This is a genomic window from Variovorax sp. 160MFSha2.1, assembly GCF_048305075.1.
In the GTDB taxonomy this organism is placed as follows: Bacteria; Pseudomonadota; Gammaproteobacteria; order Burkholderiales; family Burkholderiaceae_C; genus Variovorax; species Variovorax guangxiensis.
In genome coordinates, this window is the sequence record NZ_CP157624.1 from 343,538 (window position 1) to 398,142 (window position 54,605).

56 protein-coding genes (2 of these 56 running past the window's edge) are annotated in these 54,605 nt (G+C 67.6%); 20 read left to right on the forward strand and 36 right to left on the reverse strand.

The window, feature by feature from the left end:
- The 9 genes from ABL838_RS01455 to ABL838_RS01495 form a co-directional block, all read left to right on the forward strand.
- Positions 1 to 848: the 3' portion of a TorF family putative porin gene (locus tag ABL838_RS01455; RefSeq protein ID WP_126022469.1), read on the forward strand. 31 nt of this gene lie to the left of the window's left edge; the window shows 848 of its 879 coding nt (coding positions 32–879); its start codon lies off the left edge, out of view; its stop codon occupies positions 846 to 848.
- A gap of 67 nt (positions 849 to 915) precedes the next feature.
- Entirely contained in the window at positions 916 to 1,254 is a 339-nt protein-coding gene (gene glnK / locus ABL838_RS01460) for a P-II family nitrogen regulator (protein WP_007833403.1), read from the forward strand.
- Between the two features lie 29 nt (positions 1,255 to 1,283).
- On the forward strand, positions 1,284 to 2,714 hold the full coding sequence (locus tag ABL838_RS01465) for an ammonium transporter (protein ID WP_418123778.1): 1,431 nt from the start codon (positions 1,284 to 1,286) through the stop codon (positions 2,712 to 2,714).
- A 190-nt stretch (positions 2,715 to 2,904) separates the two neighbouring features.
- Positions 2,905 to 3,837, forward strand: a complete 933-nt coding sequence (locus tag ABL838_RS01470) for an SMP-30/gluconolactonase/LRE family protein (protein WP_418123780.1) — start codon at positions 2,905 to 2,907, stop codon at positions 3,835 to 3,837.
- 25 nt (positions 3,838 to 3,862) lie between these two features.
- Positions 3,863 to 4,747, forward strand: coding sequence for a LysR substrate-binding domain-containing protein (locus ABL838_RS01475; protein ID WP_369660040.1), 885 nt, complete (start codon positions 3,863 to 3,865; stop codon positions 4,745 to 4,747).
- Positions 4,748 to 4,873: 126 nt separating this feature from the next.
- On the forward strand, positions 4,874 to 6,376 hold the full coding sequence (locus tag ABL838_RS01480; RefSeq protein ID WP_184640445.1) for an FAD-linked oxidase C-terminal domain-containing protein: 1,503 nt from the start codon (positions 4,874 to 4,876) through the stop codon (positions 6,374 to 6,376).
- Positions 6,377 to 6,384: 8 nt separating this feature from the next.
- Positions 6,385 to 7,509, forward strand: coding sequence for a glycolate oxidase subunit GlcE (glcE, locus tag ABL838_RS01485; RefSeq protein ID WP_418123782.1), 1,125 nt, complete (start codon positions 6,385 to 6,387; stop codon positions 7,507 to 7,509).
- Between the two features lie 17 nt (positions 7,510 to 7,526).
- The gene (glcF, locus tag ABL838_RS01490) at positions 7,527 to 8,762 is read left to right on the forward strand and encodes a glycolate oxidase subunit GlcF (protein WP_418123783.1); all 1,236 of its coding nucleotides are present in this window, start codon (positions 7,527 to 7,529) and stop codon (positions 8,760 to 8,762) included.
- Positions 8,763 to 8,863: 101 nt separating this feature from the next.
- A complete protein-coding gene (locus ABL838_RS01495; protein ID WP_418123784.1) occupies positions 8,864 to 9,319 on the forward strand; it encodes a carboxypeptidase-like regulatory domain-containing protein in 456 nt (151 codons plus the stop codon).
- A 22-nt stretch (positions 9,320 to 9,341) separates the two neighbouring features.
- Here ABL838_RS01495 and ABL838_RS01500 read toward each other — a convergent pair whose 3' ends face one another.
- The 3 genes from ABL838_RS01500 to lplT all read right to left on the reverse strand — a co-directional run bounded on the left by ABL838_RS01500 (position 9,342) and on the right by lplT (position 12,151).
- Entirely contained in the window at positions 9,342 to 9,830 is a 489-nt protein-coding gene (locus tag ABL838_RS01500) for a glutathione peroxidase (protein WP_126022461.1), read from the reverse strand.
- Between the two features lie 12 nt (positions 9,831 to 9,842).
- The gene (locus tag ABL838_RS01505; protein ID WP_418123786.1) at positions 9,843 to 10,736 is read right to left on the reverse strand and encodes a DMT family transporter; all 894 of its coding nucleotides are present in this window, start codon (positions 10,734 to 10,736) and stop codon (positions 9,843 to 9,845) included.
- Between the two features lie 110 nt (positions 10,737 to 10,846).
- Positions 10,847 to 12,151, reverse strand: coding sequence for a lysophospholipid transporter LplT (gene lplT / locus ABL838_RS01510; protein ID WP_126022459.1), 1,305 nt, complete (start codon positions 12,149 to 12,151; stop codon positions 10,847 to 10,849).
- 199 nt (positions 12,152 to 12,350) lie between these two features.
- Between lplT and alr the strand changes: the two genes are divergently transcribed.
- From alr to ABL838_RS01525, 3 genes are all read left to right on the forward strand, one after another.
- Entirely contained in the window at positions 12,351 to 13,454 is a 1,104-nt protein-coding gene (gene alr / locus ABL838_RS01515; protein ID WP_418118740.1) for an alanine racemase, read from the forward strand.
- Between the two features lie 12 nt (positions 13,455 to 13,466).
- Positions 13,467 to 14,231 carry a hypothetical protein gene (locus ABL838_RS01520; RefSeq protein WP_418123787.1) on the forward strand — a complete coding sequence of 255 codons (765 nt, stop codon included), beginning with the start codon at positions 13,467 to 13,469 and terminating at the stop codon, positions 14,229 to 14,231.
- A gap of 255 nt (positions 14,232 to 14,486) precedes the next feature.
- Entirely contained in the window at positions 14,487 to 15,341 is an 855-nt protein-coding gene (locus ABL838_RS01525; protein WP_418123789.1) for a hypothetical protein, read from the forward strand.
- A 7-nt stretch (positions 15,342 to 15,348) separates the two neighbouring features.
- On the opposite strand, the gene ABL838_RS01530 is transcribed toward ABL838_RS01525, so the two are convergent.
- The 28 genes from ABL838_RS01530 to ABL838_RS01665 all read right to left on the reverse strand — a co-directional run bounded on the left by ABL838_RS01530 (position 15,349) and on the right by ABL838_RS01665 (position 42,862).
- Positions 15,349 to 16,029, reverse strand: a complete 681-nt coding sequence (locus ABL838_RS01530; protein ID WP_418123790.1) for a phytanoyl-CoA dioxygenase family protein — start codon at positions 16,027 to 16,029, stop codon at positions 15,349 to 15,351.
- Positions 16,030 to 16,064: 35 nt separating this feature from the next.
- Complete coding sequence (locus ABL838_RS01535; protein ID WP_418123792.1) at positions 16,065 to 17,321, reverse strand: lipopolysaccharide biosynthesis protein; 1,257 nt, start codon at positions 17,319 to 17,321, stop codon at positions 16,065 to 16,067.
- A gap of 4 nt (positions 17,322 to 17,325) precedes the next feature.
- Positions 17,326 to 18,597 (reverse strand): hypothetical protein, encoded by a 1,272-nt coding sequence (locus ABL838_RS01540; protein ID WP_369660026.1) that lies wholly within the window; start codon positions 18,595 to 18,597, stop codon positions 17,326 to 17,328.
- Positions 18,594 to 19,676, reverse strand: coding sequence for a glycosyltransferase (locus tag ABL838_RS01545; protein WP_418123794.1), 1,083 nt, complete (start codon positions 19,674 to 19,676; stop codon positions 18,594 to 18,596). Before ABL838_RS01545 ends, ABL838_RS01540 begins: the two co-directional genes overlap by 4 nt.
- Before the next feature lie 21 nt (positions 19,677 to 19,697).
- Entirely contained in the window at positions 19,698 to 20,846 is a 1,149-nt protein-coding gene (locus tag ABL838_RS01550) for a polysaccharide pyruvyl transferase family protein (RefSeq protein WP_418123796.1), read from the reverse strand.
- The gene (locus ABL838_RS01555) at positions 20,843 to 21,943 is read right to left on the reverse strand and encodes a hypothetical protein (RefSeq protein ID WP_418123798.1); all 1,101 of its coding nucleotides are present in this window, start codon (positions 21,941 to 21,943) and stop codon (positions 20,843 to 20,845) included. Before ABL838_RS01555 ends, ABL838_RS01550 begins: the two co-directional genes overlap by 4 nt.
- Positions 21,944 to 22,074: 131 nt before the next feature.
- A complete protein-coding gene (locus tag ABL838_RS01560) occupies positions 22,075 to 22,854 on the reverse strand; it encodes a sugar transferase (RefSeq protein ID WP_418123800.1) in 780 nt (259 codons plus the stop codon).
- Positions 22,855 to 23,123: 269 nt separating this feature from the next.
- Entirely contained in the window at positions 23,124 to 25,385 is a 2,262-nt protein-coding gene (locus tag ABL838_RS01565) for a polysaccharide biosynthesis tyrosine autokinase (protein WP_418118747.1), read from the reverse strand.
- Positions 25,382 to 25,837, reverse strand: coding sequence for a low molecular weight protein-tyrosine-phosphatase (locus ABL838_RS01570; RefSeq protein WP_418123802.1), 456 nt, complete (start codon positions 25,835 to 25,837; stop codon positions 25,382 to 25,384). The genes ABL838_RS01565 and ABL838_RS01570 overlap by 4 nt, the downstream gene beginning before the upstream one ends.
- Positions 25,834 to 27,018: a polysaccharide biosynthesis/export family protein gene (locus tag ABL838_RS01575; protein ID WP_184640420.1), complete on the reverse strand. Its 1,185-nt coding sequence runs from the start codon at positions 27,016 to 27,018 to the stop codon at positions 25,834 to 25,836. The genes ABL838_RS01570 and ABL838_RS01575 overlap by 4 nt, the downstream gene beginning before the upstream one ends.
- Positions 27,019 to 27,962: 944 nt before the next feature.
- Positions 27,963 to 28,166, reverse strand: a complete 204-nt coding sequence (locus ABL838_RS01580; RefSeq protein WP_026346788.1) for a hypothetical protein — start codon at positions 28,164 to 28,166, stop codon at positions 27,963 to 27,965.
- A 205-nt stretch (positions 28,167 to 28,371) separates the two neighbouring features.
- The gene (locus tag ABL838_RS01585; protein ID WP_418123805.1) at positions 28,372 to 29,361 is read right to left on the reverse strand and encodes a 2-dehydropantoate 2-reductase; all 990 of its coding nucleotides are present in this window, start codon (positions 29,359 to 29,361) and stop codon (positions 28,372 to 28,374) included.
- 18 nt (positions 29,362 to 29,379) lie between these two features.
- Complete coding sequence (locus tag ABL838_RS01590) at positions 29,380 to 30,180, reverse strand: class II aldolase/adducin family protein (protein WP_184640418.1); 801 nt, start codon at positions 30,178 to 30,180, stop codon at positions 29,380 to 29,382.
- A gap of 145 nt (positions 30,181 to 30,325) precedes the next feature.
- Complete coding sequence (locus ABL838_RS01595) at positions 30,326 to 31,321, reverse strand: Bug family tripartite tricarboxylate transporter substrate binding protein (RefSeq protein ID WP_418123806.1); 996 nt, start codon at positions 31,319 to 31,321, stop codon at positions 30,326 to 30,328.
- Positions 31,322 to 31,358: 37 nt separating this feature from the next.
- Positions 31,359 to 33,095, reverse strand: a complete 1,737-nt coding sequence (gene ilvD / locus ABL838_RS01600) for a dihydroxy-acid dehydratase (RefSeq protein WP_184640414.1) — start codon at positions 33,093 to 33,095, stop codon at positions 31,359 to 31,361.
- A 36-nt stretch (positions 33,096 to 33,131) separates the two neighbouring features.
- Positions 33,132 to 33,602: an ester cyclase gene (locus ABL838_RS01605; protein ID WP_184640412.1), complete on the reverse strand. Its 471-nt coding sequence runs from the start codon at positions 33,600 to 33,602 to the stop codon at positions 33,132 to 33,134.
- A 25-nt stretch (positions 33,603 to 33,627) separates the two neighbouring features.
- Positions 33,628 to 34,449, reverse strand: a complete 822-nt coding sequence (gene hpaI / locus ABL838_RS01610; RefSeq protein WP_369660019.1) for a 4-hydroxy-2-oxoheptanedioate aldolase — start codon at positions 34,447 to 34,449, stop codon at positions 33,628 to 33,630.
- A gap of 12 nt (positions 34,450 to 34,461) precedes the next feature.
- Positions 34,462 to 35,265, reverse strand: coding sequence for a 2-oxo-hept-4-ene-1,7-dioate hydratase (gene hpaH / locus ABL838_RS01615; RefSeq protein ID WP_369660018.1), 804 nt, complete (start codon positions 35,263 to 35,265; stop codon positions 34,462 to 34,464).
- A gap of 27 nt (positions 35,266 to 35,292) precedes the next feature.
- A complete protein-coding gene (locus ABL838_RS01620) occupies positions 35,293 to 35,700 on the reverse strand; it encodes a 5-carboxymethyl-2-hydroxymuconate Delta-isomerase (RefSeq protein ID WP_369660017.1) in 408 nt (135 codons plus the stop codon).
- 13 nt (positions 35,701 to 35,713) lie between these two features.
- Positions 35,714 to 36,541, reverse strand: a complete 828-nt coding sequence (locus ABL838_RS01625) for an extradiol ring-cleavage dioxygenase (protein ID WP_418123808.1) — start codon at positions 36,539 to 36,541, stop codon at positions 35,714 to 35,716.
- A complete protein-coding gene (locus ABL838_RS01630) occupies positions 36,538 to 36,873 on the reverse strand; it encodes an aromatic ring-opening dioxygenase subunit LigA (protein WP_184640402.1) in 336 nt (111 codons plus the stop codon). The genes ABL838_RS01625 and ABL838_RS01630 overlap by 4 nt, the downstream gene beginning before the upstream one ends.
- A gap of 3 nt (positions 36,874 to 36,876) precedes the next feature.
- Positions 36,877 to 37,851 carry a Bug family tripartite tricarboxylate transporter substrate binding protein gene (locus tag ABL838_RS01635; protein ID WP_418123810.1) on the reverse strand — a complete coding sequence of 325 codons (975 nt, stop codon included), beginning with the start codon at positions 37,849 to 37,851 and terminating at the stop codon, positions 36,877 to 36,879.
- On the reverse strand, positions 37,848 to 39,314 hold the full coding sequence (gene hpaE, locus ABL838_RS01640; RefSeq protein WP_418123812.1) for a 5-carboxymethyl-2-hydroxymuconate semialdehyde dehydrogenase: 1,467 nt from the start codon (positions 39,312 to 39,314) through the stop codon (positions 37,848 to 37,850). The genes ABL838_RS01635 and hpaE overlap by 4 nt, the downstream gene beginning before the upstream one ends.
- Before the next feature lie 29 nt (positions 39,315 to 39,343).
- Positions 39,344 to 40,324: a Bug family tripartite tricarboxylate transporter substrate binding protein gene (locus tag ABL838_RS01645; protein WP_418123814.1), complete on the reverse strand. Its 981-nt coding sequence runs from the start codon at positions 40,322 to 40,324 to the stop codon at positions 39,344 to 39,346.
- A gap of 69 nt (positions 40,325 to 40,393) precedes the next feature.
- Positions 40,394 to 41,164 carry a fumarylacetoacetate hydrolase family protein gene (locus ABL838_RS01650; RefSeq protein WP_418123815.1) on the reverse strand — a complete coding sequence of 257 codons (771 nt, stop codon included), beginning with the start codon at positions 41,162 to 41,164 and terminating at the stop codon, positions 40,394 to 40,396.
- Positions 41,161 to 41,799: a fumarylacetoacetate hydrolase family protein gene (locus ABL838_RS01655; protein WP_418123817.1), complete on the reverse strand. Its 639-nt coding sequence runs from the start codon at positions 41,797 to 41,799 to the stop codon at positions 41,161 to 41,163. Before ABL838_RS01655 ends, ABL838_RS01650 begins: the two co-directional genes overlap by 4 nt.
- Entirely contained in the window at positions 41,796 to 42,233 is a 438-nt protein-coding gene (gene hpaR / locus ABL838_RS01660; protein WP_418123818.1) for a homoprotocatechuate degradation operon regulator HpaR, read from the reverse strand. The genes ABL838_RS01655 and hpaR overlap by 4 nt, the downstream gene beginning before the upstream one ends.
- A gap of 116 nt (positions 42,234 to 42,349) precedes the next feature.
- Positions 42,350 to 42,862 (reverse strand): MarR family winged helix-turn-helix transcriptional regulator, encoded by a 513-nt coding sequence (locus ABL838_RS01665; RefSeq protein WP_126022432.1) that lies wholly within the window; start codon positions 42,860 to 42,862, stop codon positions 42,350 to 42,352.
- Positions 42,863 to 42,967: 105 nt separating this feature from the next.
- Here ABL838_RS01665 and ABL838_RS01670 point away from each other — a divergent pair, with 105 nt between their 5' ends.
- Positions 42,968 to 43,978: a Bug family tripartite tricarboxylate transporter substrate binding protein gene (locus ABL838_RS01670; protein ID WP_418123821.1), complete on the forward strand. Its 1,011-nt coding sequence runs from the start codon at positions 42,968 to 42,970 to the stop codon at positions 43,976 to 43,978.
- 35 nt (positions 43,979 to 44,013) lie between these two features.
- The gene (radA, locus tag ABL838_RS01675; RefSeq protein ID WP_418123823.1) at positions 44,014 to 45,405 is read left to right on the forward strand and encodes a DNA repair protein RadA; all 1,392 of its coding nucleotides are present in this window, start codon (positions 44,014 to 44,016) and stop codon (positions 45,403 to 45,405) included.
- Positions 45,406 to 45,457: 52 nt separating this feature from the next.
- Here the strand turns inward: radA and ABL838_RS01680 are convergent, their stop codons facing one another.
- Complete coding sequence (locus ABL838_RS01680; protein ID WP_184640387.1) at positions 45,458 to 45,913, reverse strand: hypothetical protein; 456 nt, start codon at positions 45,911 to 45,913, stop codon at positions 45,458 to 45,460.
- A 184-nt stretch (positions 45,914 to 46,097) separates the two neighbouring features.
- Here ABL838_RS01680 and ABL838_RS01685 point away from each other — a divergent pair, with 184 nt between their 5' ends.
- A complete protein-coding gene (locus ABL838_RS01685) occupies positions 46,098 to 46,466 on the forward strand; it encodes a VOC family protein (RefSeq protein WP_418123825.1) in 369 nt (122 codons plus the stop codon).
- A gap of 35 nt (positions 46,467 to 46,501) precedes the next feature.
- Positions 46,502 to 46,927: a glycerate kinase gene (locus ABL838_RS01690; RefSeq protein ID WP_418123827.1), complete on the forward strand. Its 426-nt coding sequence runs from the start codon at positions 46,502 to 46,504 to the stop codon at positions 46,925 to 46,927.
- Here ABL838_RS01690 and ABL838_RS01695 read toward each other — a convergent pair.
- Positions 46,924 to 47,868 carry a LysR family transcriptional regulator gene (locus ABL838_RS01695; RefSeq protein WP_418118763.1) on the reverse strand — a complete coding sequence of 315 codons (945 nt, stop codon included), beginning with the start codon at positions 47,866 to 47,868 and terminating at the stop codon, positions 46,924 to 46,926. The two genes, ABL838_RS01690 and ABL838_RS01695, sit on opposite strands and share 4 nt — an antisense overlap.
- A 201-nt stretch (positions 47,869 to 48,069) precedes the next feature.
- Here ABL838_RS01695 and ABL838_RS01700 point away from each other — a divergent pair, with 201 nt between their 5' ends.
- Both ABL838_RS01700 and ABL838_RS01705 read left to right on the forward strand, forming a co-directional pair.
- Positions 48,070 to 49,389 (forward strand): MFS transporter, encoded by a 1,320-nt coding sequence (locus ABL838_RS01700; protein WP_418123829.1) that lies wholly within the window; start codon positions 48,070 to 48,072, stop codon positions 49,387 to 49,389.
- Positions 49,390 to 49,434: 45 nt separating this feature from the next.
- Positions 49,435 to 50,646, forward strand: a complete 1,212-nt coding sequence (locus tag ABL838_RS01705) for a M20 aminoacylase family protein (RefSeq protein WP_418123831.1) — start codon at positions 49,435 to 49,437, stop codon at positions 50,644 to 50,646.
- Positions 50,647 to 50,811: 165 nt separating this feature from the next.
- Here the strand turns inward: ABL838_RS01705 and ABL838_RS01710 are convergent, their stop codons facing one another.
- Positions 50,812 to 51,801 (reverse strand): recombination-associated protein RdgC, encoded by a 990-nt coding sequence (locus tag ABL838_RS01710; protein WP_184640378.1) that lies wholly within the window; start codon positions 51,799 to 51,801, stop codon positions 50,812 to 50,814.
- Between the two features lie 134 nt (positions 51,802 to 51,935).
- Here ABL838_RS01710 and ABL838_RS01715 point away from each other — a divergent pair, with 134 nt between their 5' ends.
- Both ABL838_RS01715 and ABL838_RS01720 read left to right on the forward strand, forming a co-directional pair.
- The gene (locus ABL838_RS01715; protein ID WP_019658018.1) at positions 51,936 to 52,889 is read left to right on the forward strand and encodes a branched-chain amino acid transaminase; all 954 of its coding nucleotides are present in this window, start codon (positions 51,936 to 51,938) and stop codon (positions 52,887 to 52,889) included.
- 29 nt (positions 52,890 to 52,918) lie between these two features.
- Entirely contained in the window at positions 52,919 to 53,128 is a 210-nt protein-coding gene (locus ABL838_RS01720) for a zinc-finger domain-containing protein (protein ID WP_013538728.1), read from the forward strand.
- 41 nt (positions 53,129 to 53,169) lie between these two features.
- Here ABL838_RS01720 and ABL838_RS01725 read toward each other — a convergent pair whose 3' ends face one another.
- The gene (locus tag ABL838_RS01725; protein WP_240650658.1) at positions 53,170 to 54,441 is read right to left on the reverse strand and encodes an O-antigen ligase family protein; all 1,272 of its coding nucleotides are present in this window, start codon (positions 54,439 to 54,441) and stop codon (positions 53,170 to 53,172) included.
- A gap of 77 nt (positions 54,442 to 54,518) precedes the next feature.
- Positions 54,519 to 54,605: the 3' portion of an ATP-binding protein gene (locus ABL838_RS01730; protein WP_126022423.1), read on the reverse strand. The gene runs 1,113 nt beyond the window's last position; only the last 87 of its 1,200 coding nucleotides appear in the window; the start codon falls outside the window, past its right edge; its stop codon occupies positions 54,519 to 54,521.

Consider the following 54,605-nt stretch of genomic DNA (forward strand, 5'->3'; position numbering starts at 1 on the left):
TCGTTCTGGCCACCGCATTGACCGCGTCCGGCGCGGCCCTGGCGCAGACTGCAACGACCGACGCCGCAGCAGCGCCTGCGGCAGCTCCCGCCCCGAATCTGACCGGCAACGTGTCCATCACCACGAACTACAAGTTCCGTGGCCAGGACCAGGACATGATCGGCAAGAACGACTACGCCAAGACCAAGGGCTTCAAGCCCGCGATCCAGGGCGGCCTCGACTACGCCTTCGGCGACAGCGGCTTCTACGTGGGCAACTGGAACTCGAGCGTCAACTGGCTCAAGGGCAACAGCATCGAGATGGACGTGTACGGCGGCTACAAGTTCAAGGCCGGCCCGCTGGACATGGACGTCGGTGCGCTCACCTACATCTACCCGGGCAACTCCTCGGGCAACACCACCGAGCTGTACGTCGGCGCCACCTACGCGAACGACAGCTTCGGCTCCTTCACCGCCAAGTACTCGCACACCGTGTCGAAGGATTACTTCGGCTACGCCGGCAACAAGGCCGGCTCGGGCCTGAAGGGCACGAACACGGGCTACCTGAACCTGTCGTACAGCAAGGAGATCGTGCCCAAGGTCACGCTGAAGGCCGCGGTGGGCTTCACCAACATGTCCAGCGACATCCGCAGCCTGGGCTACAAGAGCTACGTCGACTACAACATCGGCGCGAGCTACGACTTCGGCAACGGCCTGTCGCTGACGGGCTCGGTGCAGGGCGCCAACAAGAAGAACTCGTACCTCGCGGTGAGCAACCCGGGCGTCGACTACGGCTTCGGCACCTTCGGCACGACCTACTACTCGCCGAATAAGGCGCGCTTCATCCTCACGCTGACGAAGACGCTGTAATCCATACAACAACGAGGTGCGGCCCAAGCTGCCGCGCCATTTCATTTCCATCCGAAGGAGAAAACTCATGAAGCTGGTCACAGCCATCATCAAACCGTTCAAGCTCGACGAAGTGCGCGAGGCGCTGTCGGCCATCGGCGTGCAGGGGATCACCGTCACCGAGGTGAAGGGCTTCGGCCGCCAGAAGGGCCACACGGAGCTCTACCGCGGCGCCGAATACGTGGTCGACTTCCTGCCCAAGGTCAAGATCGAAGCGGCCGTCTCCGACGACCTCGTCGATCGCGTGATCGAGGCGGTGGAAGGCGCTGCGCGCACCGGCAAGATCGGCGACGGCAAGATCTTCGTCTACAACCTCGAACAGGTCGTTCGCATCCGCACCGGCGAAACGGGCCGCGAAGCCCTCTGATCGAGTCCTGGCCCGAAAGAACAACGACTATGAAAAAACTGCTTGTCTCTCTTGCGCTCGGCTTGAGCGTGCTGGCCGCCGGTACCACCGGCTTCGCGCAGACTCCCGCCGCGGCCACGGCCGAGGCCCCGGCCGCGTCGGCACCCGCTGCCGCCGCGCCCGCCCCGGCTGCGGCGCCCGCAGCTGCAGCCGCCGCCGATGCAGCTCCCGCTGCGCCCGCCGCGGCTCCCGCTCCGAAGATCGACTCCGGCGACACCGCCTGGATGCTGACTTCGACCCTTCTCGTGATCCTGATGACCATCCCCGGCCTCGCGCTGTTCTATGGCGGCCTGGGCCGCTCGAAGAACATGCTGTCGGTGCTGATGCAGGTCTTCGTGATCTTCTCGCTGATCAGCATCCTGTGGGCCGTCTACGGCTACAGCCTGGCCTTCTCGGGTGACGGCAACTTCTTCGGAGGGTTCGACAAGATCTTCATGAAGGGCATCACGCAGGAGACCTTCGGCGCGCTGACCACGATTCCCGAATACGTGTTCGTCGCCTTCCAGGGCACCTTCGCGGCCATCACCGTGGCGCTGATCGTCGGCGCCTTCGCCGAACGCGCCAAGTTCTCGGCCGTGCTGCTGTTCTCGGTGCTGTGGTTCACCTTCAGCTACGTGCCGATCGCCCACATCGTGTGGGGCGGCGGCCTGCTGGGCAAGGACGGCGCGCTCGACTTCGCCGGCGGCACCGTGGTGCACATCAACGCCGGTGTGGCCGGCCTGGTCGGTGCCTACATGGTCGGCAAGCGCGTGGGCTACGGCAAGGAAGCCTTCACGCCTCACTCGCTCACGCTCACCATGGTCGGCGCATCGCTGCTGTGGGTCGGCTGGTTCGGCTTCAACGCCGGCTCGGCCGGTGCTGCCAACGCCGTCGCCGGCCTGGCCTTCGTGAACACGGTGCTCGCCACCGCCGCCGCGGCCCTGTCGTGGATCCTGGGCGAGAGCCTGCACAAGGGCAAGGCCTCGATGCTGGGTGCGGCATCCGGTGCCGTCGCCGGCCTGGTGGCCGTCACGCCCGCCGCCGGTTTCGTCGGCCCGATGGGTTCGATCGTGCTGGGCCTGCTGGCCGGCCTGGTCTGCCTGTGGGGCGTGGGTGGCCTGAAGCGCATGCTCGGTGCCGACGATGCGTTCGACGTGTTCGGCGTGCACGGCGTGGGCGGTATCCTGGGTGCCATCCTGACCGGCGTGTTCGCTGCCAAGGGCCTGGGCGGCACCGGCGGCGCGACGCCCGACACCTTCGCGATGGGCGCACAGGTCTGGATCCAGATCAAGAGCGTGCTGCTCACCGTCGTGTGGTCCGGCATCGTGGCCTTCATCGCCTACAAGATCGCCGACCTGACCCTCGGCCTGCGTGTGTCGGAAGAAGAAGAGCGCGAAGGCCTCGACATCTCCTCGCACGGCGAGACCGCATACAACCGCTGATCCGCTCTGGCGGGCTCGCCTGCGGGCAGCCCGCCATTGCATGAATGACCACCATCTACAACAAGAAGAATTCCGCGTAACGAGTTTTTCAAGCGAGGTCTCCTTTGGATGTTCAGCCCGCCAGCGCTCACGCGCCAGCGGGCATTTTTTTGTCCGGAGCCCCGGTGGCCGGGAGCACAATCTCGCCACCATGTGGACCTCCATCGAAGACAGCCTCTGCGAGCTCGGCGAATCGCCGTTCTGGCATCCCGAAGAACGATCACTCTACTGGCTCGACATTCCCGGCCGCGCCGTGCTGCGAACACGCGGCGAGATCGGATCGCCCGATGCGAAGGTCGAGCGCTGGCCCCTGCCCACCGAGCCCGGCTGCATGGCGCCCGCGCGCAGCGGCGGCCTGGTGATCGCGCTGCGCAACGGCATCTACCGCGCGCGCGAATGGGGTGGCGAACTGGCCGCGATGGCGCGCGTTGAGCACGACGTGCGCACCATGCGCTTCAACGACGGCAAGTGCGACCCGCTGGGCCGCTTCTGGGGCGGTTCGCTCAACGAGGCGAAGGACCGCGCCAACGCCGCGCTCTACTGCTTCGACGCGCGCCCCGGCACCGGCGTCTCGCCCACGCTCACGCAGATGGCCAATGAGTCCACCACCGCTAACGGCCTGGCCTTCTCGCCCGATGCGCGCACCCTCTACTGGGCCGACACGGCCGCGCACGTGGTCTGCGCATGGGACTGGGACGCCGAAGCCAACTCGCTCTCGCGCGCGCGCGTGTTCCACCAGTTCGACGCCAAGCCCGAGGGTTGGAGCGCCGATGCACCGCTGGGCTACCAGGGCCGCCCCGACGGCGCCACGGTCGACGCGCAGGGCCACTACTGGGTGGCCATGTTCGAGGGCGCGCAGCTGCTGCGCTTCGCGCCGACGGGCGAGATCGTGGCTTCGGTGCCCGTGCCGGTGCAATGCCCGACCATGCCCTGCTTCGGCGGCGACGACCTGAAGACGCTGTTCGTCACCAGCGGCCGCAAGGGCCGGCCCGCAGGCGAGATCGCGCAGCGGCCGGCATCGGGCACGGTGATCTCGATGCGCGTCGACACGCCCGGCCTTCCGGTCAACTTCTTCGAAGACTGAAGAGAAGCCGGAGACCCGGGCGCGCATGGCCCTGCAGCACATCCCGCCGATCCAGTGCCTGCTGACCTTCGAGGCCGTGGCGCGGCTGCGGCATGCGGGCCGCGCGGCCGACGAGCTGTGCGTGACGCCCAGCGCCGTGAGCCACCGCATCCGGCAGCTCGAATCGCACGTCGGCTTCAAGCTCTTCGGGCGCGGCGACTTCAGCCTCACGGCCGACGGCGCGGCCTACCTCGCGAACGTGCGCACGGGGCTCGCCGCGCTGCAGGCGACGCCTCTGGGCGGCAGTGCCGCGCAGCGCGCCACGCGGCTGCGTATCGCGGTCACGCCCACCTTCAGCCGGCAATTCCTCATGCCGAGGCTGGAGCTGTTCCGCAACATCTACCCCGACATCGAACTGGTGCTGCAGGTGTCGATCCCGCTGCTCGACGTGACGGCCGAGCAGGCCGACCTCGAGGTGCGTTACGGCCCCGGCGGCTATGCCGACTGCGAACACCGGCTGCTGATCGGCGAGCAGGTGGTGCCCGCCTGCAGCCCGAGCTACCTCAACGAGTTCGGTCCCTTCACGGGTTTTCGCAGCGCGGCCGAGATCGCCGCCGCGCGGCTCATCCGCAGCCCGCTCGAGCCCTGGGGCACCTGGTTCGCGAGCTGCGGCATCGACCAGCCCGAACCCGCCATCGGCTCGCAGTTCAACGACCTGGGGCTGATGTACGACGCGGCCGCCAGCGGCTTCGGCGTGGCGCTGGTGCGGCAGAAGCTGGGCGCGGAGTGGTTCGAATCGGGGCGGCTGGTGGCGCTGTCCGACCAGGCCGTGACTTCGCCGCACCGGCACTACATCTGCTGGCAGACCGGCACGCTCGAGCGCTGGGAATGCGCGGCTTTTGCAGACTGGCTGGAACAGAGCCTGCGCTGAACCGGGCGGCCCGGCGCGAAGTTCTTTCAAGCAGCCGGCAAAAATCCATCAACCCGGGGCTGCCGCAATGCCCGTAGAGTGCGGTACACCCGAGACATCCGCGAACAGAAGAAAAGAGGCCGCCGCATGAACGCGCCGCTGACCCCCACGCAACACGATTCGCTACAGAAAACGCAGCGCCAGGCGCAGATCGTTCGCGCGCTGCAGCCGCACCTGCCGGCCCACGCGCTGATCTGGCACGACGAGGACACCACCCCCTACGAGTGCGACGGCCTCACCGCCTACCGCGCCCGCCCGCTGGTTGTGGCCCTGCCCGAGACCGAGGCGCAGGTCGCCGCCGTGCTCAAGGCCTGCCATCAACTCGGCGTGCCGGTGGTCGCGCGCGGCGCGGGCACCGGGCTCTCGGGCGGCGCGATGCCGCACACCATGGGCGTGACGCTGTCGCTCGCCAGGTTCAACCGCATCCTGAAGATCGATCCGGTGAGCCGCACGGCCGTGGTGCAGTGCGGCGTGCGCAACCTCGCCATCAGCGAGGCGGCCGCGCCCTTCAACCTCTACTACGCGCCCGATCCGTCGAGCCAGATCGCCTGCACCATCGGCGGCAACGTGGCCGAGAACTCGGGTGGCGTGCACTGCCTCAAGTACGGGCTCACGCTGCACAACGTGATGCGCGTGCGCGGCTTCACGGCCGAGGGCGAACCGGTGGAGTTCGGCGGCGAGGCGCTCGATGCGCCGGGGCTCGACCTGCTCGCGCTGGTCATCGGCAGCGAAGGCATGCTGGCCGTGACCACCGAGGTCACCGTCAAGCTGGTGCCCAAGCCGCAGCTCGCGCGCTGCATCATGGCCAGCTTCGACGACGTGCGGAAAGCCGGCGACGCGGTGGCCGCGGTGATCGCGGCCGGCATCATCCCGGCCGGGCTTGAGATGATGGACAAGCCCATGACCGCCGCGGTCGAAGACTTCGTGCGCGCGGGCTACGACCTCGACGCCGCCGCCATCCTGCTGTGCGAATCCGACGGCACGCCCGAGGAGGTGGAGGAAGAGATCGGCCGCATGACCGCCGTGCTGCGCGCCTCGGGCGCTACCGCCATCGCCTGCAGCAACAGCGAGGAGGAGCGCATGCGGTTCTGGAGCGGGCGCAAGAACGCCTTTCCCGCCTCGGGCCGCATCAGCCCCGACTACATGTGCCTGGACTCCACCATCCCGCGCAAGCGCCTGGCCGACATCCTGCTGGCCATCCAGGAGATGGAGAAGAAGTACGACCTGCGCTGCTGCAACGTCTTCCACGCGGGCGACGGCAACCTGCATCCGCTGGTGCTGTTCGACGCCAACGACCCCGACGAACTGCACCGCTGCGAACTCTTCGGCGCCGACATCCTCGAGACCAGCGTCGCGATGGGCGGCACCGTCTCGGGCGAGCACGGCGTGGGCGTAGAGAAGCTCAACAGCATGTGCGTGCAGTTCACCGCCGCAGAGAACGAGCAGATGTTCGGCGTGAAGCGCGCCTTCGACCCCGAGGGCATGCTGAACCCCGGCAAGGTGATACCGACGCTGCAGCGCTGCGCCGAGTACGGCAAGCAGGTGGTGCGCGGCGGCAGGCTGCCGCATTCCGATCTGCCGAGGTTCTGAGGATGGCGATGGACAACAACGACAACGCCCTCCGCCAGACCGTCGAGCGCATCCGCACCGCTGCAGCCGACGCTACCCCGCTGTGCATCCGGGGAGGCGGCACCAAGGATTTCTACGGCGAGGCGCCGCAGGGCGAGTTGCTCGACATGCGCCCGCTCGCCGGTATCACGAGCTACGAGCCGAGCGAGCTGGTCGTCACCGTGCGCGCGGGCACGCCGCTGGCCGAGCTCGAATCGGCGCTCGCCGAGAAGGGCCAGTGCCTGCCTTTCGAGCCGCCGTGCTTCGCAAGCGGCGGCACGGTGGGCGGCACCGTCGGCGGCATGGTCGCCGCGGGCCTCAGCGGTCCGGCGCGCGCCAGCGTCGGCTCGGTGCGCGACTACGTGCTCGGCGCCACGCTGGTCAACGGCCGCGGCGAGCTGCTGAGCTTCGGCGGCCAGGTGATGAAGAACGTCGCGGGCTACGACGTCTCGCGCGTGCTCGCCGGCTCGCTCGGCACGCTGGGCGTGATCGCGGAGGTCAGCCTCAAGGTGCTGCCGGTGCCGCCCGCCGAGGCCACGCTCGAATTCGCCTGCAGCCAGGCCGATGCGCTGCGGCTGCTCAACGAGTGGGGCGGCCGGCCGCTGCCGCTGAACGCGAGCTGCTGGTTCGAATATGCCGGTGCTGGCGCGCTCTACCTGCGGCTGCGCGGTGCGGTCGCCGCCGTCGAAGCCGCGTGCGAACACCTGGGCGGCGAGCGCAAGGACAACGCGCGCGCCGCCGCCGACTGGCAATCGCTGCGCGACCAGCAGCTGCCCTGGTTCGGCACCGGCGAGGGCTCCGACGCGCTCTGGCGCGTGTCGGTGCCGCAGACCGCGCCCGTGCTCTCCATCGACGGTGCCGCGCCGCTGATCGAATGGCACGGCGGCCAGCGCTGGTACAAGGCACCGCCCTCGCAGGCTGCGCGCATCCGCGAGATCGCGCGCGCGGCGGGCGGCCACGCCACGCTGTTCCGGCTGCCGGGTTCGGGCATGCACGAAGGGGTGCCGCGCTTCGATGCGCTGAGCGCGCCGGTCGAGCGCACCCAGCGCGCGCTGATGCGCGAGTTCGATCCGCATGGCATCTTCAATCGCGGCCGCCTGCTGAACGCCAACTGAGAACAAGAACGCAAGACATGCAAACCGAGCTCGCTCCCGAATTCAAAGGCACCGACGAAGGCCGCGAGGCCGAGGCCATCCTGCGCAAGTGCGTGCACTGCGGCTTCTGCACCGCCACCTGCCCGACCTACCAGCTGCTCGGCGACGAGCTCGACGGCCCGCGCGGGCGCATCTACCTCATCAAGCAGGTGCTCGAAGGCAAGGAGCCCACGCGCAGCACCCAGCTGCACCTGGACCGCTGCCTCACCTGCCGCAACTGCGAGAGCACCTGCCCGAGCGGCGTGCAGTACGGGCACCTGGTCGACATCGGCCGAAAAATCGTCGACGAGAAGGTGCCGCGCCCCGCGATGGAATCGGCCCAGCGCTGGGTGCTGAAGGAAGGCCTGCCGTCTCCTCTCTTCGGCCCTGCGATGAAGCTGGGCCAGTCGGTGCGCGGCCTGCTGCCCGAGGCGCTGAAGGCCAAGGTGCCCGCGAAGCAGGAAGCCGGCGCATGGCCCACCGCCACGCATGCGCGCAAGGTGCTGATGCTCGCGGGCTGCGTGCAGCCGTCGATGATGCCCAACATCAACAGCGCCACCGCGCGCGTGCTCGACGCGGCCGGTATCCAGGCCGTGATCGCGCCCGAGGCCGGCTGCTGCGGTGCGGTGAAGTTCCACCTGAACGACCAGGAGGGCGGCAAGGCGCAGATGCGCGCCAACATCGACGCGTGGTGGCCCTACGTGGAGCGCAACGAGGTCGAGGCCATTGTCATGAATGCATCCGGCTGCGGCGTCACCGTGCGCGAGTACGGCCACATCCTGCAGCACGACACGGCCTATGCGCTGAAGGCCGCGCGCATCAGCGAGCTCACGCGTGACCTCAGCGAGCTGCTGCCCGACCTCGTGCCCGCGCTCAAGGCCCGCGTGAAGGCGCCAGAGGGCGTGGTGGCATACCACCCGCCGTGCACGCTGCAGCATGGCCAGAAGTTGCGCGGCGGCGTCGAGACGCACCTGCGCGCGCTGGGCTTCGACATGCGCGTGGCGATGAACGAATCGCACCTGTGCTGCGGCTCGGCCGGCACGTACTCGGTGCTGCAGCCCGAGCTGGCCTATCCGCTGCGCGACCGCAAGCTGGGCCACCTGAAGCAGCTGCGCCCGGTGGTGATCGCCTCGGCCAACATCGGCTGCATCACGCACCTGCAAAGCGGCAGCGACGACACGCCGGTACGGCATTGGGTCGAGCTGCTGGACGCTGCACTGCGGCAAAAGGCCTGAACGCAGGCGCCATCGGACAAGCAGGAGGGGGTTGGTCCGACTCGCGCGGGGCCGGTTCGGGGCGCATCATGGCCGCATCGAACCTGCAAGGAGCCAGTGCCATGCCTCGTGTTCTCGCACCTTCCATTCCTTACATTCCGTCCATTCCCGCCTCGCTGCGGGTCGTGCTGCTGGCCTGCGCCTGCGCGGCCGGCGCCACGGCCGCGCAGGCCCAGGGCGCCATGCCGTCCTGGCAGGGCGCGGGCCCGGCGCGCTACGTGTGCGGCGGCATCGGCTCCGACGAATCGACGGCCATGCGCGCCGCGATGAAGGAACATCCGCTCGCGCTGCTGTTCGCTCGCGCCGATGGCGCTTATCTGGCGAACGTCGACGTGACGATCAAGGGCGGCGACGCCGGCAATGCCGCCGCGCTGGCGTTTCGCGCGAGCGGCCCGGTCTGCCTGGTCGACGTGCCGAACGGACGCTACGTGATCGACGTCGCGGCGCCCGGCGGCGCCACCAAGAGCCAGGCCGTGACGGTGGGCGGCGGCCCGAAGACGGCCGATTTCAGGTTCTGAACAGGCCGGAGATCGAAGGCGCTCAGGCGGCGGCCAGCGCCGCCTCGACGTCGCGTTCGAGCGAGGCCGGCGTGTCCAGCGGCGCGTAGCGCTTGAGCACCGTGCCGTCGCGGCCGATGAGGAACTTCGTGAAGTTCCACTTGATGGCCGTGCTGCCCAGCAGGCCCGGCTTTTCCTTCGTGAGCCACTGGTAGAGCGGCGCGGCGTTGCTGCCGTTGACGTCGATCTTCTCCATCATCGGAAAGCTCACGCCGTAGTTCGTGGTGCAGAAGGCGCCGATCTCCTCGTTGGTGCCCGGGTCCTGCCCGCCGAACTGGTTCGAGGGAAAGCCCAGCACGGTGAGGCCCTTGCCGGCGTACTTCTCGTGCAGCGCCTCCAGCCCCGCGAACTGCGGCGTGAAGCCGCACTTGCTGGCGGTGTTGACGATCAGCAGCACCTTGCCCTTGAAGGTGGAGAGCTTGACCGGCTTGCCGTCGATCAGGTTGGCTTCGAAGTCGTAGACGCTGGTCATGCTGTGTCCTCGTCAGGAAGGAGAAGAAGAGGCGCGATCATCGCGCCGTGCGGTCGTTCGCGCAAACGCCGCCCAGACGGCGCCCAGAACGATCAGTGCACCGCCCACGAGGATGCGCGGGTCCATCTCGGCTGCGCCCAGCGCCACCGAAGACACGCTTGCGAACAGCACCTCCGACAGCATGATCACCGAGGTCGCGGAGGCCGTGAGCCGTGCCGCGCCGTACTGCAGGCACACGTTGGCGAAGACGAAGGCCGTGCCCAGCAGCGCGGCCCAGCCGAGCCAGCCCGGCGAGGCGTGCAGCGGCGAATCGAACACGCCCAGCGCGGTACCGATCAGCGCCGCGACGCCGGCCACGAAGGTGCAGCCGCAGAACATCGCCAGCGCGCGCGATTCGCCCGGCGCCTCGCGCAGGTGGCGCAGCGCGATGTTGGTGACGGCGAAGCCGAAGCCCGCTGCCACGCCCAGCCAGTCGGGCAGGCTCGAAGGCACGGGCCAGTCGGTGCCGGGCGCCTTCAGCACCACCGCCACGCCGGTGAGCGCGAGCGCCACGCGCGCCAACGCGCCGCCGGTGGGCCGTTCGCCGAGCAGCAGCCAGGCCAGCAGCACGCTCCACAGCGGCATCAGGTAGAACAGCAGCACAACGCGCACCACATCGCCCTGCGTCACAGCCCAGTTGAAGCCCACGTTGGTGAAGCCGGCCGCCAGGCCCAGCACCAACAGCATCGGAAAGGCCGCGAAGCCCTTCCACGCATGCCGGCGCAGCATGCCCATCAGCACGGCGATGGCCAGGTAGATCAGGCAGGTGGTCCACAGCGGATGCAGCCCGTGGCCCGCGATCTGGCGGAAGGGGAACCAGGAGACGCCCCAGACGAAGGCGTTCAGCAGCAGGGCGAGTGCGGGCATTGGGGCGCGAATTCTTCAAGGGACACCGAGGAACCGGCTTTGCCGGGCCTCCGGTGTCGCCCCCGGCGAGGGGGTGGCGTAGCGACACGAAGTGCGCGAAGCCGGGGAAGTCAGTGGTGTTTGTCGCTACGGGCAATAGCCAGCAGGTGCTCCACTTCCTCGGGATATTTCTTGAGGTTGTTCTCGTGCCAGCGCTTGATGATCCACATGCAGCCGGCCACCACGAGGCCGAAGGCGCTGATGGCACCGTAGGCCGAGAGGCCGAGGCCCGTGCACACGCTGTAGAAGCCGCCCAGCAGAAGGATGCAGGCCTGCTCGTTGAAGTTCTGCACCGCGATGGAGCGGCCCGCGCCCATCAGGTTGTGGCCGCGGTGCTGCAGCAGCGCGTTCATCGGCACCACCAGGAAGCCGCCCAGGCCGCCCAGCAGGATGAGGAAGGGCACCGCCAGCCACACGTTGCCGATGAAGTTCATGCAGATCACCATCAGGCCCATCGCGATGCCCATGGGGATCACGCGAGTGGCCATGTCCAGGCGCATGCGCATCGAGGCGACGATGGCGCCCACGGCGGTGCCGATGGTCACCACGCCCGTCAGCGCCGAGGCCTGCGTGGTGTTGTAGCCCAGCGCCAGCGAGGCCCATGCCAGCACGATGTACTTGAGGTTGCCGCCCGCGCCCCAGAAGAGGGTGGTGGTGGCCAGCGAGATCTGGCCGAGGCGATCGCGCCACAGGCGCGCGTTGCAGTGCCAGAAGTCGGGCAGCAGAGCCGCGACATTGCGCAGCAGGCCTTGTTCGGGGTTGGCGCGCAGCGGGCGCATCTCGACGCCGGTGTGCGGGATGCGCGTGTTGAACCAGGCCGCCAGCATGTAGACGAAGATCAGCACCGCGAGGGCTGCTTCGGCCGGCGTGTCGATGCCGGTGTCGATGAGCGGGAGGTCGAAGGCCAGCAGCTTGCTGGAGACCGCATGCCCCACCAGCGCGCCGCCGAGCACGATGCCCAGCAGGATCGACGCGATGGTCAGGCCTTCGATCCAGCCGTTGGCCTTGACCAGTTGCGAGGCCGGCAGCAGTTCGGTGAGGATGCCGTACTTGGCCGGCGAGTAGGCCGCGGCGCCCAGGCCGACGATCGAATAGGAAAGCAGCGGGTGCGAGCCGAAGAGCATCATCACGCAGCCCAGCACCTTGATGGCATTGCTGATGAACATCACCTTGCCCTTGGGCAGGGCGTCGGCGAAGGCGCCCACCAGCGGGGCGAGCACCACATAGAAGACGGCGAAGATGGGCACCAGCGCCGCGCGTTGCCATTCGGGCGCGCCCGAACTGCGCATGAGGTCGACCGCAACAACGAAAAGCGCTTGGTCGGCCAGCGACGAAAAGAACTGGGCCGACATGATCGTGTAGAAACCGCGCTTCATCGATGGGCTGGCTGGCCAGAGGAATAGGTCTGCTGGCGGTAGTGAAAAAGTGTCGCGTAGAGGGCGAATGGGCGGTTATAGCACGGGGGTGCGACGCGCAATCCCGCATCCCCACCGTGTTCGACCCCATTCCCGAAGATGCTAAAACGTGGTCTGCATTGTCCCCGAGCTCCCATCGAGCCTTCTCCGGAAACCCTTCATGCCGCGCCCGATCCTCGCCACCGTCCACACCGAAGCCCTGCGCCACAACCTCGAGCGGGCGCGCCGCTCGGCCCTCGAAGCCCGCGTCTGGGCCGTCGTCAAGGCCAACGCCTACGGCCATGGCATCGAGCGGGTCTATGAGGGTTTGCGAGGCGCCGATGGCTTCGCGATGCTCGACCTGGCAGAGGCCGAGCGCGTGCGCGCCCTCGGCTGGCGCGGCCCGGTGCTGCTGCTGGAGGGCGTTTTCGAGGCCCGCGACCTGGAGCTGTGCTCGCGCCTCGATCTCTGGCACACCGTGCACTGCGACGAGCAGATCGACATGCTCGCCGCCCACAAGACCCTCAAGCCGCAACGCGTGTTCCTGAAGATGAACTCGGGCATGAACCGCCTGGGCTTCACCCCCGAGCGCTTCGGCTCCGCCTGGACCCGCCTCAACGCGCTCACCCAGGTCGACGAGATTTCGCTCATGACCCATTTCAGCGACGCCGACGGCGAACGCGGCATCGCCCACCAGTTGGAGGCCTTCGAGCGCGCCACCCGCGACCTGCCGGGCGAGCGCTCCATCGCCAACAGCGCGGCCACGCTGCGCCATGCCGACCTCACGCGCGGCGACTGGGTGCGCCCCGGCGTCATGCTGTACGGCGGCGCGCCCGACTTTCCCCAGCACGACGCAGCGCACTGGCAGCTGCAGTCCACCATGACGCTGTCGACCCAGCTCCTGTCGGTGCAGACGCTGCAGGCAGGAGACACTGTCGGCTATGGCTCCAACTTCACCGCCGAGGGCCCCATGACCATCGGCGTGGCGGCGGTCGGCTATGCCGACGGCTACCCGCGCCACTGCGGCACCGGCACGCCGGTGCTGGTGAACGGCGTGCGCACCCGCATGGTCGGGCGCGTGAGCATGGACATGATCACCGTCGACCTCACCGGCGTGCCCGACGCGAAGTTCGGCAGCGAGGTCACGCTGTGGGGCAGGTCGGCGAAGACCGGCGCCGTGCTGCCCATCGACGAGGTCGCCAGGGCCGGCGGCACCATCGGCTACGAGCTGATGTGCGCGGTGGCGCAGCGCGTGCCGTTCGCAGACATGGCGGACGCTGCCTGACACGCTGAAGCCGTGAAGATCCTTTCCAACTGGCGCTCCGTGCGTCTTTGGGAAACGCAGGTCGAGCGCGAGCTCCACCGCAAGTACAGCCTGCGCACGCACGGCATCTTCATCGGCAGCTTCACGCTGCTGCTCATGTGGGGCGTGTCGGCGCTGCAGATGCACCTGCTGCACGTCGATTCGCTCGCGGTGCGCTACTTCCTCACGCTGGGCGTGGGGTACCTGGGCTACCTGGTGGTGCTGCGCTGGTGGGCGAAGCGGCTGGTCGAGGAACGCGGGCTCGATCTCAACGTCGATGCGCCCGACTTCGAGTTCGGCGGCGGACGAGGCGGCAGCGGCTCGCATGGCCACACGGGCATCGGCGAAGCCCCGGGCGACGGTGGCGGCGGCAGCGGCAGCGGCCTCTCGGACATCGCCAGCGGCGCGCTCGACGTGGCCGGCGGCGCCGACGAGGGCGCGGTCGTCGTCATCCCGGTGATCGCCATCTTCCTGATCTGCGCCGCCATCCTGTTCGGCGCGGGCTCGCTGGTGTTGCTGTATTTCAGCTGGGACGCGCTGCTGGCAGTGGCCATCGAAATCGCCTTCTCCTACGTCTCGGCCCGCGCCGCGGTGCGCGTGGCGCGCGAGGGCTGGCTCATGGCCGCCGTGCGGCTCACCTGGAAGCCGCTGCTTGGCGCGGTGATCTGCGCGGTGGCGCTGGGCGCGCTGCTCGACCACTTCATGCCGCAGGTCAACTCCCTGCCAGAGGCGGTGCGCGTCCTGCTGAAGAAGCACTGAGCGCGCCCATCAGGTGATCGACCAGCGCCTTGCACCTGGGCGCCATGGAGCGGTTGTTGGGTGGGTGGAGGACGTGTGCGCGGGCGCCCGGTCGTTGGCGCAGTACGAGGTCGTGCGGCTCGAAGGCGCTGAGCACAAGCTGCACGACCGGCTCCAGCCCCGTCCGCGGGACCATGAGCGTGTGCTCGATGCCGTGCTGTGGACGCTGGCCCCCGTGGGTCGGAGACAATCCGCGCCGGGAGGAATTTCATTCACATGATCTCGAAGAAACAGGGAGCGCGCGCCGCATGGCGCGCATGCGGCATCGCGCTGGCGGTCGCCGCCATATCGGCGCATGCCGAATCCGATGCAGCGGCGGCGGACCCGCAGCGATCGCAAGCCACGGAGGCCGTCGCAGATGCGCCCATCGTGCCGGCCGCACCGATGGAACCGGCCGCACCCGCACCCACACCGGCCGCCGCCGCGCCGCCGGCACCCCAGACCCGCGTGCGCTTCGCCCGCGGCAACTACAAGCCCGGCATCGAACAGCTTCGGGTGGTCCGTCGCGAGAACACGATGAACAACGTCGCGGGGCAGGTGGCGCTGAACATCGCGCTGTCGGTCATCGCGGGCGGCGTGAGCGTCGGTGCGCAGGGCTTCTCGAAGGACGACCTCGGCGGCGCCACGCTGGAGGCGCTCAAGGACGACCCGCTGGGCGTCAACCCCGCCATCGGCGAGCTGAGCGATGCGCTCAGCAAGGTCGCCACCGGCATCTACCGCAAGCGTGCCGAGGCCGCCTACGCCACGGCCCTGACCGACGGCTCCACGCCCGAGGAGATCGAGGAGGCGCGCAAGGTGCAGGCGGTGGCGGACACGCCGCTGCTTCCGGGCGCCTGGCACCTGGTCTACGAGAACCTGACGGGCTCGGACGAGCTGTTCCGCCTGAAGTTCGGTGCCGAGCTCGGCCGCGCGGGCTTCATGCGTCCGCCGGCCTCGTGCTTCTATCAGTCGGAGCCGGTCGCGTGGAGTGAATGGCAGGCCGACAACTGGCAGCGGCTGCGTGAGGAGCGCGCCAAGGCCGTGACCCGCTGCACCGAGACGCTTTCGGCCACGCCCGAGAAGTTCTGGTAAACGCGTCCTAGGCCGCGCGGAACGCCGGCATGGCCGCGGGCCGCCGGTTCAGCCCCAGCGCCAGCAGCTCGTCGTCGGCGCACAGGATCGCGAAGGCCCGGTGCTTCTCCCCGAAGCTCATCACGGGCCCCGCGTGGTGCAGCGCACGGTGGTTGAAGGCCACCACGTCGCCCGGGTCGACCTCGTAGCCCACGATGTCGAAGGCGCCGCGGTTGGATTCGATGTCGGGCAGCTCGGGCGCGAACGCTTCGTCGTCCGTGGGACCGATCCAGCCGCCGCGGCGGTAGCCGGTCTTCCACAGGTGGGAGCCGCGCACCACTTCCGGCGCGGTCTCGCGCGGCATGTGGTCCACGGGCATCCACAGGTGGACGATGCGGTGGCTGTCGGCCAGGCCGCAGGACATGTCCTGGTGCCAGGGTGTTGCCGTCGCGGCGCTCACGTCCTTGTCGAAGAGCAGCTGGTCGCAGATCCAGCGCAGCCGTCGGGTCACGGTGAGCTGGCCGGCGATCTCGCTGGCACCCGATTCGGACACCACGCGCTGCAGCAGGCCGTCGCGGCGCTGCTCAATGCCGTCGCGCGCCAGCTCTATCCACCCGGGCGAGACGATCCCGCGCAGGCACACGACGCCGTCCCGCAGGAACCGGAGGCGCTCGTCGAAGCTCACGCCGCGAAGCAGTGGGTTGCTCATCAGGATCTCCTCGTCCGGCGCCGGCCCTTCGGGCATCAGGCGCGTTGCTCCCCTTTGTTCCCATCCACCCCGCTCGCCCGCACCAGGAAGAGCAGCCAGCCGACCATCAGCGCGGCCATGCAGGCGAAGCCCCAGGTCATGGCGTGGATGGTCTGGATGTAGGAGACGGGCCGTCCGGCAGCGAGCATCGCGGCGGCGAACACCACGGCGCCGACCACCGAGCACAGCAGCAGGGCGCCGGGTTTCGAAGCAGCCCTGAAGCCGGTGCGCAGGCACATGGTCAGGCCGAAGATCGCGGGCGCGTAGAAAAAGGGCGAGAAGTCCATGTCCCTGTAGTTCGCGCCGAAGGCCAGCACGACGAGGTGCGGCCCCAGCAGGCCCAGCGCCACGCCCACGGCCTCGGCGACCAGGAAGCCGAGCAGCACGAAGCCAGTGAAGTCGCGAAAGGACTTCTTTCTCTGCGCTGCGTCCGCCGACTTCCAGCTGGCCGCCAGCTGCGGCAGCAGGTAGTAGCCCAGCGCCGACAGCACGTACTGCATCGGCAGCAGGAAGGTGATGTAGATCTTGAGCAGGCCGCCCTGCTCGGCATCGGCCGAGGAGCCCAGCAGCAGGATGGCGCCGCCGGTCATGATCCAGCTCATGAACTGCGAGAGGCTGGCCTTCCAGCCGTAGGCCATCGATTCGCGCGTCGTCAGGCCCCGGTCGTCCTTCGCGGCCGGCAGCGGAAGAACCGTGTGGCGCGTGTTCGCAAGCACCAGATAGAGAAAGGGAAGCTGCAGCACGGAAACCAGCAGCAGGGCTTCCTTCCAGCTCGCGGGCCGTTCGGCGTTCAGTACGACGACATAGCCGATCGCGATCAGCGCGCCCGAAACGCAGAGCACGCCATAGCGCCACCCTGCGAGCAGCAGGCTGCGCGAGATCCAGAAGATCTCGTAGCCCACGATCAGCGCCACGCCCACCCACTGCAACTGCCCCGGGAACGCGGCGATCTGCCACGCGAGGAAGCCCAGCAGCGAGAACAGCACAACCAGCGCCCACGTCAGCCACGCCGTGGAGCGGTCGGCGTAGTAGCGCCGGATGAGCAGGGGCTCGTGCACCATGGCCATGTGCAGGATGTACTGGAAGCTGATCACCGCGAGGAACGCGGAGGCCACGCCGAAGTCGGCGGGCGAGAGCACGCGCGCCAGCGCGAAGCTGAGCAGCAGCTGGCTCGCGCTGTAGATGCACTGGTCGGCAACGGCATAGATGGGACCGCCGAGGCGTTTCCTGAGTCCTGACAGTCGCTGCTTCATCCACCTAGCCCGAGATGGAAAGCAGGACCGGACTGGAGGTCGCCTTCACGGTGAAGCCCTCGCCCGAACGGCTGCCGCAGCTGCCTTCGCGCATCTGCGGGAAGAAGTCGACGCGGGTGCACTTCGCGCCGGCGCCCGCGGGCACCGACACGCTCTGCTGCGCACCCTGCGTCCAGACCACGTGCAGCATCGATTCGCCACGGCGCAGCACCAGCCGGCTCGCGCCGCGCGCGTCGTCGTAGGACACCTTCTGCGAGTGCCGCGCGATCTTCAGGAACTCGGTGAGCGCCGAGTAGGCCTCCTTCTTCTCGCCCGCCTTCGACTTGATGCCGAAGTTGTCTTCCTTCGAGAAGTACGACTGGCCGCGGTCGCGCCACGAATAGAGGTTCAGCAGCTTGATGCCGGCCGCGGCGTTGATCAGGTACTCCCTGAAGATCAGCGACGCCTGCGCGCCCTGGTTGCGCACGGGCATGTACGAGGCGTAACCCCATTCGGAGGCGACGATGCCGGTCTTGTTCAGCTGGCGGCGGTCGAGCTGCGCGCGCAGCTTCTGGTAGTCGGCCAGCGCGGTCTCGGGCACGGAGCGGTAGGGGTGGATGGAGATGTCCGTCAGGCAGTCGCTGCGCGCGGCCGAGACGAAGGCATCTTCCAGCTCCGAGGGCACCTTCCCCGCACTGCCGCCGACGAAGGGCAGCTTCGCGAAGCCGAAGCCGACGATGATGTCCGGGCGGATCTGCTGCTGCGCGAGCTTCTCGCACAGCGCCGACGAGGCGGCGCCGAAGTCCGGCACCAGGGCGGGCTGCAGGAAGGTCTTGTTGTCGGGCTCGTTCCACACTTCCCAGACCGCGACGTCGGCCGAGTGCGCCTTGATGAACCCGGCCGCGAAGTCGGCGAAGCGGCTCTCCTTGCTGGCGGTGTCGCCGCCCCCGCCGCTGCGCATGTCGCCGGGCTCGTGGCCCCAGATCTCCTTGCCGCCGAAGAGCGTCACGATGGCGTTGAGCTTCGCCTTGCGCACACGCTGGATCAGCTTCGGATAGTCGGTCATCGCGGGGTTCACGCTCTTGATCGGCGGACGCACGCCGAAGCGCACGAACTCGAAGCCGGCGGCGCGGATCTCGTGCAGGTCCTCGTCGGTGATGGTCGCGGGGTCGATCTGCACGCTCAGCGAAACCGGGTATTCGGAGCTCAGGGTGCCGATGCCTCGCGCGTGGGCCGGGCCGATCGGCGCTGCGGCGAAGAGCAGGGCGCCCAGCAGGCTGGTGATGGTCTTCTTCATGGCAGTACCGACTCCTTGTACAGATCGACGATGGCGGTGTTCATGCGCTGCGAAGTGAACTTCTCCTCGAAGATCCTTCGCCCGGTCCGGCCCATCTGGCGCAGGGTCTCGACGGGCATGCGGTCGATCTCGCGCAGCATCTGGTCGATGTGCTCCAGCTCGAAGAGCCGGCCGCTGCGATCGTTCTCGACGATGTCCACGAGGCCGCCGACGGCGGACGCGAAGACGGCCTTGCTCCTGGCCATGGCCTCGACCGCGACGAGGCCGAAGCCCTCCCAGCGCGAGGGCACGACGATGGCGTCGCAGGACTGGTAGACCGCGTCCAGCGCGTCCTTCTCGAGCCACCCCTTGAACTCGACCCGCTCGGGCTGCGCGAGCTGCAGGTCCTTGCGCACCGCGTCGCCGACCACGATCAGCCTGAAGTCGGGCCGCACGCGGGCGTAGGCGTCGAGCAGCAGGTCGATGCCCTTCTGGCGGTCGAGCCGGCCGACGAACAGGATGGTCCGCGGCGCGGGCTTGCCGGCGTCCGCGGGCGGCGGCTCGAAAGCGGGGGCTGGCGCCGGGTTCACCGAATCGATGCCGTTGGGAATGCAGGTGCAGCGCCTGATGCCCGATTCGGCCGCGATCCGCACCTCGTGGCGGCTGATGCAGATGATGGCGTCGCTGCGCGAGGACAGCAGCCGCTCGATCCAGCGGTAGGCCGACTTCTTGTAGCGCGAGGCTGCCTGGTCGAAGGCCCAGCCGTGCGAGCAGTAGACGATCTTCACCTCGCGCGGTATCTGGCCCAGCAGCGCCATCGAGCGCACGATGCCGCCGGCGATCGAGCTGTGCAGGTGCAGCACCGAGGGCCGCTCCGACTCGATGATCTTCTTCACCCGCTTCGCATAGCCCACCAGCGAGAGCGGGCTGCGTGCGGTGGGCACCACGTGCGCGTTCTCGGGGCCCAGCCAGTCGACCTGCCCGGGCAGGATGAACTTCACCTGGCTGATCTCCGGCGAGTTGCGCTGGAAGTTCGAGACGATCCGGAGATAGGTCTCCAGCCCGCCCTTGAGCGTTTCCGCGACGTGCAGGACTTTCATGGCTTTCTCGCTCCTCGCTGCTCAGATCAGTGCGTGGGTGCCGGCGATGACTTCGGACTGGAGCTCGCCCAGCCGGTGCGGGTCGTTGCGCTCGCGAAGCAGGTTCAGCACGCTGGCCTTCAGCTCGTCATGGCGCGGCGAGAGGCCGAACAGGAACTCGGTGCGGTTCGTGAGCCGGAAGAAGGACTCGACCTTCTTGTCCCAGTTCATGCCGATGGACGGGATGCTCAGGCTGTAGGCGACGATGTTCGCGTGCAGCCGGTGCGCCGCTATGCAGGAGCAGGCGCTGATCAGCGCGACCAGATCGTCGGGGCGCTTCGGCACGGCGAAGGAGAAGTCGTCCGCGGCGGCGGTGCGCTCGGAGATCTCGGCGAGCACCCGGTTGTCTTCCGCCGCGCCGTTCGTGAAGTACAGCACCCGCGCGCCCTCGGCCCGCAATGCCTGCGCGAGGCCCGAGAAGAATTCGGCCGAACCGCCGGCTCGCTTGCCCCCGTATTCGGAATTCATCACCAGCGCGTCGAGGCTGCTGACGCAGATGCCCACGTCCCACTTCTTCTCGGGGGAGAGTTCTTCCGAGAAGGCGCTCGCGCAGACCAGCGCCGGATCGGGCACCACGTTGATGCGGCTGCGCGGAATGCGGAAGAAGGCGTGCAGGTTGTTTGCCGAATCCACGTCGCGCGTCGCGTAGAAGACCGGCGCGGCGTTCTGGAGGAACTTGCCGACGAGCCACTGTCCCCAGTAAGACCATTTGCCGGTAACGCCGACCGACACCACGGCCACTCTCTTTCCGCGCAGCAGCCGGCCCAGGAAGAAGAGTTTCGACGGGAAATTCAGTGCCACGTCGCAGAAGAGCTGCCCGCCGCCGATCAGCACCAGGTCGGCATCGGCCACCGCCGCCTGCCATTGCCTGCGCCAGCTCAGCAGGTAGTTCTTCAGGCAGTAGGCGAAAACGATTGCCGAACGCAGCAGCGAAGGCAGCTTCTGGAAGACGCCGAAGGCGCCGCCGCCGCGCAGGTTGGATTCGTCGAAGGCCACGCGCCCGGCGATGTCGAGGAACTCGACCTTCGCGTCGGGATACTTCATGGCCGCGATATGGGCCAGCGAGGCCGCGATGACCCCGTCGCCGAGGTTGTCGCTGAACGGCACCGCGCAGATCAGGATCTTTTTCATCTTTGAATACCCGGAATAAGCCTTTTATTTCCCGCGACCTTGATGGCGATCAGATAGAGCATCACGGAGGTCAGATGCCGGGTGAAACTGCCGAGGTCCGGTTCGAAAATCAATTGAACGAGGATGTGCGCGACGAAAAGACTTCCGAAGAAGCGTGGCTCGAATTGCGTCGGATCGCGCTTCGACCATCGCCGCGCCTTGTAGAGGATGATCAGCATCGCCGCGATCATCAATTGCATGAATGCGTCGCTAGGTGTCTGGAAATAGAGAACGGGCGTGATCAGCACCGTCGCGGCGTACACGTAATTCACCAGAAATCCCGGGCCGGTGGCGGGCGAGGCGATATTGGTGAAGGCCGTGCGGTTGTCGCTGCCGATCTGCTCCGCATAGGCATTGGAGGTGTCGCGCGGCGACTGCAGCGTCTGCAGGATATTGGAGGGTGCCGCCATGATCGCGCCGGCAGCCAGGATTGCCGCCAGGAAATGGTATTTGAGCGGCCGCTGCCAGAGATAATGAACGGCGAAGAATGCGCCGACGATCAGCAAATAATAATTCCGGACGAAAACTCCGTAGATTGCGTAGAGGCCGAGAAATGCGCCGACGGTGAGGAATCTGGAGGTGCGGAAATAGATCGTCGTCACCGTGATGCACATGGTCATGATGAGCACCACCGTCTCCTTCGACGGTGCGAACATGTTCAGCATGATGCAAGGCGCGATCAGCAGCAGCCTGGAGAAGAAATCGCCGGCCCGGCGGATATTGCGTGTCGCGAAGAAAAGAAATATCGCGCTGCTGATGCAGGTGAAAACGTCGAGATTGTCCGACCCGATGATGCTGAAAAGCGCGGCCGTGACGGCGAACGAATTGTCCATTTCGTCCGTTCCGCCATAATTCAGGATCTCGAGGATCTTCGCCGAGTCCACGCTCCATTTCTCGGGGAGCATTTCCCGGAAATACGCATAGATGATCACGTAGACGAACACGATCAGCACCCCGGCAACGGAGTACTGGTTGAAGCGGCGCGTGCCCCTTCTTCCTGTCGTTGTCGTCGCGGGTGCCCGTGCCGGCGCCGCCGGAGCGGGAATGGCGTGGCTCATCGGCATGTGGATTCCGATCCGATCAATTCCAAAGCGAAAGAAGTTCTGTCCGGCCCTGTGGCGTGGACTTCGTGAAAGGCGTACTCCGGCCGGCGCGGCCGGAGCCGGTCACCCGGGACCGGCGGTGGAATTCACCGCGACCCGTGACCGGCGGCAACCACCCAGATGGTTCTGAAGAAGATGTCCACGTCCTTCCCGACGGAAAGGGTTTCGACATACCTCACGTCGAGCGCGACGCGCGCGTTGTAGGTCAGCTGGTTGCGCCCGCTGACCTGCCAGAGGCCGGTGATGCCGGGCCGCACGGCGCAGTAGTGCGACCAGCTGTGGCCGTAGAGCTCCTTCTGCTCCAGCATGCAGGGGCGAGGGCCGATCAGGCTCATGTCGCCCACCAGCACGTTCCAGAATTGCGGCAATTCGTCGAGGCTGGTCTTGCGGATGAATTTGCCGAAACGGGTGATGCGCGGATCGTCGTCCAGTTTCTGGTATTCGTCCCATTGGCGGCGCGCGTCGGGATTGTTCTTCAGGTGCTCTTCCAGCACCTGCGCCGAATTGGCGATCATCGAGCGGAATTTGTAGAAGCGGAATACGCGCCCGTTCTTCCCGTACCGCGGCTGGTAATAGAGCACCGGTGCTCCCGAACTCGCGAAGACGCACAGTCCGAGCAATACGAAAAGCCAGCCGAATGCGATGAAGAAAAAAAGAGCGGCGCCGATGTCCACCGATCTTTTCGCGACCTTCAGCAATGGGGAATGGTTGATTCCGGATTGCGATCCGCCGCGGGACATTTCGGCACCTGCGTCGGCAAGGTCCCAGCCCTGCGGTACGAGCGATTCTTCGGGATGGAGATTTCCCATGGGATTTTTCCATCCGGGTTTGAAGCGCGACAAGATTTCCCGTCGAAATGCTTTCATTTTTGACGCACCTTTCCTCATGCGGGCAATTGCCCGCAGATCCTCGGTTATGGCCCTGTGTTTTTGGCCGACACTACCCGCACAAATGCCTCTTTAGCGTCTGCGATGCAGAAACTATTGCGCGGCCAAATGACTCGATGAAGGCAGTACCAATGAATTAAAGATCATTTGTAGTGCCTTTTTATGCTGAATACTATTTGAGTATTTAATCGATGCGGGAGGTTGGAGGCCCACCGCATGATTTTGAATTTAACTCCAATTCAGGCGGTCTAAGTGGAATCCCTGTTGGTATTGTATGTGTATTGCAACTGCTTGTAAGCGCCATATTTGTAACCCCCGCTTCCAGCGTGGCGGCGGCTTAAATCAATAGCATTCAGAATTACGCCATTTACCGTTCTGCCCGCATGGGCGAGCCTTCTGACAGTTTCATTCAATTCGCCGAGCTGGGTTTTCTCGGCGCGCGCCACCAGCAGCAGGGTGCTCGCCAGCGGCGCCACCGAGGCGGTGTCGGCGGCCACCAGCACCGGGGCGGTGTCGATGACGACCAGGTCGTACAGCGGCGAGAGCTGTTCCAGCACCTGAACGAAGGACTCGCTGGTGAGCAGCTCCGCCGGATTCGGCGGCAGCACCCCCGTCGTCATGATGTCCAGGTTGGGCAGCACGCCAGGGCGGATGGCCTGCTTGAAGTCCAGCGTGCCGGCGATCAGCTCCGACAGGCCGGATGAGCGCGGAATCGAGAAGAACTGGCTGACCCGGCCCTTGCGCAGGTCGGCGTCGATCAGCAGCACCCGCTTGCCGGTGGCCGCGGTGATCGCCGCGAAGTTGACCGAGACGAAGGTCTTGCCAACGCCGGGTGTCGCGCCCGAGATGAGCAGCCGGTTGTTGGTCGCCTCCAGCATCGCGAACTGCAGCGCGGTGCGCAGGCTGCGCAGGCTTTCCACCGCCGGGTCTTCCGGCTGCAGGTGCGCCAGCACGTGCTTGCCGGCCACCTTGTTCTCGATGTTCCTGTCGATGGTGCGCTGCGCGGCGCTCAGCGGAACGCTGCTGTAGACGTTGAGGCCGGTATGGCTCTCGATCTCGGCCGGATTGCGGATGCCGCCGAAGAAGGAACTCCGCGCGACCGCCGCGCCGAAGCCGGCGGCCAGCCCGAGGATCGCCGCCAGCGCGATCACCAGCGGCCGCTTCGGCCACACCGGCTCTTCCGGAACGATGGCCTCGTCGAGCAGGCGCACGTTGCCGACCTTGCCTTCCTTGGCCAGCCGCATCTGCAGCGAGCTGTTGAGCAGCGACACGTAGAGGTCGGTGTTGACCTTGATGTCGCGCTGCATGCGCACCGTGTTCTGCTGCAGCTCGGGCATCTTGCGGATGCGCGCGTCGACTGTAGCGAGCGCGCTCTTCCATGCGGCGACCTGCGCGTCGAGCGTCTGCACGTTGGGGTGCTCGTTCGTGAAGCGCGACGTGAGCTCGCGCCGCTTCTGCTCGGCCTCCAGCAGCTTGGACTGCAGGTCGACCGTCTGCGTCAGCGCGTTCTTCGCCTCGTCGTCGAGGCTGACGGTGCCGTTCTGGTTGCGGTAGCGGTTGTAGATGTCTTCCGACTGCTCCAGCTGCTTCTTGAACTGCGGCAGCGCGCCGTCGAGGAAGCCCAGCGTCTTCTCGGCCTCGGCGGCCTTGCGCTCCATGTTCTGGCGCACGTAGAGCCGGCCGATCTCGTTGAGCAGTTGCGTGAGCTTCTCGGGGTCGGGGTTCTTCCAGCTCACGTCGAGCACGCCCGACTGCTTGCCCTTCTCGACGACCTTGAGCGCGTCCTGCAGCGCCAGCAGCGTGAGCTGGCTGGACGAGCGCACGAGCACGAACTGCGCGCCGGGCCTGGCCTCGATGCTGGTGACCATCAGGCTCAGGCTGCCGTTGGGAACGCCCGGCACCTTGGCCTCGAGCAGCGTGCCGACGCGGCCCTTCATCGGCGTGTCGATGTCGGGGTTGCTCAGCTCGTATTGGCCGTCGGTGCCCAGGGTCAGCGTGAACTGCTTGTCCTCGAAGTCGGCGGGCACGTCGAACCTGGGCACGAGGATCTTCTCGGTGCCCGTCACGTAGCCGGACAGGCCCATGAAGCCGGGGTCGGACAGCTCGGTGGCGCGGCGTGCGAGCCAGCTCCCCACGAAGGGCGCGTAGCGCGGCCGCGCGCTGATGTAGAGCTTGGTGTTCTCCACCGCCTTGCCGAGGATGGCGCGCGAGCGCAGGATCTCGATTTCGCCCGCGGCCGGCGTCTTCACGCTCAGCAGGGAGGAGGCTGCGTCGCCCAGGAAGCTTCCGGCTGAGTTGCCGGTGTCTTCCACCTGCACGGCGACGTTGCCTTCGTAGACCGGCTTGCCGAGAAAGGCGTACGCCGTGCCCAGCAGCACGGCGACGAGCGCGATGGCCGCGACCAGCCAGCGGTTGTCGATCAGGATGTCCAGGTACTCGGCCAGGTTGATGCCATCGCCATCCTCTTCCATGGCTTGCAGCGGCAGCGCGGCTTGCTGGGGTGCGTTCATGTCGGTTGCTGCTCGGGTTTCGTGATTTTCAGAATGCGGTCGATCCACGCGCGCGCGCCGGCATCGATCAGCGCCAGGGCGTGCTCGAACGCGGCCTCGTCCTTCCCGTAAGGGTCGGGCACGTCGTGCCCCTCGAACTCGGCGATGCGGAACACCTTGCCGCGCACGAAGGGGTAGGTCGACTCGAGGTAGCGGCGCTGGTCGCGGTCCATCACCAGGATCAGGTCGGCCTGCCGGCACAGCAGCTGGCTCACCTGCTGCGCGACGTGGTCCGAGATGTCGACGCCGCGCTCATGCATGAGCTTGCGCGCGGTGGCGTCCGCAGGCCGGCCGACGAGCGCGCCGGTGCCCGCGGAGAACACGCGCAGCCCCGGCAGTCCTGCTGCGAGCAGGCCTTCGGCCATGGGGCTTCGGCAGATGTTGCCGATGCAGACGGTCAGCACGGATCTCATCGGTGGTTCATGTAGACCTGGTCGGTGTTGTAGAGCGCCTGCGTCGCCGGCAGGATCAGGCTGGCCACGCGGTTCCAGGTGACCAGCGGCACGGAGTCGATGTAGACCACGTCGCGCGGCTGCAGCGGAAAGCGGTCGGCCAGCGCGAGCGCGGCTGGGTTCTTCGCGTTGAGATGGAAGATGGCCGGCGTGCTCCTGGCACTGCCGGCGTCATTGCTGCCGCCGCCGGTGTTGCGCACGACGTAGATCTGCCCCGTGTTGGCGGTGCCCAGGTTCGCGCCGCCGGCTTCGCCCAGCGCCTCGCTGAGGCTGAGCCTGCCGTTGTGCATGGTCAGCGCGGAAGGCTTGAGCACTTCGCCCGTCACGAACACCTTGCTCTCGTCGCGGTTGCGCACCTGCACCACGTCGCCGCTGTGCAAGGGGATGCGGCTGGCGCCGACGCCGATGTCCTGCAGCTTCGGCAGGTCGATGAGCGTGGTCTTGTCGCCGCGCGTGAGCGTGATGAACGAGCGGTCGCCGGCGGCCGTGATGCCGCCCGCGCGGTTGAGTGCCTCGGCCAGCGTCATCGGCACGTCGGTGAAGATCTGCAGCCCCGGCGAATTCACCTCGCCTTCGACGAAGGCGCGGCGGCTCCTGAAGGACTGGATGCGCACCGTCACCTGCGGGTCCTTGATGTACCTGGCGATCTGCCTGGCGATGAGGTCGGAGGCCTCGATCTCGGTCAGGCCCTGCATCTTCACGCGCCCGATGTACGGGAAGCTGATCTGCCCCGAGGCGTCGACGATGAAGCCGGGCGCCACGCTGATGCCGGTGGGATCCACCTGCTGGGAGATCACCGCACCGGCGTGGGGCAGCAGTTCCGGATGGTCGTAGACGACGACGCCCACTACGTCGCCGGGCCCGATCGTGTAGACCGGCGCCTCGCCGAACAGCGCCTTCACGTCCGGCGGCACCGCCGTCGGCCGCGCGTCGGCCATCGCCCGGATGAGGCCAGGCGAGATCGGCACCAGCCCCCCTTCGGCCGGCATGCCGTCGGCCGACAGGGCCGGCGCCGGACTCTGGTCGGGCTCGTAGGCCGCCACCGAGCCGAAGCCCGGCGCGCAGCCCTGAAGCGCCAACGCCCCGGCGAGGGCGGCACTCCAACCCGTCAGGTACAGGTAGCGTGACAAATGGAACTCCATTGCGAACTTGGTTATTTCAATAACTGCGATTGCCCATGCAAAGCCCGAGCCTGATTTGCATCGATTGCGCCGGTTAATTCTTTTTATTGAGGAAGAGTTAATCCGGGCATCGGCGATTTATCGGCGAGCCAGCGAGAGCGCGAATTGTCGCTGCCTTCGCAAGGCGACTTTTTGGTGGAGTAGACGCAAATGACGTGTCTATTCGTGCGTCGACCACGCCATGCACAGGGTTATGCGGAGGCGAGTTGCCCGCAGCCCTGTTTTCACTGGGGAAAGGGGGTGCGGAATGCCTGTTTTTCAGGCACTCCGGAAAGCCGAAACTTGCGACCTATTTATTACCCCGGACAGCCGGGAGATTGTGGTTTTCGCTCCACAAAGTCAGGTTCCATAGGGTTTTTGATATTGCGTTCAATTTTGTAAAAAAATGTGTCCCAGTAGGAGATGGCTGACAAGCCGTGGGGCGGTAGCATCAATGTGCCTGCCGGAGGCAACAAACTACTTCGAAACGGCGTCGCGGCCGTACATAACTCGGAGGCAGGCGCGGAAGTACGTTTTTCTGATTAATCCTGAAATCGGGCGCCCTGCGCCGGGGCTTCGGGCACCAAGTACGTGCAATGCCGTTCCATCGGGCCCGGAATAATTTCAGGCTAATTGGGCGCGTATTCCGTGCAGGTTCCGATTTGCTCAGAGACAGGCAAGACTTTCGTATTGCCCTGCAATTTCAGGAATTCCGGGTGACGGAGAATGTTTCATATTTCGATCATTGAAACCGGCCCGGATTGCCGCAAAGATCGGAATAAATCAGAAAAAAGAGTTCATGGGCGGCCGGGCAGGGCCGCACAAAGGTGCGAATCAGGGAGAAATATTGTGCCGAGCGTCGGCGAATTGAATGCGAATGTTTCTGTGCCGCCGGTGCGGCGGGCAGGCCCGTTGCAGGCCCGCGCTCATTCTTCGCGGTCGTCGCCCGGGTGGCCGAGTTGCTTCTTGGCGGAGCGCACGCCCCGCACCACCAGATAGAGAGCGCCGCCGGCAACCACCACGAAGCCAGCCACCGCGAGGCCGCCCATGCCGAAGGCCCACCACCAGAACAGGCCGCTGATGGGCAGCAGCACCAGCGCCACCAGCAGCTCGATGAAGATCAAACGCATCCGTCTCCCCTTGTTCTCGGACATGCAGGCAGCCTTGGTGGTGTGTAATAAATCGCTACGTGCATTTTGAGTGGCGAGAGGATAGCCCAAGAAGAAAAGCGGGGGTACAGGGTTTGCGGCCCCCGCAACCCCACCCCGTCTCTTCTTCAGTCTGCGGGCCGAACCTGTGCGCGGCCTGACTCTGGCCGGCGGACCGGCTCGGTACTCAGTACAGCCCGAGCTTGCGCGTGCGCAGCCGCGCCAGGCCCAGCAGCGCATCGGTGAAGGGCGTGGCCACCGCCGTCAGTTCGCCCAGTTCGCGCACCACCGTGACCAGCGCGTCCAGTTCCACCGAGCGCCCGGCCTCCACGTCCTGCAGCATGGAAGTCTTGAACGCGCCCAGCTTCTTCGTGATCTCGTGCCGGTCTTCGGGGCTCTGCGTGATCTCGATCCCGATGCGCCGGCCGATTTCCTTGGCTTCCAGCATCACCGCCGAGATGAAGCCGCGCACGTAGTCGTCGCCCATGATCAGGTCGGTGGTGCAGCCGGTGAGCGCGCTGATCGGGTTCACCGTCATGTTGCCCCACAGCTTGAACCACACGTCCTTCTGGATCTGCGGCGACAGCGTGGTGTCGATGCCGGTGCTCTTCAGCAGCGCCAGCAGTTTCTGCACGCGCGGCGTGGCCTCGCCCGAAGGCTCGCCGATGATCAGCCCGTTGCCGAAGTGGTGCCGCACCACGCCCGGCCCGTCGAGCGAGCAGCTCGCATGCACCACGCAGCCGATCACGTTGCGCGACGGGATCGCGCGCGCGATGGCCCCGTCGGGGTCCACGGCGGCGAGCCGGTGGCCGGTGATCTCGCCGCCGAAGCCGCCTTTCAGGAACCACCACGGCACGCCGTTCATCGCCACCAGCACGACGGTGTCGGCGCCGATCAGCGGTCCGATGCGCTCGGCCACGCCGGCCAGCGCGGGCGCCTTCACGGCGATGACCACCAGGTCCTGCACGCCGAGCGCCTCGGGGTCGGCCACCGCGTTGACCGGCACGCGCGTGCGCACCTCCCCACCCGCGCTGCCGCGCATCAGCGAGAGGCCGTCGCGCTGCAGTGCTTCCAGGGTGGCGCCGCGCGCCACCACGTTCAGCCGTTCGCCCGCCTGCGCGAGGCCGACGCCGATCCATCCGCCGATCGCGCCGGCGCCGTAGATGCAGATCTTCATGAGCTAAGCCGTTCCGGTTCAGTTGCGGTAGGAGGGATCGATGCGGTCCACCTGCCGCACCAGCGCGTTGAACACGTCCTGCCCCGCGCCGTGCTCGGGGCTGAACTGCAGCGCGTCGCGCGTGCAGCGCCGGGCGATCTCTTCGCTCACCGGAATGGCCTGGCCCATGGAGAAGGTGGCCATCTGGATCTCGCAGGCGCGCTGCAGCGTCCACAAAATCGCGAAGGTCTGCGGCAGCGTCTGTCCCCAGGCCAGCAGGCCGTGGTTGCGCAGGATCACCGCGTTGCGCTCGCCGATGCTCTTGAGCAGGCGCGGGCCCTCGTCGGCATGGATCGTGATGCCCTCGAAGTCGTGGTACGCCACCATGTCGTGCAACTGCGCCGTATAGAAATTGGTCTGCTGCAGGCCGCCCTGCAGGCAGGCCACGGCCACGCCGGCCGTGGTGTGCGTGTGCATCACGCAGTGCGCGCCCTCCAGCCCGTCGTGGATCGCGGCATGCACCGTGAAGCCGGCCGGGTTCACCGGGTACGACGAACCGTCGAGCACCTTGCCCTGCAGGTCGATCTTCACCAGGTTGCTGGCCGTGACCTCGCTGTAGTGCAGGCCGAAGGGGTTGATGAGGAACTGCTTCTCGCCGCCAGTCACGCTGTCGGGCAGCCGCACCGTGATGTGGTTGTAGATCATCTCCGTCCAGCCCAGCATCGCGAACACGCGATAGCAGGCCGCGAGCTCCTCGCGCGCGGCGCGCTCGTCGGGGTGGATCGAGGGATGGACCAGCGCAGACGTGGAAGACGGCGCGGTGGTGGCGATTGCGTTCATGGCAGTTCCTTCTATCTAGATGCTTGCCCACCGCGCCGGCCGGCGCCCTTCGCGGGAAACACCGCGGAACCGGCTTTGCCGGGCCGCCGGTGTTGCCCCTTCAGGGGGATTCGGCTACACGAAGCGGGCAAGAAACGGGGTGGTCCTATCCCTCCGCCGTGAAGCCGACTTCCTTGACGATCGGCGCCCACTTGGCGGTGTCCTTCTTCAGCAGTTCCGTCAGCTCGGCCGGCGTGGAGGACATCGCTTCCAGGCCGAAGGTGCCGAGGCCGTCGATCACGTCCTTCTGCGCGAGCGCGTTCTTCATCGCGGTGTTCAGCTTCGCCACCAGCTCGGGCGAGGCCTTGGCCGGCAGGAAGAAGGCGAACCACTCGCTGTGCGCCATGTCCTTCAGGCCCTGTTCGCCGAAGGTGGGCACTTCGGGCGCGAAGCGGCTGCGCTTGGCGCCCGACACGCCCAGGATGCGCACCTTGCCCGTGGGCAGGTGCTGCGTGATGTCGCCGATCGGGCCCGAAACGGCCGAGATGTTGCCGCCCAGCAGGTCGAGCATGGCCGGCTGCGTGCCGCGGTAGGCCGCGTGCTTGAGCTCGACGCCGCCTTTCTTGCCCAGCAGCGCGCCGATGAAGTGGGGCGTGGAGCCGGCGGCCGGCGAGCCGTAGTTGGCGCCCGCCGGGTTGGCCTTGGCCCAGGCCAGGAACTCGGGCACGCTCTTCACGCTGGCCGGCACCGCCGGGCCCACCGCGAAGCCGAAGTCGAAGATGCAGGCCAGGCTCACCGGCGTGATGTCGACCATCGGGTCGTACGGCAGCTTCTTGTAGATGTGGGGGTAGATCGTGAGGATCGAGGTCGGCGTCTGCAGGATGGTGCTGCCGTCGGCCGGCTTGCCCTTCACGTAGCCCACGGCGATCTGGCCGCCGGCGCCGGTGCGGTTCTCCACCACCACCGTCTTCGCGTAGTCGCCGCCGAGCTTGGTCGCCAGGCGCCGGCAGGTGGTGTCGGAAGTGCCGCCGGCCGCGAAGCCGGTGACGATGGTGGCGGTCTCGATGCTCGTCGTCGCCTGCGCGAAGACGTTCTGGCCGATGCTTGCCAGCAAGGCGGATGCGCTGGTGGTCTGCAGGATCTGGCGGCGCGTGAAGCTCATGGTGTCTCTCTCCGGACGGTGGTTGTGGAGGGTTCGATCAAGACTCGTCGCGCAGCCAGGTGACCGCGCCCGAGTGGGTCACGGCGCCCTGGTGGGCAGGGCGCACGGTGAGCGCATATTTTTCCAGCAGGCCGCCGCGCGCGACCCCCGCGTTTACCTCACGTCCGGCAAGCCGCGACGCGATTTCCCCGGCCGTCAGGTCGACCGTGATGGAGCGCGCTTCCGCCCGTGCGTCGATGGACACCATGTCGCCGTCGCGCAGCGCCGCGATCGGGCCGCCGTCCGCCGCCTCGGGGCCCGCGTAGCCGATGCACAGGCCGCGCGTGGCGCCCGAGAAGCGCCCGTCGGTCAGCAGCGCCACCTTGTCGCCCATGCCCTGGCCGTAGAGCAGGGCGGTGATGCCCAGCATCTCGCGCATGCCGGGGCTGCCCTTGGGTCCCTCGTTGCGGATCACGATCACGTCGCCTGCCTCGTAGCGGCGGTTCTGCACGGCCGTCTGCGCTTCTTCCTCGGAGTTGAAGACGCGCGCCGGGCCGCGATGCACCAGCGTCTTCAGCCCCGCGGTCTTCAGCAGCGCGCCGTCGGGGCACAGGTTGCCCTTGAGCACAGCCAGCCCGCCGTCGCGCGTGATCGGGTTGCCGGCCTCGCGCACCACGCGGCCGTCGGGTGCGAGCGCGCCGGCCAGCTCCTCGGCCATCGTGCGGCCGGTGAAGGTGAGGGCGTCGCCGTGCAGGAAACCCTGCTCCAGCAGCGTGCGCAGGATCACGCCCGCACCGCCGATGTAGAACACGTCGCGCGCCAGGTACTTGCCGCCCGGGCGCAGGTCGGCGATGAGCGGCGTGCGCGCGAAGATCTCGGCCACGTCGTCGAGATGGAACCTGATGCCCGCCTCGTGCGCGATGGCCGGCAGGTGCAGCGCGGCATTCGTCGAGCCGCCCGTGGCCGAGACCACGGCGCAGGCGTTCTCCAGCGCCTTGCGCGTGACGATGTCGCGCGGCAGCGGCCCGTCGCCCATGACCGCCTTCATCAGCGTCTTCGCGGCACGGCGCATCAGCGGCGCGCGTTCGCTGAACACCGCCGGCACCATGCTCGATCCGATCGGCGCCAGGCCCAGCGCCTCCGACACCATGCCCATGGTGTTGGCCGTGAATTGCCCGGCGCACGCACCGGCGGTGGGCAGGCAGGCGCGGCTCATCGCGTCGAGCTCGTCGTGCGTGGCGGTGCCGGCCAGCACCTTGCCGATGGTCTCGTAGGTGTCGACCACGTTCAGGTCCTGCCCGTCGGGGCCCGGCATCTGGCCCGGCAGCGCCGAGCCGCCGTGCACGAACACGCTGGGCACGTTGCAGCGGACCATGCCCATCATCAGCCCCGGCAGGTTCTTGTCGCAGGCGCCGATGGCGAAGATGCCGTCCCACTGGTGGCCGCGCGTGGAGGCTTCCACGCTGTCGGCGATGAGCTCGCGCGAGATCAGCGAGAAGCGCATGCCCGAGTGCGCCATCGTCAGCCCGTCGCTGATCGACACCACCGGGCACTCGTGGGGCGTGCCGCCGCCGGCGTAGATGCCGGTCTTGGCGTGCTGCGCCTGCTCGCGCAGGTTGAGGTTGCACGGGCTCATCTCGCCGCCCGTGTGGAACACGCCGACGTGCGGTCGCGCGATGTCCTCGTCGTCCTGGCCCAGCGCGTGCAGGAAGCTGCGGGTGGTCGCGCGGATCGTGCCCTCGCGGATGGTGGCGGAGCGGAAGCGCTTGCTGTTCGGGTCGGTCGGCGTGGTCATCGGCTGGCGTGGGGCTGGCTGGGTTTCAGGAGGAGGTCAGAACATGCCGTTCTTGTTCGCGGCGGTCTCTGGCACCGGCTGCACCACGTCCCAGTGCTCGACGATCTTCCCGTTCTCGAGCTTGAAGATGTCGACGATGGCGCTGCCGCGCGTGCCCGGCTCGCGGATCGCGTTGACGTGCAGGATCACGTAGTCGCCGTCGACGAAGCTGCGCTTGATTTCACTGCGCGAATTCGGGAACTTCTCGCGCAGGAAGGCGATGAACTTGCGAAAGCCCTCGGGGCCGTCGGCCGCCGTCGGGTTGTGCTGCACGTAGCGGTTGCCCACGTACTGCAGCGCCGCGTCGGCGTCCTTCTGGTTCAGGCCCTTCTCGTAGAAGGCGAGCACCGCACGGCGGTTGGCCTCCTGCTGGGCGGTGGCGTCCTGCCTGCCGGAGCCCATGGGCGCGCAGGCGGCGAGGAACAGGGTGGCTGCCGCGGCCAGGGCCGCGAGGGTGGTGCGTTGCATGGCGAGTGCTCCCGGGTGAAGAAGATCAATAACCGTTGGGTGTGGCCGCGCCCGGCGCTGCCTTGTACTTCGCCAGCAGCTGCTTCGCTGCCGCCGCCAGCACGACCGTGTCCACGCCCACCGCCACGAACAGTGCGCCGGCCGCGAGCCACTTGCGCGCCTGTTCCTCGGTGGTCGAGAGGATGCCCGGCGCCTTGCCGGCCTTGCGGATGCGCTCGATGGCGTCGGCGATCACCGCCTGCACCTCGGGATGGTTGGGCTGGCCCACGAAGCCCATCGAGGCCGACAGATCGGCCGGGCCGATGAACACGCCGTCCACGCCGGGCGTGGCCGCTATGGCGTCGAGGTTCTTCATCGCCTCCACCGTCTCGGCCTGCACCAGCAGGCAGGTCTGCGCGTTGGCTTCGTGCAGGTAGTTGGGGTAGGCCTGCCAGCGCGAGGCACGCGCCAGCGCGCTGCCCATGCCGCGGATGCCTTCGGGCGGATAGCGCATGCCCTGCACCAGGCGCGCGGCCTGCTCGGCAGTGTCGACCATCGGCACCAGCAGCGTCTGCGCGCCGATGTCCAGGTACTGCTTGATCAGCGTGGTGTCGCCCACCGGGATGCGCACGATGGGGTGCGAACGGTCGGCCTCGGCCTGCGCCGACCATGCGCTGGAAATGCCCTGCAATTGCGCGAGCACCGAGCGCACGTCGTTGGGCGCGTGCTCGCCGTCGACCAGCAGCCAGTCGTAGCCGGTGCCGGCCAGGATCTCGGCCGCGTAGCCGTCGGCCAGCCCGACCCACAGGCCGATCTGGGGCTTGCCGGCCGCGAGGGCCTGCTTGAAGGTGTTGATGGGTGTGTGCATGGCGGTTTTCTTTCAGGCAAGGCGAAACGAGATGGAGCCTAGCGGGCCGTAGTCGGCGTGGAAGGTGTCGCCGGGCACGGCCGTCGTGGGCCGCGTGAACGAGCCGCCCAGCACCACCTCGCCGGCCTCCAGGCACTCGTCCCATGGCGCGAGCTTGTTCGCGAGCCAGGCCACGCCGGTGGCCGGGTGGTTGAGCACGGCGGCGGCCACGCCCGATTCCTCGATCACGCCGTTCTTGAACAGCAGCGCGCTCACCCAGCGCAGGTCCACCGCGTCGGGCTTCACGGGGCGCCCGCCCATGACGATGCCGGCGTTGGCCGCGTTGTCGGAGATGGTGTCGAACACCTTGCGCGGCGCCTTCGTGTGGCGGTCGAACTGCTCGATGCGCGCGTCGATGATCTCGATGGCGGGCACCACGTAGTCGGTGGCGGCGAGCACGTCGAACATGGTCACGTTCGGGCCCTGCAGCTTCCTGCCGAGGATGAAGGCCAGCTCGACCTCGATGCGCGGCGCGATGAAGCGGTTGAACGGGATGTCGCCGCCCTGCTCGAAGAACATGTCGTCCAGCAGCGTGCCGTAGTCGGGCTCGTCGATCTGGCTGGACTGCTGCATGGCGCGCGAGGTGAGGCCGATCTTGTGGCCCTTGACGGTGCGGCCCTCGGCGATCTTGGTCTTGACCCACTCGCGCGAGATGGCGTAGCCGTCCTCGACGGTCATCTCGGGAAAGCGCTTGGAGAAGTGCTCGACCTGCACGCGCGACTTCTCGCTTTCGTGCAGCTCGGCGGCCAGTTGGGCGATGGTGGCTTGGGAGAGCATGTGGGTCCGTTTTTCTCTTGTCGTCGTTCAGCTCTTGTTGAACAGCGGATGCAGGTTGCTGTGCTTGCCGTCGTACACCTGCCCGGGGCTTTCGTCGATCTGCAGGGTGATGCCGATGTGGCGCTTGTCGAAGATCGGCGCGAAGTGCGCGCGCACGGCCGCCAGCAGGTCGTCGCCGGCCCTCTTCTTCACGGCCTCCGAGCGCCCCGCGGCCATGCGCAGGTTGAGGTACACGAAGGCGTAGTCGGCCTCGCCGTCGGCCACCGCGTAGTGCGCGGCGGGGTAGGCCAGCACGCGCGTGCCGCCGGTGGGGTACACCGGCTTGTCCGCTTCGTCGCGCTGCGCGAGCATGGTGTCGGCCAGCGAGCGGCACAGGGCCTGCATGTCGGTCTCTGCCTCGATGTTCGGCGTGTAGAGGATCACCAGGTGCGGCATCGTCTTTGCTCTTTCATTCGACGGACATCACGGCGGCCGTGCAGGTCACCGCGAAGATCGGGATCGCTTTCATGTGGAAGATCTCGCCCTTGCCGCGCGCGGCCGCTGCCACGCTGATGAAGGTGCGGATCTCGAAGCCGCCCTGGCCCGCCTCGCGGTAGGTGGCCTCGTCGCCGTAGTCGTCCTGCGAGAGCAGGGCGTCGCGGTCGTTGGCGCACCAGCGGCGCATGAACTCGGCGTCCCACTCGGCGTTGACCTTGCCCGAATCGGGCGTGGCCGGCCAGTGCGAGATGCCGCCCGTGCCCACCAGCGCTATGCGCTCGGGCACCTTGTCGCAGGCGCGGCGCAAGGCCTCGCCGAAGGCCCAGGCGCGGTGCAGCGGCGTGAGCGGCGGGCCCTGGCAGTTGATGTTCACGGGGATGACCTTGGTGTCGAACTTCGGCGTGAGGAAATTGAGCGGCACCATGATGCCGTGGTCGAACTTCCATTCCTCCGCGTAGGCCACGTCCACCGTCTGCATCACTTCGCGGATCAGCCGCTGCGAGAGCGCGGCGTCGCCGGGAATACGGTGCTTCCCGATGCCCAGCCACTTGGGATCCTCGATGGGGCCTTCGTAGCTGTCGGCCATGCCGATCGCATAGGCCGGCATGTTGTTCATGAAGAAGTTCGCGAAGTGCTCGGCGGCGATCACGATCACCGCGTCGGGCTTGGTCGCGCGCATCGCCTCGCCGAAACGATGGAACTGCGCGTGGAACTCGTCCTTCACGGCCGGGTCGGCCAGGTGCGCGCGGCCGGTGATGCCGGGGGCGTGGCTGCACACGCCTGCGAATACGAGACTCATACGCCCGCCACCTTTTCGTCTGTGCCTGTCGTCATTGCGTAGATGCCGGCGCGCACGGGACCATACTTGCGCACGCCCTCGCGCATGGCTTCGAGGTAGTCGGCCCACGGAATGCCCAGCAGCGGCGCGAAGTGCATCAGCAGTTGCCCGTTGCAGCCGAGCACGTAGAGCTTGCCGATGTCGCCGGCGTCGATGGCCTCGCGTTCCTCCTCGGTGAAGTCGTAGGCGCCCAGCAGCGCCGCGCGCGTTTCGCCGCCTTCGGCATAGCGGCGCTGCACCTCGGGCTCGCGGTTGAGCGCGAAGAGGAATTTCTGCATCGCATAGAGGCTCATGGTTCAGCCCTCGATCTGGATGTTGGCCTTGCGGATCACCTCGGCGTACTTCGCGATCTCGCTCTGGATGAAGGCCGCGAAGCGCTCGGGCGTGCCCGACAGCGACGCGATGCCTCCCTTCTGGAAGGCCTCGGTCACCGCAGGGCTCGCGAGCGCGCGGTTCACCTCGGCGTTCATGCGCTGCACGATGGCGTCGGGCGTACCGGCGGGCGCCAGCAGGCCGTTCCACGAATTGGACTCGATGGGAACGCCCTGTTCGGCCAGTGTGGGTATGGCAGGGGCGTACTGCGAACGCTGCGCGGTCGCCATGCCCAGCGCCACCAGCTTGCCGCTCTGGATGTGGCCTCTGAACTCGGGCCAGTTGCCGAACATCATCGTCACCTGCCCGCCGAGCAGGTCGGTGAGCGCCGGACCCTGGCCCTTGTAGGGCACGTGCACGATGTCCAGCCCCATCTGCAGCCTGAGCATTTCGCCCGAGAGATGCGCCGAGGTGCCGTTGCCGAAGGAGGCGAAGCTCAGCGTGCCCGGCTTGGCCTTGGCGGCGTTGCGCAGGTCGGCCAGCGTCTTCAGGCCGCTGCCCGGATGCGTGGCGAGCACGTGCTCCGACATGCCCATGAGCGCGACGGGGCGCAGGTCCTTCTGCGTGTCGTAGGGCAGCTTGCGGATCAGCGTCTGGTTGGCCGTGAAGCTGTTGGCCACGCAGACGAAGGTGTAGCCGTCGGGCGCTGCCTTGGCAGCGGCATCGACGCCGATCACCGTGCCCGCGCCGGGCTTGTTGTCGACGATCACCGGCTGGCCCAGCGTCTTCGACAGCTCCGTCCCGACGAGGCGCGCGACGAAGTCGGTGGTGCCGCCGGGCGTGAAGGGCACGATCACGCGGATCGGCTTGGCGGGCCAGCTGCCCTGCGCGCGTGCGAGCGAAGGCAGGGCCACCAGGGCGGCGGCGCCTTGCAGCAGCGCGCGGCGGCTCGCGTTCACGCCACGCCCCAGTGCGGAATGTGGTGCGAGCCCAGCGACACCGCCACGTTCTTCGGCTCGCAGAACACTTCGTAGCTCCAGGTGCCGCCTTCGCGGCCGGTGCCCGAGGCCTTGGTGCCGCCGAATGGCTGGCGCAGGTCGCGCACGTTCTGGCTGTTGACGAAGCACATGCCGGCCTCTACTGCGGCGGCCACGCGGTGCGCCTTGCCGATGTTCTCGGTCCACACGTAGCTGGAGAGGCCGTACTGGATGTCGTTGGCCAGTTCGATGGCGTGGGCCTCGTCCCTGAACGGAATGAGGCAGGCGACGGGGCCGAAGATCTCGTCCTGCGCGATCTTCATGCGGTTGTCCACGTCGGCGAACACGGTGGGCGCCACGTAGTTGCCCTTCTTCACGCGCTCGGGCAGGTTCGAGGGCGCTTCCAGCCCGCCGCACAGCAGCGTCGCGCCTTCCTTCGGGCCCAGCTCGATGTAGCTGCGCACCTTGGCCAGGTGGGCCTGCGAGATCATCGGGCCGACGATGGTCTTCTCGTCCAGCGGGTCGCCCACGGTGATGCGCTTCGCGCGCTCGGCGAACTTGGCGGCGAAGTCGGCGTAGATCGACTGCTGCACCAGGATGCGCGAGCCTGCGGTGCAGCGCTCGCCGTTGTTGCTGAAGATCATGAACACGGCCGCGTCGAGCGCGCGGTCGAGGTCGGCGTCCTCGAAGATCACGAAGGGGCTCTTGCCGCCGAGCTCCATGCTGAACTTCTTGAGGCCCGCGCTCTTCACGATGCGGTTGCCGGTGGCGGTGGAGCCGGTGAACGAAATGGCGCGCACGTCGGGGTGCGCCACCAGCGGCTCGCCGGCTTCCTTGCCGTAGCCGTGAACCAGGTTCAGCACGCCCGGCGGAATGCCGGCTTCCAGCGCCAGTTCGCCCAGGCGCGCAGCCGTCAGCGGCGAGAGCTCGCTCATCTTCAGCACGGCGGTGTTGCCGAAGGCCAGGCAGGGCGCGACTTTCCAGGTGGCCGTCATGAATGGCACGTTCCACGGGCTGATGAGCGCGCACACGCCCACCGGATGGAACAGCGTGTAGTTCAGGTGCGTGGGCGTGGGGTAGGTGTGGCCGTCGACGCGCGTGCACATCTCGGCGAAGTAGTAGAAGTTGTCGGCCGCGCGCGGCACCAATTGCTTGCCGGTCTGGGCGATGACCTGGCCGCAGTCGTTGGTCTCGGTCTGCGCGATCTCGGGCACGTTCTTCGCGATCAGGTCGCCGAGCTTGCGGATGAGCTTGGCGCGCTCGGGCGCGGGCATGCCGGCCCACTTGGGAAAGGCCTCCTTCGCGGCGGCCACGGCTGCGTTGACTTCGGCCTCGCCGCCCGAGGCGACTTCGGCCAGCACTTCCTGCGTGGCGGGGTTGACGGTCTCGAAGTAGTCCGAGCCCTTGACGGACTTGCCGCCGATGAGATGGTCGATCTGTTGCATGGAAAAAAGTCCAAAAGGGTCCGGTTCACTCAGTCCAGTTTGATGTCGCGCGCCTTGATGAGCGCGTGCCATTTCTTGCGCTCCGAATCGGCGTAGCGCGTCATTTCGGTAGCGTCGGCGGGGCGTGCTTCCCAGCCGGCGTCGTAGAGCTTCTGCTTCACGCTGGCGTCGGCCATGGCCTTCTGCAGCTCGCTGCCCAGCTTCGCCTGCACTTCCTTCGGCGTGGCCGCGGGCGTCACGAGGCCCTGCCATGTGTAGGCCTCGACGTTGGCGAAGCCGAGCTCCTTGGCCGTGGGAACGTTGGGCAGCTGCGGCACACGCTCGCCCGACATGGCCAGCAGCGGGATCACCTTGCCGGCCTTGACCGCGCTCACGCCGCTGGGCAGGTCGAGCATCATCAGCGCGACCTGGCCGCCCATCAGGTCCTGCAGCGCGGGGGCGCCGCCCTTGTAGGGCACGTGCAGCATCGACACGCCGGCTTCGCGCTGGAACAGTTCGTAGGCGAGGTGGTGCGGGCTGCCGGTGCCCGGCGTCGCGATGCTGTACTTGCCCGGAGATGCCTTCAGCGCGGCCAGCAACGCCTTCGCGTCGGCGATGCCAGCATTGGGCGCGGCGGTGATGATGAGCGGCGAGCGGCCCATCATGCCGACGAGGGCGAAGTCTTTCTCGGCGTCGTAGGGCAGCTTCCTGTAGAGCGCGGGGTTGTAGACCAGCACGCCGTTGTCGGCGGAGAACACGGTGTAGCCGTCGCCCGGCGAGCGGGCCACGTTCTCCGACGCGATGATCGCGCCCGCGCCGGGGCGGTTGTCCACCAGCACCGGCTGGCCCATCTGCTGCGAGACCTGCGCGCCCACGGTGCGCGCGAGGAAGTCGGTGCCGCCGCCGGCCGGGTAGCCGACCACCCAGCGCACGGGCTTGGCGGGGTAGGCGTTCTGCGCGAGGGCTGCGGCCGAGACGGCCAGCGCCAGGGCGGCCGCGGTGAACTGGAGGAGCTTTCTGCCGGTGATCATGTCGTGTCGTCTCCGCTGATCTGGTTTTGGATATGGCAAGGAAAAGGTGCGCTGCGACGGCGCGCCGGCTCAGGCCGCCGCGATGGTGTTGACCAGCGCGCCGATGCCTTCGATCTCGGTGACGACCACGTCGCCCGGCTTGCAGTCGACCACGCCGTCGGGCGTGCCGGTGAGGATCAGGTCGCCCGGCGAGAGCGTCATGAAGCGGCTGAAGTACTCGATGAGGAAGGGCGCGTCGAAGATCATGTCGCGCGTGTTGCCTTCCTGCGTGACGGTGCCGTTCACCGTGGTGCGCAGCGCGAGCGCCATCGGGTCGGCGATGTCGGCGGCGTCGACGAACCACGGGCCCAGCGGCGTGCAGGTGTCGCGGTTCTTCACGCGCAGGTTGGGGCGGTACCAGTTCTCCAGGTAGTCGCGGATGGCGTAGTCGTTGGCCACGGTGTAGCCGCCGATGAAGTCGTAGGCGTCGTCGCGCTTCACGTTCCTCGCGGTCTTGCCGACCACGATGGCGAGCTCGCACTCGTAGTGCATGAACTGCACGCTGGCCGGGCGTCGCGTGTGCTGGCGATGGCCGATGAGCGCGCTCTGGCCCTTGACGAACACCAGCGGCTCCTCGGGCGCCTTGAATTCGAGTTCCTTGGCGTGGTCGGCGTAGTTGAGGCCCAGCGCGAGGATGGTGCGCGGGCGCGCAGTCGGTGCAAGCGGCGGCAGCCACACGAGCTGCTCCTGCGGCACGACGCGGCCGTCGTCCAGCCGCACGGCCGCGTCGGGCCGGCCGTCGAATTCGTGGCTCGTGCCGGTGTGCTCGCGGCCTTCGAAGATGACGCGTGCGTGCTTCATGCCGTGGCTTCCTTCACCAGCGTGTTGCTCAGGGTCTCGAAGCCCGGCGCGGAGATGTCGATGCGGTCGCCCGCGCGGGCCAGCGGACGGCCGGCGCCGCAGCCGAGCATCAGCACGTCGCCGTGCGCGAGCGTCATGAATTCGCCGACGTCGGCGAGCAGCTGCCGCGCGGGGCGCACGAGCTGCGAGAAGTCGAGCGACTGCCTGAGCTCGCCGTTGATGCGCACCTCGGCGCGGAAATTCGCGGGGTCGGCCACTTCCTGCGCGTCGCGCAGCACGGGGCCGATGCCGAGGAAGCCGTCGACGCACTTGAACTTGACCGGCGGGCGGAAGAAGCTCGCGTGGGGAATCGACAGGTCGTTCATCAGCACGAAGCCTTCGACGTCGCCCTCGGCGCCGATCACCATGCCGATGCTTGCGCCGACTTCGACCTCGGGTACACCGGCCGGCACCGTGATGGCGCTGCCGTGCGGGCTCCATGTGTTGGCCGTCTTCACGTAGAGCACGGGCGCCTTCGGCGGTGCCTTGTAGGGCGGCTGCGTCATCTGCGGCGCGAGCGCCTCCACCTCCGCGCGGAAGTTGAGCAGGGTGCCGTACACCGTGCCCGTGGGCAGGAAATGGGGAGTGCTGCTCATGGCGAGGGTTGCTCCAGTGCGATGAGTTCGTCGAGCAGCCCGTAGAGCTGCGCGAGCTTGGCCTTGCCGAGGGACTGTTCCATCCAGTCGTAGTGGGCCTCGATGCTGCTGCCCAGCCGCTTCACCAGCTTCATGCCGTGCGGCGTGGCCTCGACCACGGTGCGGCGCTGGTCGGCCAGATCGCGCGCGCGGGTGATGAGGTTGTCGCGCTCCATGCGCGCGAGCACGCCGGTGAGGCTGGGCCCGAGGATGAAGGCCTCGCGCGCCACGCGGCCGGTGTCGACCGCGCCGTGCTCGCCCAGCACGCGCAGCACGCGCCATTGCTGGTCGGACAGCGCGTGCTCCCGCAGACTGGGCCGCGTGTGGGCCATCACGGCCTCGCGTGCCTGCAGCAGCAGGCGCGGCAGGTTGCGATGAGTGAATGTGGTGCTCAAGGCTTGTCTCTTCCGAAATTACTTAACATGTTAAATGAATCGTCGCGGCTTTCCTAGCCGATTGCCAGGTCGATTCGCAAACCTAGGGTATGCACGGATACGCCGTGCGGTGCGCTTCAGCGCGCGGCGGGTGCTTCACGGCGGCGCCGGTCGGCCTTGGGCAGGTCGGCTGCGGCAGCCACCATCGCCTCGCCGCGCGCATGCAGGCGCTGCAGCATGTCGTCGAGCAGCGCCACTTCGTCGGTCTTCAGCGCACCCAGCAGCTCGGTGTTGATCGCGCAGACCAGCGGATAAAGCTCCGCATGCAGCTTCGTGCCTCGCGCGGTCAGTCGCAGGAGCACATGGCGCCGGTCGCCCGCGGGCTGCTCGCGCGAGACCAGTTCCTTCTCGACCAGCGAGCTGACGGCGCGCGACGTACGCGCCCGGTCGAGCTGCGCGTGCTCCGCCAGTTGTGACGAGCCTAGCGCCCCATGCCCCGCGAGCGTGGCGATGAGCCGCCATTCACGCCGCGTGATGCCGAAGCGCCCCTCGCACAGCCGGATGACCATGCTGCCCGCGACCGACAGCAGCCGGCTGGTGCGGTAGAGCAGCAGGTCGTCGAGCGTGCGGGGCTGCGCTTGCATCGGCATAGGGTTTGCCCGGGCAATGATTGATTAGATGAACCAATTGTCGGCGCTCTACAGTGGCCGCGACCCATCGCGCTGCGCAGACAGCAAGCAACGGAGACAAGACAGATGACGACAGACCCGCAGTTCCTGCATCTTCACAGGCGCCGCCGCATGCTGGCCGCGCTCGGCGGCATGGCCCTCGCGCCGCTGGCGACGGCCGTGCGGGCGCAGCCGGCAATCGCGCCGGGAACCCCCATCCGCGTGCTGATCGGCGTGCCCGCCGGCGGCACGCAGGACGTGCTCACCCGCGCCATCGCGCAGGAAGTGCGCGAGTCGCTCGGCCCGCTCATCGTGGACAACCGCTCCGGCGCCGCCGGGCGCATCGCGGTCGACGTGGTGAAGACCGCCGCGCCCGACGGCCACACGCTGCTGCTGGGCACCGCGAGCATGATGACCATGTTCCCGAGCGCCTACAGGAACCTGACCTACGACCCGGTCAAGGATTTCCAGCCGATCATCAACGCGGCCCGCTTCGAGCTCGCGCTGGTGGTGCACAAGGACGTGCCGGCCAACACGGTCGCCGAATTCATCGCCTGGGCCAAAAAGCAGCCCGGCGGCGTGAGCTTCGCGTCGTATGGCGCGGGCACGCCCTCGCACTTTCTCGGCGAGATGCTCAACCGATCGGCGGGGCTGTCGATGGTGCACGTGCCCTATCGCGGCTCCACGCCGGCGCGCCAGGACGTGATGGGCGGCATCGTTCCCGCCTACTTCGACACCGTCGGCGGCGCGTTGCAACTGCTGCCCACCGGCCGCGTGAAGGTCATCGCCACCAGCGGCGAGAAGCGCTCGCCGCTGATGCCCAACCTGCCCACTTTCGTGGAGAGCGGCCTGAAGGACGTGGTGGCGACCGCCTGGTTCGCCTACTACGCGCCGCTGAAGACGCCCAAGCCTGTGGTCGACCAGCTGCGCGCCGAGTTCACGCGCGCGGTGAATTCCCGCGAGGTGCGCCAGCAGCTGCTGCAGAACGGCATGTACCCGGTCGGCGACGGCCCCGAGGCGCTGCTGAAGACCATGCGCGAGGACACCGCGAGATGGGCGGCGATCATGAAGGCGGTGAACTTCCAGGCCAACGACTGAAGAAGCAGCATCGCCCGGCCACCTAAACTCGAAGGATGGCCAAGGACAAATCACTTTTCGTCTGCAGCGAATGCGGCGGCACCAGCCCGAAGTGGCTGGGCAAATGCCCCAGCTGCGGCGCATGGAACACGCTCGTCGAGCAGGTCGCGGGCGCCGGCAGCGGGCCCGCCAACAACCGCTTCGGCACCCAGTTCGCGTCGCTCGCGGGCGCATCGGAGCTCGCGACGCTCTCCGAGATCGAGGCGACCGACGTCGCGCGCACGCCCACCGGCATCGACGAGCTCGACCGCGTGCTGGGCGGCGGCATCGTCTCCGGCGGCGTCACGCTGATCGGCGGCGACCCGGGCATCGGCAAGTCGACGCTGCTGCTGCAGGCGGTCGACGCGCTGCAGCACGCCGGGCAGAACGCGCTCTACGTCACCGGCGAGGAAAGCGGCTCGCAGGTGGCGCTGCGCTCCAGGCGGCTGGGCCTGGAGCACTCGCAGGTGCAGGTGCTGGCGGAGATCCAGCTCGAGAAGATCATCGCCACGCTCGACGCCACGCGCCCGGCCATCGCGGTGATCGACTCGATCCAGACCATCTACTCCGACCAGCTCACCTCGGCCCCTGGGTCGGTGGCGCAGGTGCGCGAATGCGCGGCGCACCTCACGCGCTTCGCCAAGACCAGCGGCACGGCGGTGGTGCTGGTGGGCCACGTCACCAAGGAAGGCGCGCTCGCCGGTCCCCGCGTGCTGGAGCATATGGTCGACACGGTGCTGTACTTCGAGGGCGACACGCATTCGAGCTTCCGCCTCGTGCGCGCCATCAAGAACCGCTTCGGCGCGGTCAACGAGATCGGCGTGTTCGCCATGACCGAGCGCGGCCTGAAGGGCGTGACCAATCCGAGCGCGATCTTCCTGAGCCAGCATGCCGAGCCCGTGCCCGGCAGCGTGGTGCTCGTCACGCTCGAAGGCACGCGGCCGATGCTGGTGGAAATCCAGGCGCTGGTCGACAACGGCGGGCCGAGCCCGCGCCGCCTCTCGGTGGGCCTGGACCGAGATCGCCTCGCGATGCTGCTGGCGGTGCTGCACCGCCACGCCGGCGTGGCATGCATGGACCAGGACGTGTTCGTGAACGCGGTGGGCGGCGTGCGCATCAGCGAGCCCGCGGCCGACCTGGCCGTGATGCTGGCCATCACCTCCAGCCTGCGCGGCAAGCCCATGCCCAAGGGCTTCATCGCCTTCGGCGAAGTGGGCCTGGCCGGGGAGGTGCGCCCCGCGCCGCGCGGGCAGGAGCGCCTGCGCGAGGCCGCCAAGCTGGGCTTCAGCGTGGCGGTGGTGCCGAAGGCGAACGCGCCCAAGAAGGGCGCGAAGGAAATCGAAGGGCTGACGATCCACGCGGTGGACCGCATCGAGGAGGCGATGGACGTCGTCCGCCGCCTCGACTGAAACCGGGAAAAAATGACCCGGCGCGCACGCTGTCGCGCCGGGCCTACCCTCCCTATCCCCCGATGTGCATCGTGAACGCCGGTCCGCTGTTGAGCACGCATTGGCCGCTGCCCAGCGTGGCCGAGTTCATCGAATACTGGCAACTCAGGTTGCCGCCGCGGCTGCCCGTGGCGTTCGCCACGCCGTTGGCACGCGAGCCGGCGACCCGGGTTGCCTCTCCCTGAAATTGTTCGCCGCCGATCTGTGCGTTGAAGTGGCCGCGGCCGTTCATGTCGTTGGTCACCGTGCCGGAGACGACGCCGTAGCGCGAGGCCTCGGCATTCGACGGGTACAGCCGCGCGTTGAAGGTCTGTGCGACCGGGCCCGGCGCGACGGCGTAAGCCTGCGAAGGCGGCGCCGAGGGAGCGGGTTGCCCGAGCGGCACGACGTAGCAGCCGCTGAGCGCGGCGGCCGTGAGCGTGGCGGCGAGGGTGAGACGAACGAATGTGACGGAGCGCGGAATGGTCATACGCTTTTCGGTGGCCCGGGCGGATGCCCGTGCGGCGAAATGTGCCGCCTCTCGCCGCCGCCGTACGTGCCTTTCGCTGCGAGTACCGCCTTGCGCGCCCGGCGGTAGCCACGGCCGCTACCGCGATCGCTGCGGATGGGCCGGCACAATCACGCCCCTACCAACCGTTCGCCGAATGAAGCCGATGCCGTTCCCGATTGCCGCCGTCATGGTCCATGTCGCTGACGTGGAGGCGGCGCTGCACTGGTACGAAGCGGCATTCGGGGGCGAGGCCGTTCGCGTCCGCATCGGGACGCCGGTGTTCGAATGCCTGTCGGTGCAAGGGGTCCTGCTCGAGATCGTGCCGAGCGACGGGAAGGTCGGTTCGGGCGCTTCGGGCTCGGTCGTGTACTGGAGCGTCGACCGCTTCGATGCCGCGCTGCGCCGCTTCGAATCGGCCGGTGCTGTGCTGTACCGGGGGCCGCTACGGCTGGACGACGCGCAGGGCGTGCAGTACATGTGCCAGGTGCGCGACCCCTGGGGCAACTGCATCGGCCTGCGCGGCCCGGCCTGAGGTCTTTGCCGGCCGCGATGTGCCGGGCGGCGACAATGCGCGCCATGAATTTCAAGAACTTTCTGCTGCCCGTGGGCGCCATCGTCGTCATGGCGCTGGCCTGGCGCGCTGGCGGGTGGGGCGGTGTCGCCCTGGCCGGTGGCGCGATCGTGATGTTCCTGCTGCTGCACTTCAACCGCGCCATGCAGGTGCTCAAGCGCGCGGCCGAGCGGCCGGTGGGCTACGTGGCCAGCGCGGTGATGCTCAACGCCAAGCTCAAGCCGGGCGTGACGCTGATGCATGTGATCGCGATGACGCGCGCCCTCGGCGAACTGCGCTCGCCCAAGGACGAGCAGCCCGAGCACTACCGCTGGACCGACGGCGGCGGCTCGTATGTCGATACCGTGTTCAACGGCGGCAAGCTGCAGAGCTGGACGATGACGCGGCCCGAGACGCCGGCCGACGAAGACAGCGCAGCCTAGGACGCACTCCCCTTGCGCCGGGGCTGCCGCCACGGCGGATTGGCTTTCGCCTGGTGGCGCGCCTCCTTCGCGAATTCGGCGCATGCATGCGTCATCAGGTCGGCCGAGCGGTAGACCAGGAACACGTCGAAGTCCGGCAGTTCGTCGGTGATCGGCAGCTTCTCCAGCAGATGGGGCTGCAGCCGCAACGGCCCCGCGCCGTGGAACACGAAGTCCGACCACATGCTGATCAGGTCGGTCTGCGTGGCCAGCTGCAGGCCCAGCAGGTTCGAGGCGCTGTGCACCATGCGCCTGGGCATCTCCAGCCCGTGCATGTTCATCATGCTCACCAGCGGGCTGCCCGCGTCGTCGATGGGGTCGAGCACGAGCCAGTCGGCGTCCACCAGCGGCTGCAGCCTGCGCACGCGCCTAAGCGGATGGCCGGCGCGCACCGACAGGTGCATGGCCACCGAGAACAGCGGCTCCCACTGGAATGCGTTGGTTCCCGGCCCGTTGCAGGTGGAGACCATCCCCAGGTCGAGCCGGCCTTCGCGCAGGCCCTCGAAGATCTGCTGCGGCCGCAGCTCGAAGCCGCGCAGCGCCACGTTGGGAAAGCGCCTGCGGAAAGACGCCATCGCATCGGGAAGCGGCCCGCTCGATGCCACGGCGGTGAAGCCGATGTTGAGCTGCGCCTCGTCGTGCCCGCGTATCGCCTCGATGTCTTCCAGCGCGTGCCGCAGCTCCTGCTCGACCACGCTCGCGCGCTTGACCAGCGCCGTGCCGTAGGCCGTGAGGCTCACGCCGCGCGTGGAGCGCGACATCAGCGTCACGCCGAGTTCGCGCTCCAGCTCCGAGATGGTCTTCGACAGCGCGGGCTGGGTGGTGTGCAGGCTGCGCGAGGCCTCGTGGATGCTGCCGTGCTGCGCCACGGCCAGCAGTACGCGCAACTGTTGCAGCTTCATCGTGGTGCGCCGCTCCCGGAAAGAGGCCTCTTGGGGGTTGTCCCGATGGCCTCCGGCGCCTGTTTATGACGGGGATGCCGTTTGGTTATCAGCATGAAAATTTGTGATTCTTCGCCGCAGCGCTTTGCCTGAATACTCCGCCGCGAACGGGCCCGCAGTCGATGCACGCCCCCTCGCAACCTGTACGTGGAGTGACATTAGATGAGCGAAGCCGCATTGCCCGCAAGCCCGATCGGGGCCTCTTCACCGGCTGCCGTGGTGCAGCATGGCAAGGGAAAGAAGCAGAGCCAGTTCCGCCTGATCGCCGCCTGCTCGCTGGGCAATGCGCTGGAGATGTACGACTTCACCGTCTACAGCTTCTTCGCGCTGCTGATCGGCAAGCTCTTCTTTCCTTCCGACAGCCCCTACGGCTCGCTGCTGCTGGCGGTGGCCACCTTCGGCATCGGCTTCGTGATGCGTCCGCTGGGCGGTGTGATCATCGGCAACTATGCCGACCGCAAGGGCCGCAAGGCGGCGATGACGCTGACCATCGGCCTCATGGTGCTGGGCACGCTGTGCATCGCCTTCGCGCCCACCTATGCGTCGGCTGGCGTCTTCGGCTCGCTGATGATCGTGCTGGGCCGGCTGCTGCAGGGCTTCTCGCTCGGCGGCGAGGTGGGGGCCGCCACGTCGATGCTGATGGAAGCGGGCGGCGTGAAGGGCCGGGGCTTTCGCGTGAGCTGGCAGCTCGCGAGCCAGGGCGTTTCGGCATTGCTGGGCGCGCTCACCGGCGCCGCGCTGTATGCCGCGTTGCCGCAAGCCTCGCTGGAGAGCTGGGGCTGGCGCCTGCCGTTCCTGCTCGGGCTGCTGATCGCGCCGGTCGGGCTCTACATCCGCGCGCACCTGGAAGAGACACACGTCGCCGAGAACCACGAGTCCAGTCCCATCGGCCGACTGCTGCGTGAGCACGGCGGGCTGGTGCTCAAGGGCATCCTGGCCACCACCGCCGGCACGGCCACGATGTACCTCGTGGTGTTCTTCATGCCCACCTACATGATCCGCGTGCTGCACATGCCGCCGTCGCTGTCGCTGCTGTCGGGATGCGTCACGGGCATCACGCTGTTCGTGGTGTCGCTGGTCGCGGGGCGGCTCGCGGACCGCTTGCCTAACCGCAAGCCGCTGGTGATCGGCTCGCTGCTCTTCAGCGTGATCGCGGTGTACCCGGTGTTCTGGCTCATCGGCCAGTACCCGAGCGTGCCGCTGGTGCTGGCGCTGTCTGCGCTGCTCACCGCGAGCGTGAACATCGGCACCACGCCCATGTTCCTGATGCTGCTGGAGATGCTGCCGGCCGGCGTGCGCGCCAGCGGCATCTCGGTGATCTACAGCGTGGGCGTGACGGTGTTCGGCGGCTCCTCGCAGTTCATCGTGACCTGGCTGCTTGCGAAGACCGGCAACCCGATGTCGCCCGCGTTCTACATGATGGTCTGCGGCGTGCTGAGCCTTGGTGCGCTGCTGAGCCTGCGCGAGCGCAAGGCGGCCTGAACTCCGTCGACGACGACAACAAGGAACAAGGAAGAAGCTCCCCGAATGACCCGCCAACTCAGCCCCCAGACCACCAAGCTCCTGTCGCGCCTGCTGCCGCAGGCCGACGTCGACACCCAGGCCTTCGTCGACATCCGCCGGCAGATCCACGCCAACCCCGAGCTCGGCTTCGAGGTGAACGCCACCAGCGAACTCGTCGCCAACCTGCTGCGCAGCTGGGGCTACGAGGTGCACACCGGCATCGGCCGCACTGGCATCGTGGCGCAGCTCAGGCTCGGCAACGGCACGCGCCGACTGGGCATCCGCGCCGACATGGACGCGCTGCCCATCACCGAGGCCACCGGCCTGCCGTACGCGAGCCGCAACGCCGGGCGCATGCACGCCTGCGGGCACGACGGCCACACGGCCATCCTGCTGGCGGCCGCCAAGGCGCTGGCGAAGGCGCGCGACTTTGACGGCACGCTGAACCTGATCTTCCAGCCCGATGAAGAGAACCTCTGCGGCGCGCGCGCCATGATCGAGGACGGCCTGTTCGAGCGCTTCCCCTGCGATGCGGTGTACGCGCTGCACAACGCGCCGGGCGTGCCGGTGGGCACGATGATGGCGATCGAAGGCCCGGTCACGCTGTCGTCCGACGTGGCCGACGTCACCATCAAGGGCGTGGGCGGGCACGGCGCCATGCCGCACCGCGCGCGCGATCCGGTCGCGGCAGCCGCGGCGGTGGTGACGGCCCTGCAGACGGTGGTGGCGCGCAACGTGGCGCCGGACGACACGGCGGTGGTGTCGGTGGGCTTCATCCGCGGCGGCGCCACGCACAACGTGATTCCGCAGTCGGTGTCGCTGGGCCTGAACGTACGCGCGGCACGGCCCGAGACGCGCGCGCTGGTCGAGCAGCGCATCCGCGAGATCGTGAGCCTCACCGCGCAGGCGCACGGCGTGGAAGCCGAGATCGACTACCGCCAGCTCGTGCCCCCGGTGGTCAACACCGCCGTCGAGACCGAGCTTGCGGCGAAAGTGTGCGCCGAGCTGGTGGGCGAGGAGAACGTCGTCAGGCAGGCGCCCAAGGGTTTCTCGGGCAGCGAGGACTTCGCCTGGATGCTCTCCGAACTGCCGGGCTGCTACCTGCTGCTGGGCAACGGCGAGGGCGAATTCGGCGGCTGCATGGTCCACAACCCCGGCTACGACTTCAACGACGAAGTGCTGCCGCTTGGGGCCGCCTGTTGGGTGCGGCTGGCGCAGACCTATCTGGTGGCCTGATCGCAAGCTGTTGGAATGCGGGAGTGGGCAGCCGGACGCAGAGGACGCGAAGGTTTCGCAAAGGTCGCGAAAGGAAAACCAGAAATTTTTTCCTTGGTTTCTTTTGCGACCTTTGCGTAGTTTTTGTATTTCTTCTGCGTTCGGTTGTCCGTGTTCCTGACGGCCTCAGAACGGCGCGTCTTCCGTTTCGGCCCCTGCCGTAGCCTCGGACTGGGTGGCAACAGGCTTGGGCGCTTCGTCCTGCGGCGCTGCGGAAAAGGCCGCTTCGCCGCCCAGCGCGTCGAGCAGTGCCGGCACCAGCTGGCCCAGCTCGCCGGTGGCGATGGCCACGTCGGCGTCGAAGTTGTCTTCCTTCTTGCCGCCCGCCGCGCCATCGCCCGTGCCTTCGAGGAAGGCGATCTTGCGGATCAGCAGGCCGTGAGTGAGCTCGAAGGACACACGGTCGTCCCAGGTCAGCGCGAGGCGGGTGGGGCGCTTGCCGTCGGTGATGTGCTGCTTGACCTCGTCGATGTCCAGCGGATGCTTGGCGTAGCGCACCACGGCCTTGGAGTCGTCGCTGGCCTTGAGCTCGCACTCGCGGTCGATGGTGAAGCCGGCCGGCGGCTCCTGCGTGAGCAGCCAGTTGGCCATGGCGGCGGCGGGCTCGACCTGGGTGTTGATGAGGGCCACCGCGAAGCCGTCGAGCGACTTCACGAGGCTGGTGACCACTTCGTCGGCGCGAGAGGCGTTGCCGGTGTTGATCACCAGGCGGTTCTCGGCCTTGTCGATCCACACCGTCACGCGCGCGCTGCGGGTGAAGGCCATGGGCAGCAGCTCGAGGGTGATGTCTTCCTTGAGCTCCTTCTTTTCCTTCTTGCCGGGCTTGCGGCCGGTGGTGGCCTCGATGTGGGCGCAGCGCTCGTCGACCTTGCGGCGAACCACCGAGCCGGGCACCTGCTTGCTTTCGATCATGTATTCGACCAGCCACTGGCCGTCGATGGACTCCACCAGCGGGCCGTTGGCCTCGCCGCGCGGCTCGATCCAGCCGGCGGACTTTTCCTGCGAGGGGCCGCAGGGCTCGAAGCGCTGCCTGCCCAGGCCTTCTTCCGCCTCGGCCAGTGTCTGGGACCAGGCGGGTTCGATGCGATAGACGATGACGTTCTTGAATACGGACACGGAAACCCTTTTTCCAACGGTTTGGACAGCCGGCCATTGTCGGGCAGGCCGTTCGGCCCGGCGCCGTAAAATCGCAAGCTTTTGCGACTTCCCTTCCTGTCGCACCCCCACACCGATCCCAAAGGAATCAGGAAATGAGCTCGATCCCCCCCTCGCTGGACGACCGTGACGGCAAGATCTGGATGGACGGCGAACTCGTGGACTGGCGCGACGCCAAGATCCACGTGCTGAGCCACACGCTGCACTACGGCTGCGGCGCCTTCGAGGGCGTGCGCGCCTACAAGACGGCCGACGGCAGCACCGCCATCTTCCGCCTGGCCGAGCACACCGAGCGCCTGTTCAACAGCGCCAAGATCCTGCGCATGAAGATCCCCTTCACCCAGGAGCAGCTCAACGAGGCCCAGAAGCAGGTGGTGCGCGAGAACAAGCTCGAGAGCTGCTACCTGCGCCCCCTCATCTGGATCGGCTCCGAGAAGCTGGGCGTGAGCCCCAAGGGCAACAAGGTGCACGCCATGGTCGCGGCCTGGTCCTGGGGCGCCTACCTGGGCGAAGAGGGCATGAAGCGCGGCATCCGCGTGAAGACCTCGAGCTACACCCGCCACCACGTCAACATCACGATGACGCAGGCCAAGACGGTGAGCAACTACACCAACTCGATCCTGGCCAACATGGAAGCGCTGGACGACGGCTACGACGAGGCACTGCTGCTCGACGCGAGCGGCTTCGTGTCCGAAGGCGCGGGCGAGAACATCTTCGTGGTCAAGGGCGGCGTGGTCTACACGCCCGACCTGTCGGCCGGCGCGCTCAACGGCATCACCCGCAACACCATCCTGCACGTGTGCAAGGACCTGGGCCTGGAACTGGTGCAAAAGCGCATCACGCGCGACGAGGTCTACGTCGCCGACGAAGCCTTCTTCACCGGCACGGCCGCCGAAGTCACGCCGATCCGCGAGCTCGACCGCATCGAGATCGGCAACCGCGGCGACGGCGGCGCGCGCGGCCCGATCACCGAGAAGATCCAGGCGGCCTTCTTCGACATCGTGAACGGCAAGAATCCCAAGTACGCCCACTGGCTCACGAAAGTCTGAGCAGAAGAAGAGAACGAGAGAACGACCCCATGTCCACCAATGCAGTAGTCGAACTCCTGGCCAAGGAGCTCAATCATCAGGGCGGCGTGTTCTGCCCCAGCCCCAAGGCCGACATGAAGCTCTGGAACAGCCACCCGAAGGTGTACCTCGACGTGGCGCGCACCGGCGAGGCCAAGTGCCCGTATTGCGGCACGGTGTACCGGCTGAAGGCCGGTGAGGCGGTGTCGGCGCGGCACTGAGCCACGGCTGAACCACCCGGCCCCGGCCGCCAGGTGCCTCTTCAGGCAGCCGGGCGGGCGGGGTCTTTTTCCAGGCTCTCCAGGCCTTTCAGGCGCGAGGACAGCAGTCCGCGCCACGGATTCGGGTCGTTCTTCTCCTGCGCGAGCCGCAGGTAGACCATCGCGATGAACAGCAGCGCCAGGCCGATCTGCGCGTCGCGCATGGCCGAGTTCACGCTCGAGGCGATCAGCGCGATCAGCGTGGCCGCCAGCGCGTAGCGGCCCGCGATGTCGGGCCTCTTCCATGCCTGCCAGACGGCGGCGACCATGATGAAGAGCAGGCTCAGCAGCGCGGGCAGGCCGCCCTGGGCGCCGACCCAGAGGAAGTCGTTGTGGGGCATGTTCGAGTCGGCCAGCAGCGCCGGGCCGCGCTTGTGCCACTGGTCGGTCCAGCCGCCGATGCCCCAGCCGGTGAACGGGCGGTCGGCGATCATGAGGCCGGTGTCGCGGTACATGTAGTAGCGGATGGCCCAGCTGCCCTTGAAGACCGCGCCGGCCTGCGCCTCCTCGAGTTCCTGCACGCCCACTTCCACCTTGTGCTGCAGCTGCGGCAGCTGGTAGAGCCCGGCGCCCATCACCACGGCACCCAGCACCAGTGCGCCCACCAGCATCTTCAGGTGGCTGCGCCACTGGTGGATGCACACCACCGGGACAACCAGCAGCAGCGCGAGCACCGAGGTGCGCGAGGTCAGCGGCAGCGCCACCACCAGGCCCAGCCCGAGCATCAGCACGAAGGCGGGAACGGCGCGCAGCGGCTTGTGGGCGGCGATCTGCGCGATGCCCCACACGGCGGCGGTGGAAGCCACCACGCTGAACAGCAGCGCGTTGCTGATCGACTTGTTGCCCACTTCCATCACCACCGCGCGCAGCGGCGACCAGATGTTGAAGCCGCCGACCGCGTAGAAGACGATGACCAGCACGATGTTGAGCGCCGCCACCAGCAGGAAGCCGCGCAGCGCCCAGATGGCCTCCTCGCGCGTGAGCGCCATCGCCATGAGCATCGTGAGGCCGATGCGGATGCCGTGGAAGAGGTTGGAGCCGGTCTCGGGATAGTGCTGCCCGATGGCCAGCACGATGAAGGTCCAGGCGAAGTAGGCCATCACCGGCCACCACAGCGGGTTGGCGCGCAGCCGCGCATAGCGCTCGCCCAGGCCGCCGGCCACCAGCATGGCGAGCAGCAGCACGATGGCCGAAAGATAGGTGACGCCGACCGGCATGAACACCACCAGCCCCCAGAACATGGCCGCGGGCCGAACGATGTGCGATCTCTGCATAGGGGCGGGATTTTAGGTTGGCGTCCTCGGGCCAACCTGACCACGACCCTGCGCAGGCGGGGTGGTGGGCGGTGTGCTCAGTGGCTGCGTGCGGCGGCCGGCAGGCGGATCACGAAGCTCGCGCCGCCGCCGGGGCGGTCCTCGCAGCGCACGGTGCCGCCGTG

Excerpts from the sequence above, each read along its gene's own strand:
- glnK (WP_007833403.1), top strand. The coding sequence starts at position 916 with ATGAAGCTGGTCACAGCCATCATCAAACCGTTCAAGCTCGACGAAGTG.
- ABL838_RS01465 (WP_418123778.1), top strand. The coding sequence starts at position 1,284 with ATGAAAAAACTGCTTGTCTCTCTTGCGCTCGGCTTGAGCGTGCTGGCC.
- ABL838_RS01470 (WP_418123780.1), top strand. The coding sequence starts at position 2,905 with ATGTGGACCTCCATCGAAGACAGCCTCTGCGAGCTCGGCGAATCGCCG.
- ABL838_RS01475 (WP_369660040.1), top strand. The coding sequence starts at position 3,863 with ATGGCCCTGCAGCACATCCCGCCGATCCAGTGCCTGCTGACCTTCGAG.
- ABL838_RS01480 (WP_184640445.1), top strand. The coding sequence starts at position 4,874 with ATGAACGCGCCGCTGACCCCCACGCAACACGATTCGCTACAGAAAACG.
- glcE (WP_418123782.1), top strand. The coding sequence starts at position 6,385 with ATGGACAACAACGACAACGCCCTCCGCCAGACCGTCGAGCGCATCCGC.
- glcF (WP_418123783.1), top strand. The coding sequence starts at position 7,527 with ATGCAAACCGAGCTCGCTCCCGAATTCAAAGGCACCGACGAAGGCCGC.
- ABL838_RS01495 (WP_418123784.1), top strand. The coding sequence starts at position 8,864 with ATGCCTCGTGTTCTCGCACCTTCCATTCCTTACATTCCGTCCATTCCC.
- ABL838_RS01500 (WP_126022461.1), bottom strand. The coding sequence starts at position 9,830 with ATGACCAGCGTCTACGACTTCGAAGCCAACCTGATCGACGGCAAGCCG.
- ABL838_RS01505 (WP_418123786.1), bottom strand. The coding sequence starts at position 10,736 with ATGCCCGCACTCGCCCTGCTGCTGAACGCCTTCGTCTGGGGCGTCTCC.
- lplT (WP_126022459.1), bottom strand. The coding sequence starts at position 12,151 with ATGAAGCGCGGTTTCTACACGATCATGTCGGCCCAGTTCTTTTCGTCG.
- alr (WP_418118740.1), top strand. The coding sequence starts at position 12,351 with ATGCCGCGCCCGATCCTCGCCACCGTCCACACCGAAGCCCTGCGCCAC.
- ABL838_RS01525 (WP_418123789.1), top strand. The coding sequence starts at position 14,487 with ATGATCTCGAAGAAACAGGGAGCGCGCGCCGCATGGCGCGCATGCGGC.
- ABL838_RS01530 (WP_418123790.1), bottom strand. The coding sequence starts at position 16,029 with ATGAGCAACCCACTGCTTCGCGGCGTGAGCTTCGACGAGCGCCTCCGG.
- ABL838_RS01535 (WP_418123792.1), bottom strand. The coding sequence starts at position 17,321 with ATGAAGCAGCGACTGTCAGGACTCAGGAAACGCCTCGGCGGTCCCATC.
- ABL838_RS01540 (WP_369660026.1), bottom strand. The coding sequence starts at position 18,597 with ATGAAGAAGACCATCACCAGCCTGCTGGGCGCCCTGCTCTTCGCCGCA.
- ABL838_RS01545 (WP_418123794.1), bottom strand. The coding sequence starts at position 19,676 with ATGAAAGTCCTGCACGTCGCGGAAACGCTCAAGGGCGGGCTGGAGACC.
- ABL838_RS01550 (WP_418123796.1), bottom strand. The coding sequence starts at position 20,846 with ATGAAAAAGATCCTGATCTGCGCGGTGCCGTTCAGCGACAACCTCGGC.
- ABL838_RS01555 (WP_418123798.1), bottom strand. The coding sequence starts at position 21,943 with ATGAGCCACGCCATTCCCGCTCCGGCGGCGCCGGCACGGGCACCCGCG.
- ABL838_RS01560 (WP_418123800.1), bottom strand. The coding sequence starts at position 22,854 with ATGAAAGCATTTCGACGGGAAATCTTGTCGCGCTTCAAACCCGGATGG.
- ABL838_RS01565 (WP_418118747.1), bottom strand. The coding sequence starts at position 25,385 with ATGAACGCACCCCAGCAAGCCGCGCTGCCGCTGCAAGCCATGGAAGAG.
- ABL838_RS01570 (WP_418123802.1), bottom strand. The coding sequence starts at position 25,837 with ATGAGATCCGTGCTGACCGTCTGCATCGGCAACATCTGCCGAAGCCCC.
- ABL838_RS01575 (WP_184640420.1), bottom strand. The coding sequence starts at position 27,018 with ATGGAGTTCCATTTGTCACGCTACCTGTACCTGACGGGTTGGAGTGCC.
- ABL838_RS01580 (WP_026346788.1), bottom strand. The coding sequence starts at position 28,166 with ATGCGTTTGATCTTCATCGAGCTGCTGGTGGCGCTGGTGCTGCTGCCC.
- ABL838_RS01585 (WP_418123805.1), bottom strand. The coding sequence starts at position 29,361 with ATGAAGATCTGCATCTACGGCGCCGGCGCGATCGGCGGATGGATCGGC.
- ABL838_RS01590 (WP_184640418.1), bottom strand. The coding sequence starts at position 30,180 with ATGAACGCAATCGCCACCACCGCGCCGTCTTCCACGTCTGCGCTGGTC.
- ABL838_RS01595 (WP_418123806.1), bottom strand. The coding sequence starts at position 31,321 with ATGAGCTTCACGCGCCGCCAGATCCTGCAGACCACCAGCGCATCCGCC.
- ilvD (WP_184640414.1), bottom strand. The coding sequence starts at position 33,095 with ATGACCACGCCGACCGACCCGAACAGCAAGCGCTTCCGCTCCGCCACC.
- ABL838_RS01605 (WP_184640412.1), bottom strand. The coding sequence starts at position 33,602 with ATGCAACGCACCACCCTCGCGGCCCTGGCCGCGGCAGCCACCCTGTTC.
- hpaI (WP_369660019.1), bottom strand. The coding sequence starts at position 34,449 with ATGCACACACCCATCAACACCTTCAAGCAGGCCCTCGCGGCCGGCAAG.
- hpaH (WP_369660018.1), bottom strand. The coding sequence starts at position 35,265 with ATGCTCTCCCAAGCCACCATCGCCCAACTGGCCGCCGAGCTGCACGAA.
- ABL838_RS01620 (WP_369660017.1), bottom strand. The coding sequence starts at position 35,700 with ATGCCGCACCTGGTGATCCTCTACACGCCGAACATCGAGGCAGAGACC.
- ABL838_RS01625 (WP_418123808.1), bottom strand. The coding sequence starts at position 36,541 with ATGAGTCTCGTATTCGCAGGCGTGTGCAGCCACGCCCCCGGCATCACC.
- ABL838_RS01630 (WP_184640402.1), bottom strand. The coding sequence starts at position 36,873 with ATGAGCCTCTATGCGATGCAGAAATTCCTCTTCGCGCTCAACCGCGAG.
- hpaE (WP_418123812.1), bottom strand. The coding sequence starts at position 39,314 with ATGCAACAGATCGACCATCTCATCGGCGGCAAGTCCGTCAAGGGCTCG.
- ABL838_RS01645 (WP_418123814.1), bottom strand. The coding sequence starts at position 40,324 with ATGATCACCGGCAGAAAGCTCCTCCAGTTCACCGCGGCCGCCCTGGCG.
- ABL838_RS01650 (WP_418123815.1), bottom strand. The coding sequence starts at position 41,164 with ATGAAGCACGCACGCGTCATCTTCGAAGGCCGCGAGCACACCGGCACG.
- ABL838_RS01655 (WP_418123817.1), bottom strand. The coding sequence starts at position 41,799 with ATGAGCAGCACTCCCCATTTCCTGCCCACGGGCACGGTGTACGGCACC.
- ABL838_RS01665 (WP_126022432.1), bottom strand. The coding sequence starts at position 42,862 with ATGCCGATGCAAGCGCAGCCCCGCACGCTCGACGACCTGCTGCTCTAC.
- ABL838_RS01670 (WP_418123821.1), top strand. The coding sequence starts at position 42,968 with ATGACGACAGACCCGCAGTTCCTGCATCTTCACAGGCGCCGCCGCATG.
- radA (WP_418123823.1), top strand. The coding sequence starts at position 44,014 with ATGGCCAAGGACAAATCACTTTTCGTCTGCAGCGAATGCGGCGGCACC.
- ABL838_RS01680 (WP_184640387.1), bottom strand. The coding sequence starts at position 45,913 with ATGACCATTCCGCGCTCCGTCACATTCGTTCGTCTCACCCTCGCCGCC.
- ABL838_RS01685 (WP_418123825.1), top strand. The coding sequence starts at position 46,098 with ATGCCGTTCCCGATTGCCGCCGTCATGGTCCATGTCGCTGACGTGGAG.
- ABL838_RS01690 (WP_418123827.1), top strand. The coding sequence starts at position 46,502 with ATGCGCGCCATGAATTTCAAGAACTTTCTGCTGCCCGTGGGCGCCATC.
- ABL838_RS01695 (WP_418118763.1), bottom strand. The coding sequence starts at position 47,868 with ATGAAGCTGCAACAGTTGCGCGTACTGCTGGCCGTGGCGCAGCACGGC.
- ABL838_RS01700 (WP_418123829.1), top strand. The coding sequence starts at position 48,070 with ATGAGCGAAGCCGCATTGCCCGCAAGCCCGATCGGGGCCTCTTCACCG.
- ABL838_RS01705 (WP_418123831.1), top strand. The coding sequence starts at position 49,435 with ATGACCCGCCAACTCAGCCCCCAGACCACCAAGCTCCTGTCGCGCCTG.
- ABL838_RS01715 (WP_019658018.1), top strand. The coding sequence starts at position 51,936 with ATGAGCTCGATCCCCCCCTCGCTGGACGACCGTGACGGCAAGATCTGG.
- ABL838_RS01720 (WP_013538728.1), top strand. The coding sequence starts at position 52,919 with ATGTCCACCAATGCAGTAGTCGAACTCCTGGCCAAGGAGCTCAATCAT.
- ABL838_RS01725 (WP_240650658.1), bottom strand. The coding sequence starts at position 54,441 with ATGCAGAGATCGCACATCGTTCGGCCCGCGGCCATGTTCTGGGGGCTG.